Source organism: Metamycoplasma orale ATCC 23714, from assembly GCF_000420105.1.
Taxonomy (GTDB): domain Bacteria; phylum Bacillota_I; class Bacilli_A; order Mycoplasmatales; family Metamycoplasmataceae; genus Metamycoplasma; species Metamycoplasma orale.
This window is the reverse complement of the sequence record NZ_ATUH01000003.1, coordinates 1-50,032: the sequence shown is the minus strand read 5'-3', so window position 1 is coordinate 50,032 and position 50,032 is coordinate 1. Positions and strand designations below refer to the sequence as shown.

Sequence of the window (50,032 nt, the reverse complement as noted above, 5' to 3'; positions counted from 1 at the left end):
CAATTTTTCGTTTGCAATTTTTTAATATTTTAATTTGTTTGTAATAGAATAAAGTTATAAGCAACAAGCGTTGCACTTCATACTTCATTCAAGCACTTGGATTAATTTGTCCAAGTTTTTATTAACTATTTATCGTTTTTAGGTTTAGCTACAACTTTTTTTGTTGTAGTAGTTGCTTTAGGTTTTGCTACTTTTGGAGTTGTGCTAGAAGTTTCTTTTTTAGGAGTAGCTGACTTTTTAGGAGCGGCCACTTTTTTAGGTTCAGTAACTTTTTTAGGTTCTTCTTTTACTGAAGTTTTTGCTTTGCCTTTAATTTCTTTTTCAGCATAAACACAAGCAAATTTTCTATTTCTTCTATCTTCAAATTTAACAATACCATCTATTAATGCAAATAAAGTATGATCTCTTCCCATTCCAACATTTTGTCCTGGAAAAATTTTAGTACCACGTTGTCTACAAATTATTGTACCTGCATGAATTAATTGTCCATCGGTTGCTTTAATTCCTAGTCTTCTTCCAGCCGAGTCACGGCTGTTTTTAGTTGTTCCACCAGCTTTTGTATGTGCCATTATTTAGCTCCTTCAATTGAAAGTATTTTAACACGTGTATATGGTTGACGGTGTCCTAATTTACGCTTATGTGTACTTTTTGCATTATGACGATAAACAACTATTTTTTTGGCTTTACCTTGTTTTTCAATTTTACCTACAACTGAAAAACCTTTTAGGTAAGGAGAACCAATGTTTTCATTGACAACTAAAACTTTGTCAAATTTAACTTTATCTCCTTCTTTGCCTTCTATTTTTTCAATAAATATTGAATCACCAACTTTAACAATTATTTGTTTTCCGCCAGTTTCTATGATAGCAAACATATTTACTCCTTATATTTTGTCACATCTTTAAGGTACTTAATAAGTTTGAAAACCTCTTTAGAATGGTTACTCTATAAGTAACATATAATATATTACCAAATTTTAGAAAAAAAATTAAAATTAACTGCTTTTTTATGCTATTATATTTTCAATATAAATATCTAACTTTTTCATTTTAATAATTTATATTATCAATTGATAATATTGAAAGGAAAATAATGACTAGTAATAAAATAAATTTCTTTGCTTTAGGTGGCTTAGATGAAAATGGTAAAAACTGTTATATTTTAGAAATTAATTCAAAAATATTTATTATTAATTTTGGTACTAAAGTTCCTATTAGTTCTAATAATGGAATTGATACTTTAATTTGTGATTATGTTTATTTAGAAAAAAGACAAAAAGATATAGTTGGACTATTTTTAACTGATGTGCATAATGAAAGCTTTTCAGGTATTCCTTGACTTTTATTAAAAATTAAAGGTCTAAAAATATATACTTCTGCATTTAATAAAATTGTTTTGATGGATAGAATTTCTAAATATGATATTCAAAACAATAGTTTTGAAGTTAAAGTAATTAACAAAGAAACTACTTTTGGCGAAGTAATAGTTAAGCCTATTGAAGTTGCTGGTTCTATGTCAGGCCAAGTTGCTTTTAATTTTTACACAAATGAAGGAAACATATTGTTTTTAACTAATTTTGTTGATGGCGATTTAGGACCTTATGGTAAAACAAGTATTGATAAAATTAAACAATCTTTCAATGGTAAAGAGCTAAAAATGCTTATTATGGATTCAGGACATTCTAACTATCCAGGCACAAGTATAGAAAAATTATGAGTATCGCAAAAAATTGAACACAAATTTAAGGAAACTGATAATAGTAAAAGAATAATTGTTGGACTTTATGATGAAGATATGATCACAGCTCATGAAGTTTTGCTTTTAGCTAAAAAGTATAACCGTCCAGTTATTACATATGGAAGAAATTATTCACAATTAATTAATTTAATATCTAAAATAGATACTTCATTACAATGACCAAAATTTATTGATTATCGTAATGCCAATGATGTTCAAAATGCTGTTATTTTAGTTACAGGTGCAATTGAAAGATTATATTTAAGATTTGTTAGAATTGCAAGCGACAATGACTTATATTTAAAATTGCGTAATGATGATGTCATTATTTTTATGGCTCCTCCAGTTAATGGTTTAGAAGTTAACTATGCTTATACATTAGACGAAATTGCAAGAAAAACATATAATATTACTGAACTTACAAGTGATCAATATTATTCATGTAACCCAGCTAAAGAAGATATTAAAAAATTTGTTAAGGAACTTAAACCTAAATATTTTATTCCTATTCAAGGACTTTATCGTTATTTAGTAGTTGCTACGCAAGCTGCTAGAGATATTGGTATGAACTTAGCTAATTGTATAGTATTACAAAATGGAAAAATTGCAGAGTTTGATAATTGACAATTAGTAAGTCAAAAAAATGTCATGAAAAATATTGGACATATTATTATTGATGGGTTTGGAATTGGTGACATTTCTTCAGAAGTAATTAAAGAAAGAGAAAACTTAGGACGTGATGGAGTTATTGCTCTTTCAACTTTAATTGATTATAAGAAAAAAACTCCAATTGGTGAATTGCAAATAAATTCTTATGGAGCAATTACGAAAGACAATAAAGATATAGTTTATAATATTATTAATGACTTATTTAAAAAACAATTTGAAGGAAAAAGTCCTAAAGAAATAAATTTAAAAGAGATACAAGAACATTTAAGAAAAACAATTAAAAGAAAAATTTATCGTATTATTGATAAAGAACCATTAATTGTTATAACTTTATATGAAATATAGGAACTTAAAATGGCAAAAAACCCAAACATTATAACAAACAGTGATGATAGTGTTGAATTTAAAATTAGAGATCACAACAAAATACGTTTAACTAAGGAAAAACAATATTTTGTTTGAAAAGATACTAATTTATTATGAACTATCTTAATTATGTTTTTAGTGTTTTTTATTGTTATTTCATTTTTGGATATTAAATGAGTAACAACTTTACATTCATATACTATAAATGTATTTTTTGGTGTTTTTTCAATTTTAATTTATATATGATGTATATTATTTTGCTTACGCAAATTACTTAATTTAAAAAAGACATATTCAAAATCAATATTTCACTTTAGCTTGTGACGTTTATTTGTATTTATATTAGGAATTGTTATTTTTGCAAGTACTATTTATTATGTTTCATATCATATTAAAGGTTATGAAGCTAAAGATACTTTTAAAAATGTATTTAATGAATGATTTAAATTATTCAAAAGTAGTAATAATGAATTTTTACCATATAAATTTTCACCAGGAATTATTGGTACATTCTTTTATGCTTTATTTTCTTCTTTTGGAAAAACAGGCGGCATAGTCTCATCATTTATATTTTCAATAATAATTTTAGTGTTTTCATGCTTAGTATTTTTTATTAGTGATTATCATTTTATGTATTTGTCATTTAATAAAAAACGTCGTGAATTTGCTAGAAATCAAATATTCAAACTAAAAACAAATCAAGGTGTTAGATATGTGTCTACAGACATTTTCAAAAGTAGCGAAAATAATGAAGAATTAAAGAAAAAAATAATAGATAACGATTCTAAAATGCTAAAAACGAATGATGAATCTAATGTTGAAAAAAATATTAAGGATAAATTAGATAAAACTGAAAACTTTTCGATAAATTTAGAAAGAGAAAATATTAAAGAAAATTTACCTAAAAATTTAGACCCCAAATTAACAAATGAATCAAAAACAAATAACGATTTTGATGATGACGACCCTTTTTATACAACTACATTTGAAGAAATAGAAATTAATAAAAATAATAAAGATTAAATTAAAATAAAATAAAAGTATAATTATATTAATTATACTTTTTATTATGTTTTTAAGGAGTAAAGTATGGAAGATAATAATTTTAAAGAAGATGGAATAGTTAACGAAATAAAAAACGAATTAGATGAAACAAAGATAAAAAATTCAAATGAAGTTCAAGATTATACAGCTGAACATAATTTAGATTTAAATTTAATTTGACAAAACCCAATCAAAAACTTATATGAAAAATTTGTCAATTCTTTTCATAAAACCTATGACAAATTTATTTTAAATTCAAAAGAAATTTCCGAGTCAAAAGATTTAGTAAATAATTTAAACGAAAAAATTTGTTTGGAACGTAAAGAAATTTACAATGCCAAAAAAACTAATAAAATTTCAGGTAGAAAATTTGCAAATGGATTAATTTTTTTCTTATTTTTTATTCTCATTGGATTATGTTTTATTCCAATATTCAAAAAGAATAAAAGAATTATTAATGAATTTAATTATTTTAGTAGTGAAAAGAAAAAAGTTATTAACAATTTAATTAGTGAAAAGAAATCTTCTTTATTGAAAGCTTTTGGAACATACAATTTAGTAGAATTAAAAGATACTTTTTTAAGTATATATGGAATAAGCAAAGTTAGAAATATTAAACACAATGAGATAGCAATAATAGAAAATTTAAAAGGTTTTGCTTCATTTGTTTCTATTAATAAATATGACATTAGGAATAGTTATATATATGATATTTTATATTCATATATTTACATTAAAGATATAGTGACTTCAGGAAGTGCAACAATAACAATAAGTTCAGGTGATAAAACATATACACAAGTTATAACAGCATATCACACTGAACCAACCCCATTCCTTGATAGAGAAATTTGTTATTTAATTCCAACCAACTATTTACCTTCATTAAATTTTATTCGTATGTCCCATGCAATATGATCTGATAAAGATATAAAGAAAAAACAAAAAAATGGTGAATCTATTCCAGAAAATATTGAGTTTGCTAAAAGATTTGATTATTATTACAATGACGAAATAAAATATTTTCAATATTTCCCATTAATAACTCAAAATAATTTCGTAGGATTTGAGGCATATTTTAAACAAAACAATGTTCCTAACTTTGATATTAATAAATCACAAAATGCTTTGCATTCTTCATCATTAGCTTGCCACAATATAGAATCTTATCATGAAAATCCATATTATATAGTTAGAAATATATTATCTGATGATGAAATTACTTTCGATAAACTTGCAAACGATATAAAAATAGAAATTTGAAGATCTGCGCAAAAAATTTTTCAATTTTTAACTATGGCTTATTCTAACAAAAATATTTGTCTTGAATCTTTCAAAGAAATTGGTGAGCAATATTTATCTGACTATTTAGATGATAAGCAATTTTCTAGTGATATAAGTTTGGAATATATACATATGTTAAATTCATTATGTGGATCTAATTTCTTTAAATTTAAATACGCACGTTTCAATAATACTAGACCAATTTATTTTAAATATGTAAGTCATAAAAAATATTTAAATGTTATCGAACAAATAATTTCTATGAATTCATGATATTCTGAAGACTTAATAGATATTGTTTATAAGAGTGGAACTAGTATATCTGTACCATTTACTAGATTTTATCCAACTAGTGAAAATAAGATAGTATATGTATTTCCTAAGTTTCACTTAAATTCAAAAAGTGGTATTATAATTTCAAGACCATGTGAAACTACATCATTAACTTTAAATAGTAATTTCCAAGACCCTATTATTGATGAAGCTATTAAGGTAAATAATATAGAAATTAGCGCTGATGTTTATAAATATTGTGCTACAAATGTAATTCAATCATCTGTACAACTAATAGACTATTTCTATAAAAAGTTTCCATTGCTTAAAGACAAATCATATTTTGTTATAAATAGTACAATTAGTGCAATATATTTAGATGATAATAAATCTCCTTATTCTTTGGAAGAAATTTCTAACTTTTTAGAATCACTTTTATAATTAATTAAATTTAATAATATATAATTTATAGATAATATAAAACAATTTTTTATTTATAAATTTATATAAGAAAGGAAAAAAATGTTATTTGATTCAAGAACAGAACAAAACACTCAAGGTTTTAAACCAAACGTTGACAATGCAATTCGTCCTGCAAAAGCAACTGGCGGACAAAAATTCATAATAATTTTGTTTATTATTCTTACTTTAGGCTTAGGTTATATTTGAGTTATTGTAAGAAAAAATGATTATCGTAGAAGACAAATCAATATTATGAATGCATCTTCAACAATCCAAGCAGCTCAAGCTAAAAGATATGCAACCTTAACAAAAATGTTAAATGTTGTATTAGGTTATGCACAACATGAAAAAAGTACTTTAACTGAAGTTACTAAAATGCGTCAACAACTAGCATCTCTTTCTAATGAAACTGATACTGCTAAATTATCTTCAGGTTTAGAAGCAATTAAAGCAGGTTTAAATATTCAATTAGAAAGATATCCAGAATTAAAAGCTGATAGACTATACTTACAACTAAGTAGTGAAATTTCTTTACAAGAAGATGAAATTTATGCAGCAATTAGAATTTACAACCAAAAAGTTACCGCCTTTAACTCAGAAATATACAACTTTCCAATTGTATATGTTGCTGAAAAATTACAACTTCACAACATGGCTTTATTTGAAGCAAGCGAAAAAGAACGTGCTGATGTTGATTTGAGTGCATTAGTAAAATAAGGTTTGAAATACAAATATTAAATGGCTAACTTAGCCATTTTTATTTATACTTTTTTAAGTAAAAATTGCCTTTAAAAATATGCATTTTTAATGTATTTTTCTATATAATTTATATATATTATTTAACAATAATATTTTTTAATTATTAACATATTAAAATTAAGAATTTTTATTTAAAAGAAAGGTATAAGATATGGATGATACAACTAAAGAAAAAAAATATCGTGCAAGCGATATTCAAGTTTTAGAAGGTCTAGAAGCTGTTAGAAAAAGACCAGGGATGTACATTGGCTCAATAGGTTTTAGAGGACTTCACCATTTAATTTGAGAAATTGTAGATAACTCTGTCGATGAAGCTATGGCAGGTTATGCAACACATATTAATATAAGATTGCACCCAAATAATGTTATTGAAGTTACTGACGATGGTCGTGGTATGCCTGTTGATATTCATGCTAAGACTAAAAAAAGTGCCGTTGAAACTATTTTAACTGTTTTACATGCTGGTGGAAAATTTGATAGTTCTAACTATAAAGTTTCTGGTGGACTTCATGGTGTTGGTGCTTCTGTTGTTAATGCTTTAAGCGATTGTTTTGAAGTTTGAGTTAAAAGAGATGGCGAATTACACTATCAAAAATATTTAAATGGTGGACATCCAGTTAAACCACTTGAAGTAATTGGTAAAGTTAATAAAGGCGAAACAGGAACTAGAATAATGTTTCATCCTGATTATACAATTATGGATAAAGTTGACTTTGACTTTATGACAATTATTGACCACGCTAAACAAATTGCTTATTTAAATAAAGGCCTAACAATTTCTTGCGAAGATATAGAAAAAAATACTCTAAGAACTTTTTACTTTGAAGGTGGAATTATTGACTATGTCAATGAACTTAACAAAGGTAAAAAATTAACTATTCCTAAAGTTATTTATGCAGAAGGAACATTTAAAGATAAAACTCCCGGTAGCGAAAATGTTGTAGTTGAAGTTGCTATGCAATATAATGAAACTTATACTGCTAACATAGTTTCTTATGCTAACAATATTCAAACTGGTGATGGTGGAACGCATGAACAAGGTTTTTATGATGCTTTAACTAGAATTTATAATAATTATGCTGAAGTTAATAAATTGTTTAAAAACAAAGAAGAAAAAATATCAAGAGATGATGTTAAAGATGGTTTAGTTGCGATTATTTCTATCAAGCACACTGATCCTATTTTCGAAGGTCAAACAAAAGGAAAACTTGAAAATAAAGATGCCAGAGTTGCAACTAACAAAGTTATTTCTGAAACTCTTGAAAAATACATGGCTGAAAACCCTGACCACGCTCGTGCAATTATTGATAAATGTTTACTTGCTCAACGTTCACGTTTAGCTGCTGATGCTGCTAGAAATGCTTCTAGAAAAAAAGACGGATTGGAATTTGGTAATTTACCTGGTAAACTTGCAGATTGTACTTCTAAGAATGCTGAAATTACTGAAATATTTATCGTCGAAGGTAACTCAGCTGGTGGTTCAGCAAAAATGGGTCGTGATAGAATGACACAAGCTATCCTACCACTTCGTGGTAAAGTTATCAATTCAGAAAAAAATGATTTTCAAACAGTTTTAAGTAATAAAGAAATTGCTACTATAATTCATGCCTTAGGTACAGGAATTAAAAACGAATTTAATATTAACAAATTAAAATATCACAAAATTGTTATTATGACCGATGCCGATGTCGATGGTGCGCACATTACAACTTTATTATTAACATTCTTTTACCGTTATATGCGTCCATTAATAGAATACGGATTTGTTTATTTAGCTCAACCCCCACTTTATAAAATACAAAATGGAAAATCAGTTGCTTATGCATATAATGATGCTCAAAAAGAAGAAATACTTGCAAAATTAGAAGATAAAAAATCAGTAACTATTCAAAGATATAAAGGTCTTGGTGAAATGGACCCCGAACAACTTTGAGAAACTACTATGGACCCTGCAGCTAGAAAAATGCTACAAGTTCAAATTGATGATATTGCAAGTTGTGATACAGTATTTTCAACTCTTATGGGAGAAGATATTGAACCACGTCATGACTTTATTGAAGAAAATGCAAAATATGCAAACAATATTGATTTTTAATTAACTACATTAGTATATTAAATATTAATCAAATAAATTAAAGAGTTAACCATAATGGAATTATTAGAAAATCAAGGTTTTACTAATAAAACATTTCGTAATAAAGAAAAGAACACTTTCATAAAACAAAAGTTTTATGATTCTTTTAATCATAAAATTGACTATAAAATACTTAATGTATTTAAATTTTCACCTAAAGTACTTGAAGATAATAAAGATATATTAGAAACTGAATGAATAGAAGGCAAGACATTAGGTCCTAGTGACAAAACCAAAGAACGTTTAGAAAAAATTGGGAAAATGTTAATAACTATTCATAATTCAAAATTACAATTTCCTAAACAAAATGATTTATCTAGACGTTTTAAAACATATTTAGCAAAGATTAAAAAATTAAATAAGAAAGTACCAATTGTTAGCAAGTATTATAAAAAAATAAATTTATTTTTAAAAAACATTGATACTTCAGCTCCTTGTCATAATGATCTTTGGTTATTTAATATGATTGAAGACAAAAATAAAAACATTTTTTTAGTTGATTGAGAATATGCTTCCATGGGCGATGTACATTTTGATTTAGCTTACTTTATTGAAAGCAGTGAACTTACAAAAGAAGAAGAAAAAATATTTTTAAAAGCATATGGCGATGATTATGAAGAAAAATATTTACTAATACATAAAATTTTAGTAAATGCTTTGATCGTGCTTTGGGTTAATAAGCATGCAGTTAATCCTTTTCCAGATACTCTATATAACAGCAAAATTGAAAAGTACATGAAAGAATATTTAGAAAAATATAAGAACTAAGTATTTTTAATAAAATTAAAAATATATTAAATAGAAATGAATTAAATAATGTATAAAAAAAATAAATATCAAAACAAAAATTATGAAAATCTTAAAAAAGTTTCTGAAGATATAAAAACGATCTTTGGTGAAGATGTAGCTAAAAATCTTTCTAATCTTCGCTTTTATTATGAAGGCTTTCATAATCAAACATATATTGGTAAGTATGAAGATTTATGAGTGCAAGTTAGAGTTCCTAAAAAAGTTGTTGATGTAGATTATTCTAATGAAATGGCAATTACTAAAACATTTAAAGATTATTTATTTGTTAAAGATGGATATATTATTAAAAAGTGATTTCCTGGCCAAGATTTATTCAAAATAACAATGGATGAAAAAGTTAAATTTTCACTTTTTAATTGTATTCAAAACTTTCAGGAATTATCGGTTACTTTAAAGCCCTTTAATTGAAACTTATATAATATTAATGATCCTAAATATTTAGAACTTTTAGAAAAATATAAAGATGAGCCTTTAGTAGTTAGCCATAATAATTTAAAAAGACATAACGTTTTGATTAATAAATATGGATTTTTAAAACTTATAGATTTTGAGTTCTGTGCAATGAATTCTAAATATGTAGATCCAGTTTGTTTACATATATTTTTCAAAATAGATAAAGAAGAAATTATTAATTTCTTCGATTTAGATCTTGATAAGTTTGAAGATTATATTTATTTAGTTCAAACATTTTCTAAAGCATTATACGATAATACTTATTCTAAATTAGATTTACCTCAATCTAAAATTACTGATTCTTTTTTACAATTTCAAGATAGAGATTATTCTATAAGTAATAAATTTATTATTCAAAAATTTAGAAATCAATTTGATAATAGGCTTGACATAAAAGAAATTGAGAACTTTTATTTCGTGCCAATTTGTGTTTATGAAGATAATGATAAAATTATTTGAAGATGATTGAATTGTAATTCTGTATATTTCTTTAATCAGAAACAATTAAAAGCTTTGGCTAATGCGTTAAGAATATGCCACGATTCACCAGCTAAATTTCCATCATATATATTGGAAGAAAAAATAGAATGATATTTAGGGAAAATTAATCATGCTGAACTATATAGTGAAATAGGTTCAAAAGATAATGTGTATAAGATTTTAAAATGAGTTAAGGAATTAAAACCAGATGCAAATTGTCATAATAACTTAAGTTTAGATAATGTATTTTTTAGCGACGAAAATAATGTTTATATAATTGATTGATCTGTCGCATATTATAATAATAGATTTTTAGATATCGCGTATTTATTTGAAAGTGTTGGATTAAGCTATGAAGCTGAAAACTACTTTTGAAAATCTTATGGAATTTCAAAACCAAAAGATTTTAATAAGTATAGAATTATAAGTAACTTTACAGCATATTTATATAATAAGACTCTTAACGGAGATTATAGTTTAGCAAATATAAACATGAAAAGAATTATTGATCTTTTAAAATTAGAAGAAAAATAGAAAAGGTTTGATATGGAAAACAATAATATAGAAAAAAATACAAATATAGAAGACAACAGTAATTTAGAAGATAAAAAAAACTCTAAAAAAATGAAGCCCAGAACTAAAAAAATATTATCTAATGTTTTTTTATTTAGTTCTTTAGCAACTGCATTTTTATGTGTTACTATTATTCCTTTTGCTTTAAATAAAAAAATTAATCAAAAACGTACTAAATACTTTTTTGATCATGATATTGCTGATAGTTATACGAAAAAAGATTTACTTGAATTTGCTTCTAAAGAATTAATTGCCGATAAAGAATATGAATATTTTATATCTGAACATGAATTAAACATGTCTTCTAGTATCTTAGACTTAAATGAAAAAGAATTAGTTAGCGCTAAAGGATGAAATGAAATCAAACCCCCACTTGTAAGAATAAGTCAAGATGTAAGTTTTTTTAATAAAACTTTTGAAGCATTTTACTTAAATAATAGTAAATATGCCAAAAATCACCCAAGAGAACTTAATGAAAAAATTAGTGGTGTTAATTTCGAATTCGGAGAATTTGATTATTTAACTTTTCTTAATGAATATTATACTAGTTTGTATAATGACCAAGTCAATGAAAATGATCGTGCAAAAAAAGATAAGCAAGTAAAAGAATTAACTAAAAAACAACTTACTATTGATAAATTTAACTATTTAGATAAAATTATTTCAACTTTTGTCTTTGTTGTTAATAAAAACAATAAAAGCTATTATATTGATTTAAAAAACAATTTTAAGGCAATTGTTGCTAAAAAGTCAATTGATGAGCTTAAAACGTATATAAATGCTACTATGCAACAATTTTCTAACAAATATAAAGATAAAAAAATAACTTACACACTTGAAAAAGCAATATTTAAATATAAAGGAAAAATGGATGCAGACTTTAGTAAAATAGAATCTCTTTCATTTGACTTATACATTAAATTTAAAATTAATATTGAATAATTATAAAGCGCAGCAAAAACAAATCAAAAAAGCAAATAACTTAATATTATTTGCTTTTTGTTTTTAAAAATATGGTTTACAGTTATTTAACTTTTCAAATAAATAAAGCCTTAGAATTGATAATTCTTCATATGTAGATATTTTATTGCCGTTAACATATACATTTTCTACATCCTTAAATGTAAAATAATTTAACTTATTTGCATTAAAAATATTATTTTTAAAACACATTTTTTTAATTGCATTTAAATCAAACTTTTGACTTAATTGTGGTTTTGAATTTTTAAACTCAATAATAATTGTTTCATTAAGACTTTTAAAAAAATCGCTATTTTTTCAGTCATTAGTTTCTTCTTTAAAAAAACTAATTTCATATCTATCTACAACTGGCATTATGTGATGCATTTTGTAATGAATTTCCAATTTTAGTCATTTATTGAAAGAAAGCATAATTAAATAAGGAAATATCATATTTACAAAAAATGAAACATATATAAAGATTTTATTTAATTGTAAATTAGCAAAAATTAATATCATTCCAAAAACATAATTAATTACTAGAATTGGTACTGCTAATATACAATACTTACCAGCATTAATTAAAAACATTTTTCTAAAAAAGCTTTTTGAAATACTTAATCTATTTTTTTCTAAAAATTCAACTGCTTTTAAATTAAAAAACATTTTTTTATTAAAAATACTTTTTTTAAAGATTAGTATTCATATTATTGAAAATAATAATGTAGTAGGTCAAAGTATATAAATAATCATTTTTATTGTCATTTTAAAAGTCCTTTATTATATTATTTATAATTAAAAAGCGTAAATAACTAATTTGTTCTCGATCAAGATATTCGCTTTTTATTTTTAATTTTAATGATTCAGTGGCTAAAATAGAATCTATATATAAAAGTTTATCATCAAATAATTTATATTTTTTTAATAGTATTTTTTTTAATTTTTTATAATTTGGAAACATTATAGGAATTAGTTCTTGATACTCAGAAATATAATAGATTTTTATTTTTGTGTCTTCAATATATTTATTAATTATTCAAAATTTTTCATTTGCTAAATTGATATTTTTTATATCCAAAAAATAAGATTCACAAGTTTCTTTGTTGTTTATAGTTAAAAACATTTTATACTTATTTTTCAATTTGCGTATTTTTCAAACTAAATATATAGTTGCTTGTGACATGACTATTATTATAAATAAAGGTAATAAAATTCAAAACACTTTTATATCAATAGATTTTGATTGCTTAAAAATATTTACATTTAAAATAATTAAACTTAGTATTAGAAACCAGTTAATAATATATAAAATTATTACGATTATTTGCACAATTTTTAATTTTTTAAAGTATTTGTTTAAGTTTATGTCAACATAAAATTTACTTTCCAAAAAATAACTTAAATTTTCATAATTAAATATTATTTTTCTAAGACTTAAAAAGTAAATAGTTATAATACAAAATTTAATTATTACAATGGGGATGAATAAAAGCATTTTCTCCTAACGTTATATTTTTATTTTTTTAATATATAACTTTTTATACTTAAAATAGTTATATTTTAATCATTTTTAATTATAGACTAAATAAATATAATATTTAATTTAAAAACATCCCAAAAATTATGGGATGTTTAAGAAAACAAAAGTTTTACAATTTAGTCTAAATTTTTTTGTCCTAGTTAAAAAATTTAACGCTTTTAATTTATTTAAATAAATTATTAATTATTTTTTGTATCTTTAAGTTGTGGGAATAAAAGTACTTCTCTAATAGAATCGTTTTCAGTTAATAACATAACTAATCTATCAATTCCAATACCACATCCTCCCGCTGGACACATACCATATTCTAAAGCATTAACAAAGTCTCAATCAATTTCGTTAGCTTCTTCATTACCAGCTTCTTTTTCAGATAATTGTGCTTCAAAACGTTCAAGTTGATCAATTGGATCTGTTAACTCAGTAAACATATTCGCAAATTCTTTTGTATTAATAAATAATTCAGCACGATGAGTAAATCTAGGATCTTTTTCATCTTTAACTGCTAGCGGACTAATTTCAATTGGATGTCCATAAACAAAAGTTGGTTGAATTAAAGTTTCTTCTATGTATTTTTCAAATAAATCATTAATAATATGACCTAAAGTATAATATTTTTCAACTTTAATTCCATGTTTTTTAGCAACTTTAATAGCTTCTTCATTGCTTAAGTTTCTTACGTCTAAGTCAATTTTTTCGCTAACTGCATCTACCATATTAATTCTATTAAATGGGAATTTAAATTCAATGTCTTTACCATTAAATTTAACTTTCTTAATATTTAATTTTTTACATAAGAATTTAAATAATTCTTCAGTTCTATTCATCATTCCATACACATCTGAATAAGCTTCATAAAATTCAATTGATGTAAATTCAGGGTTATGAGTTGTATCTACACCTTCATTTCTAAAAATACGTCCAATTTCGTAAACTCTTTCAAGACCTGCTACTAAAAGTTTTTTAAGAGGAAGTTCGGTTGCAATTCTTAAATAAAAGTTTTTAGATAAAGCGTTGTAATATGTGATAAATGGTTTAGCAGCAGCTCCACCTAAAATTGGGTGTAATACAGGTGTATCAACTTCTAAATAACCTAAATTATCAAAATATTCACGAATTGTTTTGATAATTTTAGTTCTAAGCATAAAAGTTTTTTTAACTTCAGGGTTTACGATCATATCAACATAACGATGTCTATATCTTTCTTCTACATCTGAAAGACCATGAAACTTATCTGGTAAAGGTTTTAAAGCTTTTGTTAATAATGAAACTTTAGAAGCCTTAATCATTAAAGCATTAGTATGAGTTTTAGATAATAAGCCGCTTACTGATACAATATCACCTAAATCAAGTTGTTTGATAACTTCTAATGAATTAGCATCTAAAACATCGCCAGTTTTATTGATATATGCTTGAATGGTTGCATTTTTGTCTTGTAATACAATAAATGGCCCTCTTTGAGCAATAACTCTTCCGTTTAGAATTACATTAACATTTTTGCTTTCAATTTCTTCACGACTTAATTTGTCATATTGGTCAATAAGTTCTTGTGATGTAAAGTTAGGTTTAATTGTTGAAGCAAATGCTAATAAGTTTTTTTCTTTTAAAGAAGCAATTTTGTTTCTTCTAATTTGTTCTTGTTCTGTAAATTTTCTTTCCATAATTTATTACCGTTTACTAAATATATTTTTTATATATTTTATATTATTTTTGTATTAAATTAAAAAATACATCAAAGAAATGTATTTTTTAAGGATTATTAATTAATTATATTAATTAAATTAATAAATAGCATTATGTATAACTTCTTGAACGTCATCATCATCTTCAAGCAATTCAACAAATTTTTCAAATTGTTCTACTTTATCTTCTGGTAAATTCACTTCTGAATTAGGGAAGTAGTTAACTTCAGAAGATAAATAGTTTTCAATTTTAAGTTGTTCATCAAGCGCTTGTTTAACTGCAGAGAAAGCTGCTGGTGAAGTGTAAATTATATAAGTATTATCTTCAACAACAAAATCATCTGCTCCTGCTTCTAAAACAATTTCCATTACTTTATCTTCTGGGGCAATTGATGAATCAATTTCTATTAATCCCTTGTAATCAAAAGTATAAGGCACTGTACCTTGTTTTCCTAAAGTTCCATTAACTCTAGTAAAATAATGTTTTATATTTGATGCTAATCTATTGAAATTATCTGTTAAGCAACTCACTAAGAAATTAACTCCACCAAAAGCAGTGCCTGAATAAACTAAACTTGTAAAGTTTGAACTTCCTTTAGCATCTCCAGCAACCTTAGCAATTGCCTTTTCAATATTAGCTTTAGGCATGCTTCTACTTTTAGCTTTAGCAATTGCTAATTTAAGCGCTGGGTTAGCATCTGGATTAGGTCCACCTTGAGTTGCTGCTACCATTATTTCTTTAGAAAATTTTTGAAACATTTTTGATCTTTTTGCATCTTGTGCAAATTTATGAACTTTTGTTGTTGCTCATTTTGAATGTCCTGACATTTTTTGTCTCCTTATTTTTTATTATATATTTTTATTTATTTTGCTATTTATTATTTTTATTATTATTTATTTTCCTTTGGTTCCGAATATTCTATCGCCAGCATCTCCTAAACCGGGAATAATATAATTATTTTCATTTAATTTTTCATCTTTTGATGCTAAATAAATATCTACATCTGGATGATTTTTTAATATTAGGTTAATTCCTTTGTCCACTCCAACTAAGCAAACTAATTTAATATTTTTTCAACCTTCTTCTTTTAGACTATCAATTGCATCATTTGCTGAGTTTCCAGTGGCTAACATTGGATCAACTAGTAAAACGGTGCTTTTTTCTTTAGAAACTTCTTGAGGTGTTTTATATAAATATTTAATTGGTTTGAAAGTTTTTTCGTCACGATAAAGGCCAATGTGTCCTACTCTGGCTTGAGGAATTAAATCTAATATTCCTTGTTCCATGCCTAAACCTGCTCTTAAAATAGGGATAATAATAATTTCACTATCTAAGGTTTTGCCAATTGTTTTAGTGTTAGTAGGTGTAATTACTTCTTTATCTTTAGTTTTATAGTCTCTTAAAATTTCATATGTCATAAGAGAAGCTATTTCATTTAAGTTGCTTCTAAATTCTTTGTGCGACGTATCTTTAGAACGCATAACTGTTAATTTTATTTGAATGAGTGGATGATTAATTAACTTTAACATTTTATAAGCCCTTATTTATTATTTTTGTGTTTTATTGTGTTCTTCAATAATTTGGCAAGTTTTAGAACAACCTATACGTGAAGCGCCACAATCTATCATGGTTTGAACATCTTCAGCAGTTTTTATTCCACCACTTGCTTTGATTAAAAGTTTATCTTTTGCAACTGATTTCATTATTTTAATATCATTTGCTGAAGCTCCTCTATATGAAAAACCAGTTGAAGTTTTAATATATTCAGCTCCAGATTGTAAAACAATTTCAGTAATTTTTTTGATTTCTTCATCAGTTAAAAGTGCTGTTTCAACAATAACTTTTAATAATGTTTTGCCACATTCTTTTTTAATTGCTTTAATTTCGTTTAAAACATATTCGTATTCTTTGTTTTTGAATCTTCCAATGTTTATAACCATATCAATTTCATCAGCTCCATGTGATATAGCAATTTTAGTTTCGTAAACTTTAACACTAGTAGCATTATAGCCAAGTGGAAAGCCTATAACAGTACAAATTAATAATTCTTTATTTTTTAAACTGTCTAGTCTTTCTCTTGCATATTTTACATAAGCAGGAGCTATACAAATAGATTTAACATTGTATTTTATTGCTTCATCAATTAATTTATCAATGTCTGCGCTTGTTGCTTGTGGAGCAAGCAAAGTGTGATCGAAATATTTATTATATTCCATGTTTTTAGTACCTCGTTTTTTTATTTAATATTATATTTATTTTTTAAATTAATTTAGCAAAAACAATTTGTTTATTTTGCTTTTCTTTTTCAAAAGAAATTGATTTGAGTAATCTTTCTTCAATTTCCTTATTAATTGGGTTTGATGAGTATAAAGTGAAAATTACATCACCTTTATTTACATAATCATTAGATTTTTTATTTAAATAAATTCCAGCATCAAAATCAATGCTATCACCTTTTTTCTCTCTGCCGGCACCTAAATGCATTGCACAAATACCAAATTCAATTGCATTGTTAATTTGTAAATATCCTTCTTTGTTAGATTTTACTTCAATTTTGTATTTAGGATTAAATCATTTATTTAAATTATCAAATAAAGTAATATCTCCGCCTTGTGATTTGATTCATTCTAAAAACTTATCATATGCTTTATTTGAATTCAATGCTTCATCCACTAATTTTTTAGCTTCAGTGTCATTCTTTGCTTTTTTAGCAAGCTGTAATAAAGAACTTGCTGAAGAATAAATTATATCCATGAAATCTTTTGGACCTTTGTTTTTTAAGGCTTCAATTGCTTCAATAACTTCTAATTTATTTCCAATAGCTTTTCCAAGAGGTTCATTCATATTTGTAATTTCTACAGCAACTTTTCTATTTAATTGTTTGCCAATAGAAATCATAAGTGAACCTAATTTTTTAGCATCTTCAATATTTTGCATAAATGCACCATTGCCACATTTTACATCTAGTAAAATGCAATGTGATCCTGTTGCTAATTTTTTAGACATTATTGAAGAAGCAATTAAAGGAATAGAATCAACTGTTCCAGTAACATCTCTTAAAGCATATAATTTTTTATCTGCTGGAACTAAATTATCAGTTTGACCAATAATAGCGATATTGTGTTTTTCAACATTTTCTTTAAAAGCTTTATCACTAAGAAAACAATTATAACCATTAATTGATTCAAGCTTATCTAAAGTTCCGCCTGTATGTCCAAGCCCTCTACCAGACATTTTGGCAATAGTTAAGCCTAGACTTGCAAGAAGTGGACACAAAGTAATACTTACTTTATCGCCTATTCCTCCAGTTGAATGTTTATCAACTACTAATCTATTAAGAAAATCTCAAGAAATAACTTTGCCTGAGTGCATCATAACTTCTGTTAAATAAGAAGTTTCTTCAATAGTCATGTTTTGTAGTTTAATTGCCATTAGTAAGGCAGAAATTTGATAATCTGGAATTTCTCCTTTAACATAGCCTTCTACAAAAAAAGATATTTCTTCTTTTGTAAGCTCTTTACCTTTTGATTTTTTGTTAATTATTTCTACTATAGACATATTAATAATATTCTACTAAAGAAAGTGCAAGTTCCATCATTCCATTAAATGAGTTTTGTCTTTCTTCACTTGTTGTATATTCTTTGGTTATTAAATTATCTGAAATTGTTAAAAGGCAAGCAGCTTGTTTATTAAGTCTTTCAGCTACTGAAAAAAGACCATATGATTCCATTTCAACGCAAATAGCATTTCCGCTATTTTTTAATCTTTCTTCAATAGATTTATCTGAATAGAATGCTTCTTCACTCATAACTCTTCCAATATTTAACTTTTTGTTTAATTTTTTAGCATTCTTTTCAATTAATTCATTTAATTTTTTTGAAGGTTTAGCAATAGTGTCTTTATTTCTTAAAAGTGCATCTCTAAACGCTACATTTTCTCCATAAGCATCATTAGCTAAAACAAGATCGTAGTTTTTAAGTTCTGCTTTAAAAGAACCGGCAGAACCAATTCTAACAATAGCTTCTACTCCATAAAAATTAAATAATTCATATGAATAAATCCCTATTGAAGCGACTCCCATTCCTGAAGCACAAACAGAAACTTTTTTTCCATTATATTCGCCAGTATACATTAAAACATTTCTAACGCTTGAAACTAGTTTTACATTTTTTAAATAATTGTCTGCTATATATTTAGCTCTAAGTGGGTCTCCAGGCATAAGAACTAATTTAGCAAAATCACCTTTTTTTGCTGAAATATGTGGTGTCATTATAATTCTCCTTATTATTTTTTTTCATTATTGTTTAAAACAATATATTACACTTTATATTGTACTCTTTTTTATCTAAAATATTGTTATGAATTACAAAATCAAATAACAAAAATTAAAAAAGCATAGTTAAATACAATACTATGCTTAATTTAGAGTTCTAAAAAATACATTTTTTTATATATTAATATTTTTTTGTAAATTTAAATAATTTATCTTTAATTTTAGGATCAACATTATCAATTGCTAAACAAATTGCGCCAACACCTGTATGCACTGCAACATCTACTGCATTATCAAATACTTCAACTTCTGAAAAATTAATAGCATTTTTTAGTTCTTCTGCTATTTCTTTTATATTAGAATTTTGACTATCAATTAAAATGAAGTAAGTGTTTTCATCAATTTTTTTGTTGTATTCTTTTTTCATATTAATTGTTTGTTTAAGTAGTGAGTTTCTAAACTTAAAACCAGTACCGTATTTTTCTAATCTTCCATCTTCTGTTCAACAAATAATAGGAACTATTTTTAATAATTTAGCAATAGCAGCTGCAGCTGGTGCTAAACGTCCGCCTTTAACAAGTGCATCATTAAATTCAGGAATTAGTAAAAATCTTGAAGATGCAGGAAGACTAAATATTTTAGTTGCTTCTTCAAATGATTTTCCAGCTTTAATTTCTTCTTCAAACATAAGCAAATCTTTTATCATTAAATATAAGATTTTGTTACTTTCCACAACAAAAACCTTATCATGATTTGCAAATGCTTTTTTTAACATATCACTTTGAGAAGAAAGTGCTTTAGAAATTGGATATATAACTATTTTGTCATATTCTTTTTCATATTTTTCAACAAGGGGAATAATGTCTTTTAATAAAGAACAAGATGTTTTAACTTCAGCTTTTTTAGGGTTTGCATTTCACAATTCAGCAAATTTTTCTATATCTATATTAACACCATTTTTGTATTCAATTCCATTAATATTAGATATTAATGGTAAAAGGTCTCAACCAAGTTCGTTTGCTTGTTTTTCGGTTAAACCGCAAGATGAATCGATAATTAATTTAATTTTCATAAAAATATTTCCTTTTCTTATTTATTATTTAGTTAATAAATATTTTTTTATAGTTTATAAAAGTTTATTTAGTTTAAAAATAATAATTAAATTATAATTATAAATAATTAATTTTTTAGAAAATGTTTGATTAGTAAAATAGGAGCAAAAAATATGAACCACAAGGAACTAATAAATGATTTAAAAAATCGTAATATTTTAAATAATATTGCTAATGAAGAAAAATTATATTTACTTGACAAAAATATTAGTGTATATGCCGGCTTTGACCCCACTGCTAAAAGTTTACATTTAGGTAATTATATTCAAATAGCAACTCTTCTTAGATTCAAACAATTTGGGATTAAACCAATAGCAATAATAGGCGGAATTACTGGAATGATAGGCGACCCTTCTTTTAGAAGTAGTGAAAGACAATATTTAGATGAAAAAGTTCTTTTAGAAAATAAAGCAGCTATTATTAAACAACTTAAATCATTTGATTTAGAAGTGATTGATAATTTAGACTTTTATAAAGGTTGAACGATTGTAGATTTTTTAAGAAATATTGGGACATTAATTAATGTAAATTATTTATTGAACAAAGAAAATATTGCTACTAGATTAGAACAAGGTTTAAGCTTTACTGAATTTTCTTATACATTATTACAAGGCTGAGACTTTAAAACATTATATGAAAAATATAATGTTAAGATCCAACTAGGCGGAAGTGATCAATGAGGTAATATTACCACAGGTCTTGAAATGATTAGAAAATTGTATGGCGAAAAAAATGATGCTGTCGCTATTGTTGCTAATTTACTTTTAGATGAAAGTGGTAAAAAATTTGGTAAGAGTACAGGTGGCGGAAGTTTATGACTTGATAAAGAATTAACTAGTCCATATTCTATATATCAATTTTTATTAAATCAAAGCGATGAAAAAGTAAATGAATTATTAAATTGACTTACATTTTTGGATGTTAATGAAATTAAACAAATTATTATCAAACATAATGAAAATAAAGCACAAAGGTATGCTCAAAAGATTTTGGCATATGAAGTAGTTAAAGATATTCATTCCAAAGAAATTGCTTGTCAATGTAAAAATATTAGTGATATATTATTTTCTAAAGATAAAAAAATATCAAGCCTAACTTTAGATGATATTTCTTTACTTAAAGGATTTTTACCATTATATAAATATAATGGAGAAATATTTATAGATTTTCTAAAAAATAATAATATAGTTTCTTCTAATCGTGAAGCTAGAGAATTTATTTCCAAAAAAACATTCATTATCGATGATTTTATAGTTAATGATGAAAATACAAAAATTGAATTTAATAATTTTTCTAAAAAATATGCAATCCTAAAAAAAGGCAAAAAAGAATTCTTTATTATTCAAAAATAATAACATCAAAAAAAGTTTGGGTGTCCAAACTTTTTTTGATCAACTTTATTTTTTAAATCCGCTTACTACAATTTCAAATGTACCAAATTCTACTGATTTATTTTTTGATCATTGTGTAACTTTAAAAGTAATTTCTCCTTTTGTATTATCAAATGATTCTTTTTTAATTGATGTATAACTATAAGCTCCTGATTTAGAAACTACAGAGTGAATTTTCTTAAATGCATCTTCAGCACTTATTTTATTATATTTTGATTCTTCTAAACCATCAAATAAAATTTTAGGGTCATTTTTATCAAGTTCAATGCCTTTAAATCCTTTTAACTCGTATGAAACTCCAAGTTGAACTTTATTGCCTTTTGTGTCAAGTTGATCGTAATTAATAATTAAAGAAGTACTTTTAATAATGTCTTTCTTAAGAATTTCATCATAAACTTTTTCTTCTGATACTTCTATTCCTCTTAATTTATAAGTATATTTCTTACTTTTTGATTCAAATTTAATTTTGTTTTCTTCTATTGAATATGCATAAAAGTTTTTGTAATCATCTGCATTAATTCCTTCAATAGAAAAAATAGGATCTTCTTCATCAGGTGCAAGTTCTTTTTTAAAACCTTCAACTTTTATTTCATAAGTTTTAATCAATTTTTGATCATTTTTATTTAGTTGATCAACTTTTAAGGTAATAGTTCCATTTTCTACATTTGATTCTAAAAGTTCAAACTCATAATCATATTGTGAAGAAAGACTTGTTAATTTAAAATTATCATGTCCTAAATCATTTACTGATAAGGTATTATATTCTTCCTTAGGGGTAATTTTATCAGGTTCATTCTTGTCAAGAATGATTTCAATTTTAACATCTGATTTTTCATCTTCCACTGGATCAGGTTTTGGAGGGTCTACAGGTTTTGTTGTAGTACATTTAGCAGCTACAGTTAAAGGTATTAATGGAGTGATTGCTAATAATCACGCAAAATTTATTTTTTTCATATGTTTCCTTTTTTCATTATATTTATTTAGAATAAAAAATATTCTACATATAAATTATATTATTTTTTGGTGTCTTATTATAATGATCGTAAAGTTAATAAAAAATATCACTAGTAATTAGTGATATTTATTTTCAATTTCTTGATATGGTGCGAACGAATGGACTCGAACCATCGACCACACGATTATCAGCCGTGTGCTCTAACCAACTGAGCTACGCTCGCATTACAGATATATATAATAACATAATTTATATATATCTTACTAAAATTTTTAAATATTCATTTATTAACGCTTAGAGAATTGACGTGCACGTCTTGCTTTTCTAAGTCCGTATTTCTTACGTTCTTTAACTCTTGAATCTACAGTTAAGAAACCAGCATCTTTTAATTTGTTACGGTATTCATTGTTTGAAGCTTCTAATAAACCTCTAGCAATTCCTAATCTAATAGCACCTGCTTGTCCTGTAAGACCACCACCATTAACATTAACAATAATGTCAAATGTGTTTTGTGTTCCAGTAACTTCAAATGGGCTTAAAGCATCTTTAATTAAAATATCTGAATTTAAATATTGTTTAGCTTCTTTGGTATTAATTAAGAATTTACCAGTTCCTGGTTTTATATATACTCTAGCAACAGAAGATTTTCTTCTACCTAAACCATAGTATCTAATTTCATTAGAAGATGATTTTTTAGTTTGTTCTTTCTTTGCCATTATTTAACCTCAACTTTAACTGGTTTTTGAGCTTCTTGAGCATGTTTTTCAAAAGCATATACAAAAAGATTTTTGAATTGTTTTCTACCTAATTTGGTGTGAGGTAACATTCCTCTAACTGCTTTTTCAATTAATCTTTCTGGGAATTTTTCTCTTAAATTACCAGCGGTAATTTTTTTAAGTCCACCAGGATATCCTGTGTGGTGGTAATAAATTTTATTTTCATCTTTTTTAGCTGTTAATAATACGCTTTTTGCATTAATCACTACTACACAGTCTCCCATATCTACATTTGGTGTAAATGAAGGTTTATTTTTTCCACGTAGCATTGAAGCAACTTTAGCTGCTAATTTACCTAAAGGTATGTTTTTAGCATCTACAAGGTATCATTTCTTTTCGATGTCTTCTTTTTTTACAATAGTAGTTTGACGCATTTTTTTCCTTTATAAAAATATAATTTGCTAAAACCTCAAAACAAAAAAGGTTTTAAATAATAAATTTAACATATTTATATGTTAAATAGTATATCTTAAAATGATATATTTTGTGTAATTTATTTTTTTATTCTAGAAAGCATATATATCAACGCGGTTTCAGATCTCAATATGCTTTTGGTCAATGAAATAATTTTAGCACTTTTTTTATTTGCTGTTTCAATTTCTTTTAAATTAAATCCACCTTCAGGTCCAACAATTAAAAGTGCATCATTATCTATTAATTCAAATGGTTCACTATTATTAATGTTTACATGCGCTAAATATTTATTTTTGCATTCTAAATCCATTATTTCATCAAAAGTATGTAATCTTTCAAGTTTGCATATTTTATTTCTAAAAGATTGTTCAGTGGCTTGAAAAATAATTTTTTCTAACCTACCTATATTTTTTATTACATTGTAATTACTTTTATCAGTGTAAACTGAGACAAAAGGAATTATTTTAGAAGCTCCTAATTCAACTGCTTTTTGGACTGCAAATTCAAAATTGCTTTGTTTAATTAATGGTATACAAACCGTAATTTCATTTTTAAGTTCATTATTAATATCTAATTTTTTAATTAATTTTGCTTTTTCTGCATTATAGATGCATTCATAATATTCATTTAAATAATTAATGTAAATTGTTTCATTTTCTTTTATGCGTAAAACTTTGATGTGCTTTAGTTGTTCATCATCAAAATAAAAGTTATTGTTTTCTTTTCTAGTTACAAAAAATTTATACATAAAATAAAGTTTACCAAATTAATTTTTTTTAAAACATTAATTAATATTTTTTTCAAAATGATACACTTAAAGGTTAAAAAATAGTGAAATTTACTCTCTCTCTCTCTCATTCTTACTTATTCTTAATAATTTCTTAATAAATAAAATAATAAGTATATAATTAGACCATGCATTTTACATTAAACATGCGTTAATAAATATATTGTTTGTTAATAATTAACAAATATAAAATTAAAAGGAGACCCAAAAAATGGCTGAAACAGCTGCACAAAAAAAATTAATAGTTCGTGAACTATTACATCCAAAAGTAAATAAAGTTGTTCCAATTCTTTCAGAATTAGGAAAAAACGATAAACCATTAGCATATGCTAATTTAGTTGTTCTTTTAAAAACTGCAATTAAAAGATATGAAAATGAAAAGAATTTGATTTTCTTATTTTATGCACAAAACAAATTAATTGGTTCATTATCAATTGCTAAAGCTCATACTATAGTTAATTCATTAGAAGCTAAAAAAGTTGCTCCAGAAACTGTTAATATTCGTTTTTTAGTTGATAATAAATTACTTGACATGTTTCAAGACTCAACTGGTTTAGTTACTAAAGCAGTTAATCAACAAATAGCTACTCAAACATTAGATGATTTAGCAGATAAAGTTAAAATACTTTTAATTAATAATTCTAAAAAGCCTAAGGAATTAACAAAAAACGACTTTAAAATTTCTATTGAAAACTTTAATGGTCAAGTTATTATTGAAAATGTCTTAGAAAGTAATGATGAACTTGATATTTATTACTATTTAAAACAAGGTGAAAATAAATCACAAGTATTTTTAAAACATGTTACTGGTATTTTGAACAAAAACTTAGCATTTTCAGAAGCACAATTGGCTTCTGCAAGAATTAGTGAAATTTTACAAAGCACTGGTTTTGAAGCAACTCAATCAATAAAGATTTCTACAATAAAATATAAAGTTCCTAAATGACTATATGCTATTTTAGCAGCAACATGAGTAGTTTTACTTTTCACAATAATTATTTTAATTCTATCAATTGCTAGAATAATTTAAGAATGTAATAATTAAAATCAAAAAAGGAAAAATATGGAAAATAAAAACTTAAAAACTAATGATTCAAAAACAGTTGAATCTAAAGTTGACAATGAAAAAAAGGTACGTAACACAAGCCCAACTTGAAAAATAGTTTCTATAGCTTCAGCAGCATTAGGCGTTGCAACAGTTACAGGTGTTACTGCTTTAGCAACTTCTCTTTCAACTGAAAGAAAACATCAAATATTAAATAAAGAATTAAGTAAAGCGAAAATTGATATTATTGATAAAGAATCAAAAACCAAAGCACAAGTTTTGAGTATTTCCGATTTCAAATCAAATATCAACACCAAACTTTATACTTTGCTTGTTGAAACTGATGATCTTACTAAAGAAGTTAATAAATATGCTTTAGATGATAAAAATCCATATACAACATTTAGAGCTAAATTTGCTTTAGCATGAAAATCAAATAATAAAATTACTTCTGATTGAAAAATGTTTGAGTTTAGAAATTTAGTTCCACCTAGAACTAAACAACAATTAAATGAATATGGAAAAATAGATAATACTAATTGAAAAACAAAAAATGTTGATTTAGTATTTGACCCTTCTTTTGACCCTTCTAAACATTTAGCTCATGATGTTGAAGAAAAAGTTGATGGCAAATATAAATATTTTGACATTACACTAAAGCAAAATAATAATGAAAATGTTCAATATGAAATTGTTGACATTAATGTTAAAGCAGATGATGAAAAATCAGAAGCAATATTTTCATATAAATTGAAAGTTAAAACTATTGATGATCCAAATTATATTTCTGATACATTAGAATATAAGATAAATACATTCGCTAAGACTTCTACTGTTTTAACAGCATTAATTAATAATACTGAATTTGAATATCAAGATGCTAATAATACTTATGTTCAAAATGCAATTGCTACAAATATTGTTTCAAAAACAGCTTTAGACCCTAACTTAGAAATAAAAGTTAATAGTTTAGTAAAAGATTTTGCAAATAGAAAATGTAAAGCTAGAATTCAATTAAGAAGTTTAGATACTAATTTAATGTCTAATGAAAAAGAAATAGAATTAACAGGATTTTTTGATGATCGTAAACAAATTAATGATGCATTAGGAGCAATAAGCTTTAATTATAATGATAAAGAAAATACTTATGCTTCAGAAGCTAAGAAAATTAATTTAACTTATTCTGGTTTAGATTCAATTGCTAAAAAAGATGATATTGAAGTAATTTATACAGGATATGAACTTAAACAAGAAGATGAATCAAATCCTGCAAAAAGAACTAATTTATTAGTTTCTTATAAATTAAGAAACAATGTAACCAAGTTTGAAAGTGCTAACCAAGTTAAAACAATTTCAAACTTTAAACAATATTTAATTTCTAGTGAATTAAATAAATATTTAAATGCAAATAAAGATGCTATTTTTACAGTCAATGCTAAAAATGATACTGAAATAAATAATATTTCAAACTTTAGCGATTTTAATATTTCTGCATTAGATAGTAAATATCAAATTGATGCATCAAACTTTACAATTATTAAAAATAATGATGAAGTTTCACTTGATTTAAATTATAGAATTAGTGAAAAAAATGGTAAACCAGGCATTTATTCTAATTTTTATAGAACAAGAATCACTGGCTTTAAAATGCCAAAAAGTTTAGTTGATAAGCTTGCAAGAGAAGTTCAAATTGACGCTATAGGAAAAGCTTCTAAAATGGCTTATGAATATTGAGATAATTTAACTGTTAGTGATTATTCAATAGTAAAAGATGCAAGAGTTAATATTAACATTAAAAGTGTAAAGCAAACTAGTGGTAATCAAATTTCAGTAAAATACACCGTTGTTGATGCAGCAAAAGGCACAGAATCAGCTGAAGTTACAAAAACTATTTCTGATTTTAAAACTTCAGACGCTAATGAAAAGGATTTTTCATATGAAGTTATTGAATATGAAGGTAATAAAGCTGCATTTTTAAACGGAAGAAAAACTAAAGAAGTTTTTGTTGTTCCTGCTAAAATCGGAAATTATAAAGTTATAAAATGTGGTACATTATTCCATAATATACCTGCAACTCCAAATCTTAGAGGTTATGGTGTAGTTTTGGAAGAAGGTATTAAAGAAGTATCTAATTTAATTATGAATACTGAAAGCAAGGAATTTGCCCAAATTTTAGCGGTAAAATTACCTAAATCTATTGAAAAAATTAATAATCTTATTGTTGGTAAGTCATCTAACTTAGCATATTTAAAAATGTATGATAATGTAAAAGAAATTAATGGTCTTTTTACAGGATTTAAAAACAGTATTGCAAAAGAAGATCATTATAGAATGAATTTTCCAGATGATTATTACATTACTTTCTATACACCTATTTTAGCTCTTCAATTTGGTGAATTTTTTGGATACTGAACTGCAGATAGTGGGGTTCAGGGACGTGGTTCATTTAAATTTGATTTAGTTGAGAGCGGTGAAACCAAAACTATTAAATTAAATACATCATATATTAATAACTACTCATTTTTAGAATCTATTGATGGTAAAAAATTATATAAAATTATCCATAACAAAGAAGCGATAAAAACAATAGATATCGAATTAAAATATGAAAGTATTTCTCAAAATGCTTTCTCTGGTTTAGACACAGAAACAATTGATTTTTGAGCTCCAAATTTAAAAATTAATAACTTACCTAAAGGTTGATTTTTATTGGACAACTTAACAAATCTTAAAAACTTAAAATTTAGTCACCACAAAATGGAAGAAATTCCTTTTAAAAATCTTATGGATGGTATCCATACACTTAACAATTTAGAACTTCCAAATTTTAAAAATGATAATGGTGAAAATGTTTTAGAAAACTCTTCAAACAAATTAGCAGCATCAACTGTAAATATTAGACTTCCAGAAAATACAAAATCTATTGGTATATTTATGGAACAATTTAAAACAGTAACAAATTTAACTTCACTTACTAAATTAAAATTATTAAAAGATGAAGCATTTACATATTTAAGAGATACAACATTAGATTTTAGAAATTGTCCTATTGAAGAAATTCAACAACAAGCTTTTTGATGATCTACAGAAAATGTAACAATTTATTTGCCTAAAAATATTAAGAAAGTAAGTAAATTTATTTTATATGGGTTTGTTGAAGATAGTAAATATTCATTACTAAGAAATGATGATGTAACTGAACAAGCAAAAGTAAAATTAACTCGTTTACTAAATGTAAAGCTTGTAATTAAGGAAAGTCAAAGACCTGCAACTTGAAGCCCATACTTTATGGCTCAATATTCTTCATCTTCTACTAATTCTACTGGTGTACCTGGTGAATGTGTAATTGAATGAGTTGCATAATTAATAAATAATAAAATATAAAAAGTTAGATTTAAAAGTCTAACTTTTAATTTTTTTGCAAATAAATATTAATAATAAAAAAATATGAATAATTTAATTTATGCAAAAATTAATTTCAACATTATTTTAAGAAAATATATGTTTTAATGTTTAATGATTAAAAATTTATTAAAATAAAGAATTTAATAAAATAGTTTTATATATGGTTGGGTTTATTTAAATACAGGCTTGATTGAAGTATGAAGTATAACACTTTTACTTATAACTTTATTCATTACAAACGAATTAAAATATTAAAAAATTACAAACTAAAAATTGAAAATATGATATCTTCTTTTTCGTGCTAATTGACTTGTAAAGCTTTATTTTGTAATTAATTATTCTGTTATCCAAGTTTTTTTAATTTTCTAAAAATAGTAGAAGGAGATCTATTAATTTCTTTAGCAATTTTATTAATTGAATAATTTAAATTAAAATAATATTTAATTAAAACTCTTTCTTCATAATTAATGTGTTATAATTAATATTGTAACCTCTTTTTTTAAGCAATACACAAGAGTTATATTGAAGGGAAAAGTATTCCTTCAATTTTATTTTATAAAAAAAGTGCAACAACTTTAACAAAATTGTCAAGTGTTGCACTTCATATTACAATGTAGTAAATTGCAAGCCAAAATTTACAATTTTTAAATATTATTTATTTGTATTCTTTTCATCTTGTGATTTTGAATTAACATCATATTTATACATTTCACAAAGGATGTCAATCATTTGATTAGTACGTTTTTTAATATTTTCAACAAATCTATCGTATATTGATTTTTCAATGCCTTTTAATATACTTTCTTCTGTATTGTTGTTTTCTATATCTTTGCGTTCCTTAATTAACTCTTTTATTTTTTCGGTGTATAAAGGATTTAATTTATATATTTCTTTATTTTTTTCATTTTTAGTTTTTTGTCCATCGAAAATTGAATTTGATAAAAATATAGCATTATTATAATATTCAATTTTAACTCATATTTCATTATTATTAGTTTTACTATTTTGTGATTTTTTTAGTAAAGCACCATTTCCCAAAAATTTTGTATTTTTTAAATAATTATATTCACTGTCCAATGCTTTTAAGTTATTTTTTTGTGTGGTAGCTAAAACATGTTCATATGAAATTTCTCTATCATTATAAGTTTTAGAATCTTTTCAATCATCACTATTAATGATTAAAGAAAATTTATTGTTTAAATAAAAATTAATTCTAATTAAAAACAATGTTTTCATTTTATTAGTTAAACTATCAAAATTGTTGTTTTCTACTTGCGAAAGCAGTATTTTATTTAATTCTTTACCAAAATCTTCATTTATTTGTTGGGCATTATTTAAACTTTTTATATTTAATAAATCATTTCTAAAATTATTAATAGAATAATTATTATTACCTTTATCACTATTTATTATTTCTTTACTAATTTCGAAAAATTTATTAGTTAATGAATCGCCTTTAAAGTAACATATTTTTCATACAATTATGAATTTTTCTAATTCATAAAGCCATTTAGACACTTCATTTATTTTATTTAAATCACTACGTGAAATATTTGAGTTATTACTTGCAATATTTCAAATATTATATTTATCTAATAAATTTCAAATAATAGGATAAGTTATAGTTAAACTCCCACCAAGGGTCACACCATATATTTGGCACAATAAACCATTAAATTTAAAATTAAATTTATCTATTTTATAATCAGTTATCGGTAAACTAAATAATAAATATTTACTAATATTATCATTAAAAATATTTAAAGTTTCTTCAATACTTTTAGTTTTGGTAAATCATTTTTTAATGCAATATTGTAATTTTGAAAAAACAAATATATTAGAGTCGGATTTATCAAGTATTATTTTTTCATTATTATTTTTTTCTCTTTCAAATAATACAAGAGCAAAGTTTTCTAAATCTTTATTTTTTATTAAATTTTTGTCATTATAAAATGGCTTAATATATTCCATATATAAATTAATAATTTCTTTAATTTTGCTTGTTTTGTTATCAAGATTAGCAAATTTTATACTTTCATCTAAATGACATAAATCAAAAATTTCATTTTTTAATAGATCCAAAGCATTTAAAACCTTAACATTTTGGTTCAAATTTCTAAAAACTTTATTTTCTACAAAATTGTTTAAGTATGTTTGAGTTACATATGTGTTAAAAAGAATTTGTTTAGTTATTTCTATTATTCAATCACGATCTGGAGAAATAACATGTTGCTCTTTATCAAACTTTACAATATTTCTAACAATTGAAAGAAGTAAGTGCCATATATTATTATTTTCATCATTATAACCATCGCTAAAATCTAAAATATTATAAAAATTTGTATATGATTCAATATTTTCACTAGAATTTTGATTATTACTTGTATCTTTAATAAAGATTGATTTTATTGTTAAACTATCATCGAAATACTTAGACAGTACTTCCATTTTTTTATTATTTCTATGTGCATAAATTTTATAAAGACATAATAAAATTAGTCAAGTTGTAAAGATTCTTTGTTGTCCATCTATTATATTACAATAAGTTTCTGTAATACCATTAGAAGTTAAACAACTTTTATTAACAAAAATAATATTATTTAAATAACTTTTTTTATCATTTTGAATATCATCAAATAAACTTGATAAAAAATTACTTACAATTGATTCATTCCAAACATAATCTCTTTGAAATAATGGTAAAAACAATTTGTTATTAGCATTTGTTCTTTTTATAAGCAAAGTATATATATTTGTTAAAAATGAATTTCCAATTTCTAAATTTTTTGAGTTGTTATTTTGTACTTCATCTAATCTTTCCAACATATTTAATTCATTTTCAAATATTTTAACTATTTCAAGACTATTATTTTTAGTTTTAAATTCTAAAATAGGAACACATTCTAAATATCAATTATTATTTAATGACAAAACCTTTATATATTCTTTGACTATATTCATTAAATTATTAAAATCTTGATCGGCTATATTATTTTCAATTTCTTCTATTAATGAAAAAAAATAATTTGACTTTTTAATATTTTCATTATTATAATTTTGAATTGCAACGCTTTTTTTGACTATACCAGAGTAGTTAAAATTAGTATCATAGTAAGAAGAACCGGTTTTAAATTTATTTTTAGCTATATCTATAGTGATTGAATTAATAATTAGATCATCTCTTTTTGTTAATTCATAATCATCTTCTTGTATATCCGAATCAAAATGTTCAATTGAATTTATCTTTTTTTCTATTTTAGAAATTAAAATTCTACTAATATAGTCAGATAAAATTTTTTTAGCATTTGAATTATCTTTTAAAACTTCGGTTATAACATTATTGATAAAATTTTCATTTATATTTAAGCATGAATTGTTAAATTTTTCATAAACATCAAAGAATTCTAAAAAATTTATAAATTGATTTAAAGTACTTTCACTATATACATTTTTTATTTCTCCATTACAGCTTATATTTTGAAAATTTTTTTCGTATAATTTAATATTTTCATTTCCCATAAAATAGGCTTTTATTTTTTTTACTTCTTTTTCATTATTATTTAAGCTTATTTCATCTTCAATAAGAATTTTATAATTTGATTTATTTTCTATCATATCTAAAAAAAATTGATTTTTTAATCAATATAAAATTACATTATAATAATTCAAAAAGTTAGTTCCTATTTTTCAATATTCAATCTTATTGCTTTTATTTTGTGCCATATTAAACCCTTAAATATTAATTTTTTCTAAGCTTTGTTCGATTATATCTTTAACAAGTTCTTTAGGTATTAAACTTCGCACTAAATAACTACCTAAAGCCATGTGCTCATTATTACTTTTCTTATGTTCTTTTTTTAAATCTAACTTAATATTAGATTTAAATATTGTTGGTTTTAAACTAAAGTTTTCATCATATGCAGAATAATATGTTTTATTAATATAAGCATTATTAAAGTTCCAATGATTTTTTTGAAATTCTCATATTTTAGATGTTGCTGGGTTTTCAATTACTCAAACTTTAGGTTTAAAATAATCGATAATTGTTATAGTTCCACCAATTGTACATTCTCCTACTAATCTGCCCCGCTCTTTTTGTTCAAAAAACCTACGTTTTACAGGATGGCAAGTTTTATTTCTTTCATCATAATATTGTTTATTTTTTACTTCCCATATACCTTCACTTGAAATTGAACGAGTTATTTTCCCATTGCAATCTGCTCCTGATCAAGATTCACAAGGAGGCGAAGCTAAAATAATGTCTGGTTTTGGTAAAGCAGACAATTGTTTTATTAGCAAAAAATTAGTTATAGATAAATCAATTTGATGATAAAAATAATATTGTGATTCAGCAAATTTAATATCATTAATTCCTATTGAGTGAACTTCAATTTTTAAGTTGTCACTATTTTTATTAAAATATTGTTTAATACCATTTTTATATGATGATGCAGCATCATCAAATAATGCTCAAACTACAATTTTGTTTTTATTATTATGTGTTAATTTATTTTTTGTTTTATTTGAAAGATTAGATTCTAATTGAGATTGCTCTCTCTCTCTCTCTCTCTCTCGTTGTTATCTATTTTGATATTATTTTTAATCATTTTAATCACCTTTTAAAACAAAAAATAAGATAAATAAGTATATTTTAATTATTATACACAGTAAAATAAAATTTTAACTTTTAAATTTAAATTTATGGTTATGCATTTTTTTTATATAAATCTAATATTTCTAATTTACCTTTATATTATGTAAGTGGTATAATTATTAATATAGCAAATTGTTAAAAATATGCTATATATTAATAAAAACATTCTATATTTAAGGAGAAAAATATGTGTAATTGTAAAAAATGTAATGATTGCAAAGATTGCTGCAAATCATGCGAAAAACCTTTAAAAAATAAATTTAATAGCATTATTGTTAAAACACCATGTGCTGCTATGGTAAATGGTATTTCATCAGCTGGCTTACATCCAGATTATGAACTTGCTAAAAAACAACACAAAGATTATATTGAAAAATTAAAGACTTGTGGTGTTGATATAACGGTATTACCTTTAAACGAAAAATACCCAGACTCATGCTTCGTAGAAGATGCTGCTGTTATTATTCCTGGTGAACTAGCTATTTTAACTAACCCAGGGGCAAAAACACGTAATGGAGAAAAAGTTGAAATGCTTCCAGCATTAAAGAAATATTTTGATGAAGGACACATTGCAAAAATTGAAGCTCCCGGAACAGTTGATGGTGGGGATGTTATGATGGTTGGAGATACATACTACATTGGTATGTCTGAAAGAACTAACCGTGATGGAATTAGACAATTCCACAATATATTAGCAAAAATTGGTAAGAAATTAATTCCTGTGCCAATGACAGAAATGTTACACCTTAAATCAGGAGTTAACTATCTTGAACACAATAACTTATTAATTACAGGTGAATTTGTTAACTATCCAACATTTGATTCATTTAATAAAATTGTAGTTCCTGCTGATGAAGCTTATGCAGCAAACTGTATTTGAGTTAACGAAACTGTTATAGTACCTGAAGGATATCCAAAAACTTTAAAAGCTATTCAAGATTTGGGTATTTATAGAGTTATTACTTGTGATACTAGTGAATTTAGAAAACTTGATGGTGGACTTAGCTGCTTATCATTAAGATTTAGAACATTAGATAAAAAATAATATTTTATAAACTTAAAAAAATGAACCTATAAAATAGTAGGTTCATTTTTAATTACTGCTAATTAAAACAAAAGGGAAAACTTGATAGTTTTCCCTTCATGATAAAGTAGATTTTTAATTAAATGTCAATTTCTTACATCATCTACATTTTGTTAAAAATATCTGCTAAATCATCGTTAACATTGTTTGCACCTGATTGTGCAAAGTCACTTGGAATGTAAGGGTTGCCAATTAAGGCTTCCTTGGTCTTAGCATTCTCAAATTCTATGCCTTTAGTCTTAGATAATCCTTTAGAAATTTCTTTTTGAATATCGGCAGGATTTTTAGGGGCATTTTCTTTTAAACCAGTTGCGATAACAGACACAAATAATTCGCCTAATTTTTCGCTTTCTTCGCTTGTTGTGTTTGTTAGGCCGAAGATAATATTAATATCTTGCCCAACTAATTCACGCATAGCTTTTAAAGCACTTTGAATTTCATTCAATGTAACTTGTTTACTTGCGATAAAATAAACAATTGCATCTGTTGCGCCTACTATTGAAGATTCTAAAATAGGAGAAGATATTGCAGCAGTAATTGCTTTAATTGCCCTGTCTTGTCCTGAAGCTGAACCGATTCCAACAACTGCTTCACCACTATTTTTAATAATAGTTTCTAAATCAGCAAAGTCTAAATTAATAATCCCTGGAACAGCAATAACATCAATTAAAGTTCTAATTGTTTGTTTAAGTACATTATTTGCACAAACAAATGCATCTTTATAAGAAACATTACCATATTGCATAAGGAGTTTATTATTAGAAATAATAATATATGAATCAACATTATTTATTAATTCTTGCATTCCATCGTTCGCAATTTTAGTACGTTTTGGTCCTTCAAATTCAAATGGTGTAGTTACTATGGCAACTACTAAAGCGCCACATTCTTTTGCTATTTTAGCAATTATAGGAGAAGCACCAGTTCCGGTTCCCCCGCCCATTCCTGCTGTTATTATAACTAAATCCGCACCTTTTAATCTTGATTTAATGTCATCAGCACTTGCTAGTGCAGCTGCTCTACCTATTTCAGGCTTTGCACCTGCGCCTAAACCTTTTTTATCGCCTAATTGTAATCTTAATGGTTTATCAAATTGTTCTAAAACTTGTTTATCGGTATTAGCTATTATAAATTCAAGTCCATCTAATTTAGTTCCAACTAAAGTTTTAATACTATTATTTCCACCGCCACCAACACCAATAACTTTAATGTTAGCAACTGGATTATATAATTCTTCTGTGGTATAATCGCTCATATTAGTTCTCCTTAATAAAATTAATTATAAAACTCGTTAATAATTAATTATATATTAATTAAATATTTAAATGTATAATACTTTTCTTTTAAATGATTTACTATTTCTTAACATTGTAGTATCAACCACAAAAGTTTCAGTAGTTAGTAACTTTTCTTCATTCATTGATATTTGTGATGATAATTCCATATTAGTTATTATTCTGATAATTCCATTCATTTCTGAACTTATTACATCAAAATTATTTGTTGCTGGAACAACATTCATAATTATTGAATTTTCATCTTTTATAAGTTCTTTATATGAATTACATTCGTAAAGAGCATCATTTGGTTTAACAAATAAATTAATTGTCAATTGGTTTTTACCATTTGCCATTTTATTATTTGCTATGTATTTTTTAATTGAACTAAAAATATCGTCATAGAAGCTATTCATTAATAATTTAAGTGTTTCACTTGAAATTATCTTTCCATCAATTAATATGTTATTAAAATTGTTTGACAATAATTTTTTTACAATCATATATGCATCTGAGGTGTTTTGTACGAAATTATTTTCAATTAAATGTTTAGACACATCATTGAGTCCAACTTCTAATATTTCACTTTTAGTTAATATGTTCTTTGAGAAGTAATTTAAACTTATAACATTTTTGTATATGTCAATAAATAATGATTTGTTAGTATTGAAATTTTGTGATCTAGTAAAATCAAAAGTCATTATTTTTGCGATATTTAATTTGTTTTGAGAAGTAAATTCTACTATTTTGTTATAGAAATCATTACTAATTGTAGTAATTGATTTAACAACATATAATTTATCATTTACTGTTTTTTGATTAACCAATACTGAATCAATAATATATTTTGAATTCTTTTTAAAGTCTTTATTTAAAAGTGTATCGACATCTTTGCCACAAAATGTATTTTTAAATTGTTTTAATGAGAATTCGAAATTATAAAGTGAAGTTTTTAATTCGATTTCTTTTTTATTAGAAACTATCACTATTAATTCAGTAATTTTTCCTTTAATTAGTTTTTCAATGGCTATTTTTGAATCTCTAATAAAACCTTTTTGTTCAAGATCAGAGGTGTTTTTACTATCAATACTATTTAAGAAAATTGGAAAAATACCTTTTGAAGTGTATTCAACAGCTTCGATTTCAAGGCAACTATCAAAAAATTTTAAAGTAGTAATAATAGTTCTTTTCATTTTACAATTTTGTAATAACCCTTAATTTTGCACTTTTGGCTCTTTTATTAGTTTCAATTTCCGTTTTGCTAGGGAAAATGATTTTTTGACTTCAACTTTTATTTTCATCAAAAGTTGGAAGTTTAGCTTTTATGGGATCAACATAATTAAGATCTTGATAAAATTTTTTAACTAAATAATCTTCTTTTGAATGGAATGTGATTATGAGAATTTTTCCATCTTTATTCATTAATTGTGGTAAAGAATCCAACATTTCCTTAATAGAATTAAGTTCATCATTAACTTCTATACGAAGTGCTTGAAAAACTTGTTTTGCAGGATTTTTTTCTCTTACAACTTTAGCTGGCAAAATATCTCTTAATAATTCAACTAATTTATTTGAATAATCAAATGGTCTATTTTCTACAATGGCTTTCGCAATTTTTCTAGAAAACTTTACATCAGCGTTTTTGTATAAAATTTTATCTATTTGTTCTTCAGAGTAATTATTAAGTATATCTGACGCTTTTAATGGTGATGATAGATCCATTCTCATGTCTAACTTAGCATTTTCTTTATAACTAAATCCTCTATCGGTGTTATCCAATTGAGGACTAGAAGTTCCAAGATCAGCTAAAATACCATCAACTTTAGTAATATTTAGTTTTTTAAGTTCATCTAATATAAATCTAAAGTCAGATTTAATTAGAATTACTTTAGAATTTGAAGATTTTAAAGAGTCTTTGCTTTCATTAATTGCTTCAATATCTTTATCAAAACAAATTAATGTCCCATTTTTTAATCTTTTTAGTATTTCCTTACTATGCCCTGCGCGTCCTAGCGTTAAATCTATATATATACCATTTTCTTTTATATGTAAATTTTCAATAACCTCATCTAAAAGTACTGGTATATGTTTTATAGCTTAACTCCTTTTTCAAGTAGTTTTTCTGCTAGAATATCAAGACTTTCCTCATTTTCATATTTTCTTTCATTTTCTTCATAAACTTCTTTTGCAAAAAGTTCACATTTATTTCCAGAACCTATGAAAACAACTTCTTTTGTGATAGCGGCTTTATCGAGTAAATATTTAGGGATAATAATTCTTCCAACTTTGTCTGAAGTTAATTCTTCAGTATTTGCAAAAATTATTCTTGTTAGGTTTCTAACTTCTTTATCGAGCTGATTATTTGATTCCAAACGTTCTTTTAACTTTTCAAATTCGTCTTGTGTTCTTAATACAAGTGATTTGTCAAGGCCAATTGTAACAAAGAAAGTTTGTCCCAATTCTTTTAAAATTTTGGCTGGAACAACTAATCTGTTTGCTTCATCGATGCTTCTGTTAAATTTCCCAAACATTCCCATTTCCTCCCACTATCACTCTTATTCTACCATATATTTTCAGGATGTGTAAAAAAAGATAAATTTTTTTGAAAATATTTTTTTGTTAATTTTGATTAAAAGTGGGTTTTTTGTATAAAATAATTTTGTTATGTAAAATTTTTGCTGATTTAGCTCAGTTGGCAGAGCAATTGATTCGTAATCAATGGGTCAGGGGTTCAATCCCTCTAATCAGCACCATTTGTAATAACACCCTAAAAAAATTTAGAAAATTTGAAAAAATATCTTTTTTTAGTTATAATAATATAGCAAATTATGTTGCCGACTTAGCTCAGCGGTAGAGCAGCTGGCTGTTAACCAGTTGGTCGTTGGTTCGAACCCAATAGTCGGCGCCATATTTGGCCCTATGGTGAAGTGGTTAACACATATGGTTTTCATCCATACATGCGTGGGTTCGAGTCCCGCTAGGGTCACCATGGAGAATTAGCTCAGCTGGGAGAGCATTGCCCTTACAAGGCAAGGGTCGTGGGTTCGAGCCCCTCATTCTCCACCATTTGTTAAATCGCCAAAAAGATCGTAATGATCTTTTTTATTTCATTAAAAAAATTTTAAAAAAAATAAAATTCTCTATATAATAATATTGTTTTTATAAACAGGCCGTTTTAGCTCAGTTGGCAGAGCAACTGACTTGTAATCAGTAGGTCGTAGGTTCAAGTCCTATAAACGGCACCATGTTCGAGTGGTGAAATTGGCAGACACGTTAGTTTTAGGCACTAATGCTTTATCGCGTAAGGGTTCAAGTCCCTTCTCGAACACCATATGTTTAAGACAAAGCAACAATGTTGCTTTTTTATTTTTTTTAATTTATGAAAAATTTAATTACTATAATATAAAAGTTATTTTATTTTAAAAATTAGTTTTTTAAAATAAGCATAAGGAGAAATAATGTTTTATAAGTTATATAAAGAAAAAGGTATTTCATCATTTAATGCAATTAAAAAGTTTGCTAAGGAAAACAATATTAAAAAAATAGGACACTGCGGAACTTTAGATCCTTTAGCAGAAGGTTTATTGGTTGTTGCTTCTAATGATGATACTAAAATGCTTGAATATATTTTTTCAGCTAATAAAGAATATATAGTAAAAGCTAAACTTCATTATTTCTCTGAAAGTTATGATGAAGGCGAAGAAATAATTAAATTAAAAAATTCAAAAAAAGTTACTAAAGAAGAATTATTAGAAACTCTTAATATAATTAAGAATATAAAAGAACAACTCCCTCCCAAATTTTCAGCTAAAAAAATTAACGGAATAAGAGCATATAAATTAGCTAGAGAAAATAAAGAAGTCAAATTAAATAAAATAGCTATTGAAATATTTAATTTAGAACTTTTAGATTTTAATTATGAAAAGCAAACATTTAAAATTAAATGTTTAGTTTCTAAAGGAACATATATAAGATCATTAATTCATGATATTGGACTTAGTTTAAAAACCGATGCTATTGTTACGTCGCTAATTAGAACTAAAATAGGGAATATCTCTTTAGCTGGTAAAAAAAATGAAAAAATTAATGACTATTCCTTGATTTTTAATGTATCATTATTAAACTTAAATGTTAAATATCTAAACGATATTGAACAAAAAAAGCAAATTTATTTTGATAAATTAAAAAACAAAAATGAAAATTATTTATTTTTGTTTGATAACCAAATAATTGCATATGGTCTAATTAATTTTGGAAATGTTAAGTTTACCAAAGTTTTTTATGGCCGCATAAATGAAATATTAAGGAGTAAAAATGACTAAATATAAAGTAATAGTATTTGATATTGATGGTACTTTGCTACCATTTGGTGTTGAAGATTTATCACCAAGAATGGTTGAAATGTTTGAAAAATTAAAATATAATGGATATATTAATGTTCTTTGCTCTGGAAGAGATATTTTCACAGTAGGAAAACAAATTCATAATCCATATGTGGACTATTTTATTGGTGCCAATGGAACTTTTATTTTAGATTTAAAAACTAATGAATATGTTTTTGAAAGAACGATAAATTATGATGACTACAAAAAATTCCACAAGTATGCTAATGAACACAATTTAGCTTTTTCATTTGTTGGACAAAAGTGAGGATATTATAATGAAACATTTAATATTGATCATTGATTTTATAAGCCATTTAAAAAGTCATTTATCTCTGTTAATGAATTTGAAAAGCAAAATGATAAGAATTATTTAATTACAGTAAGTAGCAAAAACTCTAAAAAACTTTCTGAAGATCTTAATGCTTTCTTTGAAAAAGAAAAAATGGATATTTGAGTACTTGCTTATTGAACAGGTGGTGTATTTATTTCAGCTAGAGGTATTACAAAAGCAGTTGGTCTTCAAAATTTAGCAAACATTTTAGGATGTTCTTTAGATGAAATGGTTGCTTTTGGCGATAGTGAAAATGATGTGGAAATGTTAGAAGCTGTTGGATTAGGTATTGCAATGGGTAATGGTGAAGATGTAACTAAAGGTGCTGCAAACGAAATTTGTTTACCCGTTACAGAAGATGGTCCTTATTTTAAATTAAGAGAAAAAGGTTTTTATCGTTAATTTATTATAAAATTAATAATATGAAAATATTTGATTGAAATTTAAAAACTAATTTACATATTAATGATAATTTAATATTATGTTTAGGTTCATTTGAGACTTTGCATAAAGGTCACAATGAACTTTTTAAATTAGCTTTTGATTATACGAAAACTAATAGTAATTATAAAAGTGCAATTTTATTATTTAAAAATAAAATTAAGGACTCTAAAATTATTGATAATAAAGCTTTTCAATTAAAAACTAGATTATATACATTAGATGCCTTAAATTTTGATTATGTTTTTATTTCAGAATATAATGATGAAATTAAAAACTATGATGCTAATCTATTTATAAATATTTTAAAAAATAATAATGTAAAAGCAGTGGTATGTGGCCCTGATTATAAATTTGGTTTTAATAAAAAAGGCGATATTAAATTATTAAAGAAAAATTTTGAAGTATTTGTTGCTAATGAAAAAAAAGTTAATAAACAAAAGATATCTTCAACTTTAATTAATCAACTTATAGAAGAGGGAAACATTCATTTAATAAATGAATTATTAATCGACAATTATGCTTTTATAGTTAATGTAAATGAATTTATTTTTGAAATACCACCTAAATTAAATAAATTAAAAAACGGTATATATATAGTTAATGCAGTTATAAAAAATGTTGAATACCATGGTCTTTGCTTAATAAATGTCACCTTTACTGATGAATCTTCTTATATACAAGACAATAAGCTGTATCTTTTTGATATTGATTATGTACCAAATAAATATCAAGAGATATTTATAGAATTTTTAGACGCAATAAGATATACATCAAATAAAGCAGAATCATTAATTAATAATAATGATTTAGAAATAGCTAAAAAATATTTCGAAATATTATTAGAAAATGATTAATTTAATATATAATTAGTTAATTAAAAAATTATATCTTGGTTTTAATTAAGATTAAGGCTAGGTTATGAAAGGAAAAATATGGTTTCTAAAGAAAGAAAACTACAATTAGTTAAAAAATTTGGAAGAAACGCTAAAGATACAGGGTTTTTACCTGTTCAAATAGCAATTCTTACTGAAGAAATTGAAGGATTAAAAGTTCACTTCAATGCTAATAAAAATGATATTCATTCAATGCGTGGATTCATGGCTAAAGTTAATCACCGTAAAGATTTATTAAATCACTTAAAAAATGAAAACTATGATCTTTATGAAAAAACTATTAAAGAATTGAATATTAGAAAATAACTTTTTAAATGTTGGGCTTCCAACATTTTTTATTTTTTTAAAATTAAGAAAAACAATATGATTTTCCTAATTCTTTCTCAAATTAGTCCATTTTTTAATATGTTAATAAAAATTATGCAAAAATAAAGGTGAATAGTTAATACTATTCATAAAATTTTAATTAAAAATTAATGTTTGTTTAAACTAAGATTTTAATTAAATGCACAAAATTTCATATAAAATATAAGAAGAGAAAATATGGAAAATAATAATGATAATTTCAACGGACCACTAGGCAATATGCTATCATATACAAAAGTTAGTTCATTTGAAATTAAAAAACTTATGAATAAATATAGCAATTTAAATTGTGCAATATGTCAATTTAGCAATTACAAAGATTCTAAGTTTCTAGTAATTAAATATCAGGAGGAAGATATGAAAGTAAAACCATTAACCCCGCCAAAAGTAGAGCCCATTATTACAAAAGAAATAATTATGCAAATAGCTTTTGCAGTTAAAGAATTAATACAACCTGATATCGATGAAATTAAAGTGAGATTAGATAAAGTTGAACAACGTTTAGACGCTCTTGAAAAAAGAGTCGATAAAATCGAACAACGTTTAGATAAAATCGAAGCTGATATTCAAATGCTAAAATCATTTCATGTTGAAGATATTAAAAACTATAAAACAACTAATTAATATGACTTTAATTTAGAACTCATGTAAATTGTTACATGAGTTTTTTATTTAATTTAGAAAAAACAATATGATTTTTCCTAATTCTTTCTCAAATTAGTATGTTTTTATAAAAAAAGCTATTTTTTATATAAATTTATAAATGAGGAGAGAAAAAAATGATAGAAAATTATTTATTATATTTTAACCAAAAGTACAAAGGAAATTGAGACGATGTTTACAATGCAATAAAAAATCTCGAACAAGTCGATAAAGAAATTATAAATAAAATAGCTAATGAACCTTGAAACAAAGATGAAGGATATATATCTATATTAAGTGATGACTATCCAATGTCATTATCTATAATTTCAAAGCCGCCATTTATTTTATATTGAAAAGGTAATAAAGATATACTAAACAGTGAAAGAAAAATTCACATTACTGGTAACTATAAAAGTGAAAATATAGATAAAGTTTTAAGTTTGATTCATAGTGTGCCTGATAATTGTGCCATTGTAAATGGCGGATGAAAAGGGTTAGATGAAGATATCATTAGAACCGCTATTAAATTTAATAAAAAATTAATTTTAATAAGTCCATGTGGAATAGGTTTAAATTATTTTGAAAAATTAATTCCAGCCGAATATACTAACTATTTAATTATTTCAGAATTGCCTAATGCATGTCATACAACTAAAGCATCGATATATTTAAGAAATAGATTATTAGTTGGGCTTTCTAATTCAATGGTATTGTTAGCTACTCAAGATAAAAAATTATATGGAATTATTGATGAATTTCTAAATTTTGGCAAAGACATATATTGCGTAGTTCCTAGTCCAAACGATAAAGAAAATGCAAATATCGATTTAATTAACTTAGGTGCTGAAGCAATACAAGATCTAAGCTTACCTTTGCAACATTAAAATATTGTACTTTAAAGAAAACTACAATTTTGTAGTAGAAGCAACTTAAATGTTGCTTTTTATTTCTGCTATCTATTTAAAATTTAATCAATATCTTTTTATATTTTATATAAAATATAAAAATGTGGAAAAATCATATGTTTATTCCTAAACCTTTCTCAAATTAGTCCATTTTTAAACTTTGTGCTAAATTTTTGTGTAAATTTATATGTGAGGAGAAAAAATGAAACAAAACATAAATAAAAATACAAAGGACCTTTCAAACAATGATGCTTTAAATGAAGCATTAAAAGAAATTGAAAAAAAATTTGGAAAAGAATCTATTATGATTCTTGGACAAAAAAGTGACATTATTCCTGATGTTATTGATTCCGGTTCTTTAGCAATAAATAAGGCATTAGGAATTAATGGATGACCAAAAGGTAGAATTGTAGAAATATTTGGACCTGAAAGTAGTGGAAAAACTACTATTGCATTACATGCAATTGCTGAAGTTCAAAAAAATGGAGGCATAGCTGCATTTATCGATGCTGAACATTCTATAGATCCTATATATGCAAAAAATTTAGGTGTAGATGTAGATAAATTAATTTTATCTCAACCAGATTCTGGCGAACAAGCGCTGGAAATAGTTGATTGTTTATCAAAAACTGGTGCTATTGATTTAATTGTTGTTGATTCAGTTGCTGCCTTAGTACCTGAAGCTGAATTAAACGGAGAAATGCGCGATCAAGTTGTTGGTGCTCAAGCTAGACTTATGTCTAAAGCACTTCGTAAAATAACTGGTTCACTTTCCAAAAATAAAACAGCAATTATTTTTATAAATCAAATTAGAGAAAAAATTGGTGTTCTATTTGGTAATCCAGAAACTACAACTGGCGGAAGGGCATTGAAATTTTATTCTTCAGTAAGACTAGAAGTAAGAAAAGCTCAATCTTTAGCCAATGGTAGCGAAATATTTGGTAACCTTATAAAATGTAAAGTGGTTAAAAATAAATTAGCTGCGCCTTATAAAACTTGTAATATAGAAATTATATTTTCAAAAGGTATTTCTAAAATTTCTGAAATTATTAACTTTGCAGAAGAATTTCAAATTTTAGAAAAAAAAGGTGCATGATATAGCTTTGAAGGACAAAATATTGCTCAAGGAAATGCAAACCTTCAAATTCTATTAAATACAAATTTAGAACTTAAAGATAAAATTGAAAAATTAGTTATTGATAAACTAAAAGAACAAGAATAAAAATCTAAACTTTTACTATAAAAATTAAATGCAAATATATTCTTATTTAATGTAAAATTTAAATAAGAATTTTTTTATTATAAGGAGAAATAAAATGAATATAGAAAATTCAAAACAACAATTAATAGATGAATATATTAAAAAAGTGAAAAATACTCCTGATATTGAATTAAATCAAGATCAAAAAGAATTAATCATAGAAATATTAACTAAAATTGACCCTAAATATATTCAAAACGCTTATCAAATGTTAAATCAAAGAGTGAAAACCGGTTTTACATTTGATGAAGCGCCTTCAACAAGCAAAACAAATATTGCTTTATTAGCGCAAGATAAAAAACGTTCTTTTATTAATAATGTTTTAAATGCATCTGATTTTGAAAATTCATTGATAATTGGAGAAAATTATGATGCTTTGAAAAACTTAATTCAAATTGAAAAAATTAGAGCAATGACTGGGGGGGGCATAGCAATTTTGATGTAATTTATATTGACCCTCCTTATAATACAGAATCTGCAAAAACCGATGGAAATGTATCGGCAAATAACAATGAAAACATTTCTGCTTCAAAATTTATATATAGAGATAAATTTAGTCGAAATGGTTGACTAAATATGATGAAAGAAAGACTAGTAATGGCTCGCCAGCTATTAAAAGAAGATGGTGTTATTTTTGTTTCAATTGATGACAATGAACAAGCATATCTTAAGGTCTTAATGGACGAAATATTGGCGAAGAGAATTTTGTATGCAATTTTATATGACAAAAGAAAAATGAAGGTTCAGCGGAAGATTCTACTTATATAAAAATATTAACTGAATATGTTTTAATGTATAGTAAAAATATAACAAAATTAATAACTAACGTTTATGAAGATGATTTACAAAACAGTGATTACAATTTAAAAGATCAATATTATAAAACTAGAGGAATGTATAAACTTAATCAATTAGATAGGGCTTCTTTGACATGATCTGAAGGCCTTGATTATATTATTGAATATGAAAACAAAAAATATTATGCAGGTGGATCATTAGAACAATATAAAAATAGACACAATGGAAAGCATGCTATTAAAGATTGGCAGTGAAGATGATCAAAAGAAAAATTTGAATGAGGGTTAAAAAATGATTTTATTGTTTTTAAAAATAATAAAATATATACAAAACAATATCAATTTGTTGATAACAATGATAATCAAATAAAAAGAAGACATAAATTTTCTAATTTAATTATCAATCATCATGGTACACAGGGAACAAGTGAACAAAAAGACTTATTTATAAATAAAATTTTTGATCATCCTAAACCAACAAATTTAATAAAATATCTGATTAATCTTAATCCAAATAAAAATGCACGTATTTTAGATTTCTTTGCAGGCTCAGGAACAACTGGGCATGCCACTTTAGAACTAAATCGTGAAGATGGTGGCTCTAGAACTTATACGCTTGTAACAAATGATGAAAATAATATTGGTTCTAATGTTACATATGAAAGACTTTATCGTATTAATAATGGTAAAGGCACTAAAGGCGAAACTGATTTTAAATGTTTAGAAAAAAATGAGCCATATAAACAAAATTTAAATGTCTATAGCATTGAATATTTTGATGCATCAATAAACAATCCTGAAAAAGATGAAACCGATGATATTTCATTAAAATTATTAAAAAAACTTAATGATTTACTAAATTCTTTCAATTTGAAATCAATTGATATTAATAGCCAAGAAAAAATAAATATTTTAACTGAGCTTAATGCTTTAGATAAGAAAGAAATTACAAATGAATCTAAGTAAAATTCAAAATATAGCTGTTAATGAATTGCTAGAACATTTTAATAAATCATATATTAATAATGAAAATAAAATTATTGAATTTAAAGCTCCTACCGGTTCAGGTAAAACATTTATGATTAGTAATTTTATTGACAAAGCATCAATATATCATCATGATTTTAATCAAGACCAAAAAATTGTTTTTGTCATTGCTACATTATCATCTGCTAAATTACCAATTCAAATGGAAAGCAATATTAATGAATATTTAGCCTATTTAGAAAACAAGAATTTAAAAGTTAAAAGATATGATTCACCTTCTAGCTCTTCAGATAAGTTAAAAGATGGCGATTATCGTATTATTGCTAATAATAATGAAATAATAATTTTTGGAACTCAATCATTTGGTAAAAAAAGAATATACACAGATACTGGTGCATTTGATGCATTTTTGAATCAAATAGAAAAAGAAAATTATAAATTAGTTTATATTCGCGATGAAGCTCATGTAGGATCTGAAAAAGAAGAAAAAGATGCGTCTAAATATTTAGATTATGATGATGCTATTACTAAATCAAAAGATGAAAATATAAGATTTGAGAAAAAAATTCAAGAAGCAGCTTCTTTTATTATAAAAATGACTGCAACTCCTAAAGGAAAATATAAACAAGTCATTATTACCGAAAAGGATTTAGAAAGCGATAATATTCGTTTGTTGAAAAATGAACTTAAAAAAATTTGGGGCTTGAATTAGAAGAATCAAGCAGTATAGATAATATTAAATTGCTTCAAATTGCGATAAATAAATTTAAAGAAATTAAGAAAGAATATATTGATCATAAAAAAGAACCAGGCTTAGTGAATATAAATCCAGCAATGTTAATTCAAGTTTCAGATAAATATAAGGAAAATGAAAAAGAATTTGAAAAAAATATTGATTTAATAACTAAAACATTAAAACAAAATAATTTAACATATGCAAAATATTTTAGTTCAGAAAAAATAGATTCAGACCAAAGAACAATAAAATCATTACAAGATATATCAAGAAATTCTTCTGACATAGATGCAATAATATTTAAAGTTGGGCCAGCAACAGGGTGGAATATTCCTAGAGCTTGTATGTTAATACAATTAAGAAACGTATCATCTAACGTTCTAAATAAACAAACAATTGGTAGAATTAAAAGAAATCCTAATCCTGATTATCCTTTTTTGGAAAGCTCAATTGCTAATCAATATTTCATTTATACAAATAATAAAGTCGAAGATTCTGATGAAATTGTTACATATAGATTAAAAGATCAATATATAAAAGATCATATAAAATTTGGCTCAGGAAAAATTAATTTAGAAATTCATAAAGAAATTTTAAATAGTAATGAATGCAAAGAAAATATTATTGCACTATTAGATAAAAATAAAGTTCAGTTTTACCTTGATGAAGAATTAGATTACTATAGCAAAAATGGTTATTTAAAGGGATTGGTAATTAAATATAAAGATGAGAATAATCGTGAAAGAGATTGTATTTATCAAAAAATTTATAACATTTTAGAATTACAAAAATTTAATAAGAAATTTCAAATACAAAATTCTAAAATTTTTAGCGAAGATATAATTTCAAATATAAATTCTTGATTTTATAAGCAAAACTTTGGGAAATCAATTCACTTATTTTGGTATGTATTAAAAAATAATTATTTTGATGCAATAGTTAACAAATATAAAGAAGAATTGGAAATTAAAAAAAGAAAAACAACTGAAAAAGAATATTTATTAGAATTTACTAATACATTGCCTGAAATATTCAGTATAAATAAAGGCAAGCAACAAATAAATATTTCAGAAGAACATTATGCATATAAAAATATCATAGAAACTTCTGAAAATAACAAATATTATACAGATAGTGAAGCAGAAAATGAATTTCTTAATAGAATAATTAATTTCATTGCCGACAATGATGATTTAACAGAAAATATTAAAATATGAACTAAAAATCCTGTTCATGACGGAATTTCATATCAATATTATTCAGAAAATAATACTTCTGTAGCAAATTCATATCCTGATGTTTTAATTGCTATTGAAAAAGATGGTAAAAAACATCAATTAGTTATAGAAATTAAAAGCGGTATTAAAGATATAGATCCTAAAAAATCACAAGATTTATTGGAAGCTTATGAAAAATATGTTGATGAATTTTCTAATCGTTCAACTAATGAAATTGATAGTTTAACTATGGCAATTTGTTGAGTAAAAGAAAATAGCTTAATTTTTAAGGGAAATTCAACTAATGAAGAAGTTGATAAATTGCTTAGCAATGGCGTAACTAATAGATTAAGTTGAATCCGAAAATTATTAAAATAAAAAAGTAAATCCTTAAGTGGTATGAACCCCAAATATTGGACTTTTTAATTGTGTTTGGACTTATTCCTGTATTGAACAGGACTAAGTCCTTTTAATTTATTAACAATTCTGCCATTATTATAATAATATGAAATATATTTTTCTAAAGCAGTTTTAAATTCTTTAAAACTTTTAAATCTATTTTCTTCTTCAAATCAAAATTCTCTTTTTATAACACTAAATAAACATTCAGTGGGACTATTGTCTAAACAATTTCCTTTTCTTGAAATGCTTTGAATTGTTTGTTTCTC

General features: G+C 24.8%; 46 protein-coding genes, 7 tRNA genes and 1 pseudogene. 30 read left to right on the top strand and 24 right to left on the bottom strand.

Annotated elements, in window-relative coordinates; genetic code table 4:
- Nucleotides 1-314: 314 nt before the first annotated feature.
- Both rpmA and rplU read right to left on the bottom strand, forming a co-directional pair.
- Nucleotides 315-569, bottom strand: a pseudogene (gene rpmA, locus F795_RS04655) (50S ribosomal protein L27); the annotation flags it as partial.
- Nucleotides 569-874, bottom strand: a complete 306-nt coding sequence (rplU, locus tag F795_RS0101050) for a 50S ribosomal protein L21 (protein WP_022935892.1) — start codon at nucleotides 872-874, stop codon at nucleotides 569-571. The gene rplU and the pseudogene rpmA, both read right to left, overlap by 1 nt.
- A 218-nt stretch (nucleotides 875-1,092) precedes the next feature.
- Between rplU and F795_RS0101045 the strand changes: the two genes are divergently transcribed.
- The 8 genes from F795_RS0101045 to F795_RS06335 all read left to right on the top strand — a co-directional run bounded on the left by F795_RS0101045 (nucleotide 1,093) and on the right by F795_RS06335 (nucleotide 11,986).
- A complete protein-coding gene (locus F795_RS0101045) occupies nucleotides 1,093-2,751 on the top strand; it encodes a ribonuclease J (RefSeq protein WP_022935891.1) in 1,659 nt (552 codons plus the stop codon).
- Nucleotides 2,752-2,760: 9 nt separating this feature from the next.
- Nucleotides 2,761-3,795, top strand: a complete 1,035-nt coding sequence (locus F795_RS06350; protein ID WP_022935890.1) for an MFS transporter — start codon at nucleotides 2,761-2,763, stop codon at nucleotides 3,793-3,795.
- Nucleotides 3,796-3,861: 66 nt separating this feature from the next.
- Complete coding sequence (locus tag F795_RS06345) at nucleotides 3,862-5,814, top strand: hypothetical protein (protein ID WP_022935889.1); 1,953 nt, start codon at nucleotides 3,862-3,864, stop codon at nucleotides 5,812-5,814.
- A gap of 81 nt (nucleotides 5,815-5,895) precedes the next feature.
- Entirely contained in the window at nucleotides 5,896-6,552 is a 657-nt protein-coding gene (locus F795_RS0101030) for a LemA family protein (RefSeq protein ID WP_022935888.1), read from the top strand.
- Between the two features lie 193 nt (nucleotides 6,553-6,745).
- Nucleotides 6,746-8,689, top strand: coding sequence for a DNA topoisomerase (ATP-hydrolyzing) subunit B (gyrB, locus tag F795_RS0101025; protein ID WP_022935887.1), 1,944 nt, complete (start codon nucleotides 6,746-6,748; stop codon nucleotides 8,687-8,689).
- 51 nt (nucleotides 8,690-8,740) lie between these two features.
- The gene (locus F795_RS06340) at nucleotides 8,741-9,496 is read left to right on the top strand and encodes a phosphotransferase (RefSeq protein ID WP_027120246.1); all 756 of its coding nucleotides are present in this window, start codon (nucleotides 8,741-8,743) and stop codon (nucleotides 9,494-9,496) included.
- 48 nt (nucleotides 9,497-9,544) lie between these two features.
- A complete protein-coding gene (locus tag F795_RS0101015) occupies nucleotides 9,545-11,005 on the top strand; it encodes a phosphotransferase (protein WP_022935885.1) in 1,461 nt (486 codons plus the stop codon).
- A gap of 12 nt (nucleotides 11,006-11,017) precedes the next feature.
- Nucleotides 11,018-11,986: a hypothetical protein gene (locus F795_RS06335; RefSeq protein ID WP_022935884.1), complete on the top strand. Its 969-nt coding sequence runs from the start codon at nucleotides 11,018-11,020 to the stop codon at nucleotides 11,984-11,986.
- A gap of 63 nt (nucleotides 11,987-12,049) precedes the next feature.
- Here F795_RS06335 and F795_RS06330 read toward each other — a convergent pair whose 3' ends face one another.
- From F795_RS06330 to F795_RS06320, 9 genes are all read right to left on the bottom strand, one after another.
- Entirely contained in the window at nucleotides 12,050-12,769 is a 720-nt protein-coding gene (locus F795_RS06330; protein WP_022935883.1) for a hypothetical protein, read from the bottom strand.
- Nucleotide 12,770: 1 nt separating this feature from the next.
- The gene (locus F795_RS06325; RefSeq protein ID WP_129619125.1) at nucleotides 12,771-13,127 is read right to left on the bottom strand and encodes a hypothetical protein; all 357 of its coding nucleotides are present in this window, start codon (nucleotides 13,125-13,127) and stop codon (nucleotides 12,771-12,773) included.
- A gap of 596 nt (nucleotides 13,128-13,723) precedes the next feature.
- Entirely contained in the window at nucleotides 13,724-15,202 is a 1,479-nt protein-coding gene (gene lysS, locus F795_RS0100995; protein WP_022935881.1) for a lysine--tRNA ligase, read from the bottom strand.
- 120 nt (nucleotides 15,203-15,322) lie between these two features.
- Nucleotides 15,323-16,051 carry a YebC/PmpR family DNA-binding transcriptional regulator gene (locus F795_RS0100990; RefSeq protein WP_022935880.1) on the bottom strand — a complete coding sequence of 243 codons (729 nt, stop codon included), beginning with the start codon at nucleotides 16,049-16,051 and terminating at the stop codon, nucleotides 15,323-15,325.
- 66 nt (nucleotides 16,052-16,117) lie between these two features.
- On the bottom strand, nucleotides 16,118-16,753 hold the full coding sequence (gene upp / locus F795_RS0100985; RefSeq protein WP_022935879.1) for a uracil phosphoribosyltransferase: 636 nt from the start codon (nucleotides 16,751-16,753) through the stop codon (nucleotides 16,118-16,120).
- An 18-nt stretch (nucleotides 16,754-16,771) separates the two neighbouring features.
- Nucleotides 16,772-17,440, bottom strand: a complete 669-nt coding sequence (gene deoC / locus F795_RS0100980; RefSeq protein ID WP_022935878.1) for a deoxyribose-phosphate aldolase — start codon at nucleotides 17,438-17,440, stop codon at nucleotides 16,772-16,774.
- A 43-nt stretch (nucleotides 17,441-17,483) separates the two neighbouring features.
- Nucleotides 17,484-18,782 carry a thymidine phosphorylase gene (locus F795_RS0100975; RefSeq protein ID WP_022935877.1) on the bottom strand — a complete coding sequence of 433 codons (1,299 nt, stop codon included), beginning with the start codon at nucleotides 18,780-18,782 and terminating at the stop codon, nucleotides 17,484-17,486.
- A 1-nt stretch (nucleotide 18,783) separates the two neighbouring features.
- The gene (deoD, locus tag F795_RS0100970; protein WP_022935876.1) at nucleotides 18,784-19,494 is read right to left on the bottom strand and encodes a purine-nucleoside phosphorylase; all 711 of its coding nucleotides are present in this window, start codon (nucleotides 19,492-19,494) and stop codon (nucleotides 18,784-18,786) included.
- Nucleotides 19,495-19,678: 184 nt separating this feature from the next.
- Nucleotides 19,679-20,569: a DegV family protein gene (locus tag F795_RS06320; protein ID WP_022935875.1), complete on the bottom strand. Its 891-nt coding sequence runs from the start codon at nucleotides 20,567-20,569 to the stop codon at nucleotides 19,679-19,681.
- A 153-nt stretch (nucleotides 20,570-20,722) separates the two neighbouring features.
- On the opposite strand from F795_RS06320, the gene tyrS reads away from it, so the two are divergent.
- Entirely contained in the window at nucleotides 20,723-21,961 is a 1,239-nt protein-coding gene (gene tyrS / locus F795_RS06315; protein WP_022935874.1) for a tyrosine--tRNA ligase, read from the top strand.
- A gap of 45 nt (nucleotides 21,962-22,006) precedes the next feature.
- Here tyrS and F795_RS0100955 read toward each other — a convergent pair whose 3' ends face one another.
- The 5 genes from F795_RS0100955 to F795_RS0100935 all read right to left on the bottom strand — a co-directional run bounded on the left by F795_RS0100955 (nucleotide 22,007) and on the right by F795_RS0100935 (nucleotide 24,893).
- The gene (locus F795_RS0100955; RefSeq protein ID WP_022935873.1) at nucleotides 22,007-22,954 is read right to left on the bottom strand and encodes a lipoprotein 17-related variable surface protein; all 948 of its coding nucleotides are present in this window, start codon (nucleotides 22,952-22,954) and stop codon (nucleotides 22,007-22,009) included.
- Between the two features lie 147 nt (nucleotides 22,955-23,101).
- Nucleotides 23,102-23,178: transfer RNA gene (locus tag F795_RS0100950), tRNA-Ile, on the bottom strand.
- A gap of 64 nt (nucleotides 23,179-23,242) precedes the next feature.
- Entirely contained in the window at nucleotides 23,243-23,671 is a 429-nt protein-coding gene (rpsI, locus tag F795_RS0100945; RefSeq protein WP_022935872.1) for a 30S ribosomal protein S9, read from the bottom strand.
- The gene (gene rplM, locus F795_RS0100940; RefSeq protein WP_022935871.1) at nucleotides 23,671-24,105 is read right to left on the bottom strand and encodes a 50S ribosomal protein L13; all 435 of its coding nucleotides are present in this window, start codon (nucleotides 24,103-24,105) and stop codon (nucleotides 23,671-23,673) included. The genes rpsI and rplM overlap by 1 nt, the downstream gene beginning before the upstream one ends.
- A 119-nt stretch (nucleotides 24,106-24,224) precedes the next feature.
- A complete protein-coding gene (locus F795_RS0100935; RefSeq protein ID WP_022935870.1) occupies nucleotides 24,225-24,893 on the bottom strand; it encodes a 16S rRNA (uracil(1498)-N(3))-methyltransferase in 669 nt (222 codons plus the stop codon).
- A 250-nt stretch (nucleotides 24,894-25,143) separates the two neighbouring features.
- Between F795_RS0100935 and F795_RS0100930 the strand changes: the two genes are divergently transcribed.
- Both F795_RS0100930 and F795_RS06310 read left to right on the top strand, forming a co-directional pair.
- Nucleotides 25,144-25,962: a hypothetical protein gene (locus F795_RS0100930; protein WP_022935869.1), complete on the top strand. Its 819-nt coding sequence runs from the start codon at nucleotides 25,144-25,146 to the stop codon at nucleotides 25,960-25,962.
- Nucleotides 25,963-25,995: 33 nt separating this feature from the next.
- Nucleotides 25,996-29,340, top strand: a complete 3,345-nt coding sequence (locus F795_RS06310) for a hypothetical protein (protein ID WP_022935868.1) — start codon at nucleotides 25,996-25,998, stop codon at nucleotides 29,338-29,340.
- A 385-nt stretch (nucleotides 29,341-29,725) separates the two neighbouring features.
- Here F795_RS06310 and F795_RS07000 read toward each other — a convergent pair whose 3' ends face one another.
- The 3 genes from F795_RS07000 to F795_RS06305 all read right to left on the bottom strand — a co-directional run bounded on the left by F795_RS07000 (nucleotide 29,726) and on the right by F795_RS06305 (nucleotide 33,666).
- The gene (locus tag F795_RS07000; protein WP_422385564.1) at nucleotides 29,726-29,797 is read right to left on the bottom strand and encodes a helix-turn-helix domain-containing protein; all 72 of its coding nucleotides are present in this window, start codon (nucleotides 29,795-29,797) and stop codon (nucleotides 29,726-29,728) included.
- Nucleotides 29,798-30,033: 236 nt separating this feature from the next.
- Nucleotides 30,034-33,105, bottom strand: coding sequence for a DUF262 domain-containing protein (locus tag F795_RS0100920; protein WP_022935867.1), 3,072 nt, complete (start codon nucleotides 33,103-33,105; stop codon nucleotides 30,034-30,036).
- A 9-nt stretch (nucleotides 33,106-33,114) separates the two neighbouring features.
- Nucleotides 33,115-33,666 (bottom strand): cytosine methyltransferase, encoded by a 552-nt coding sequence (locus F795_RS06305; protein ID WP_277868640.1) that lies wholly within the window; start codon nucleotides 33,664-33,666, stop codon nucleotides 33,115-33,117.
- 557 nt (nucleotides 33,667-34,223) lie between these two features.
- Between F795_RS06305 and F795_RS06300 the strand changes: the two genes are divergently transcribed.
- Nucleotides 34,224-35,081: a dimethylarginine dimethylaminohydrolase family protein gene (locus F795_RS06300; protein WP_022935865.1), complete on the top strand. Its 858-nt coding sequence runs from the start codon at nucleotides 34,224-34,226 to the stop codon at nucleotides 35,079-35,081.
- Nucleotides 35,082-35,223: 142 nt separating this feature from the next.
- On the opposite strand, the gene ftsZ is transcribed toward F795_RS06300, so the two are convergent.
- From ftsZ to mraZ, 4 genes are all read right to left on the bottom strand, one after another.
- A complete protein-coding gene (gene ftsZ, locus F795_RS0100905; RefSeq protein WP_022935864.1) occupies nucleotides 35,224-36,375 on the bottom strand; it encodes a cell division protein FtsZ in 1,152 nt (383 codons plus the stop codon).
- A 66-nt stretch (nucleotides 36,376-36,441) separates the two neighbouring features.
- Nucleotides 36,442-37,590, bottom strand: coding sequence for a hypothetical protein (locus F795_RS0100900; RefSeq protein WP_022935863.1), 1,149 nt, complete (start codon nucleotides 37,588-37,590; stop codon nucleotides 36,442-36,444).
- A 1-nt stretch (nucleotide 37,591) separates the two neighbouring features.
- Entirely contained in the window at nucleotides 37,592-38,491 is a 900-nt protein-coding gene (gene rsmH / locus F795_RS0100895; protein ID WP_027120242.1) for a 16S rRNA (cytosine(1402)-N(4))-methyltransferase RsmH, read from the bottom strand.
- Entirely contained in the window at nucleotides 38,488-38,928 is a 441-nt protein-coding gene (gene mraZ, locus F795_RS0100885; RefSeq protein WP_022935860.1) for a division/cell wall cluster transcriptional repressor MraZ, read from the bottom strand. The genes rsmH and mraZ overlap by 4 nt, the downstream gene beginning before the upstream one ends.
- Before the next feature lie 146 nt (nucleotides 38,929-39,074).
- Here mraZ and F795_RS0100880 point away from each other — a divergent pair.
- The 18 genes from F795_RS0100880 (at nucleotide 39,075) to F795_RS06280 (ending at nucleotide 49,742) form a co-directional block, all read left to right on the top strand.
- Nucleotides 39,075-39,150 (top strand) — tRNA-Thr (locus F795_RS0100880).
- Nucleotides 39,151-39,230: 80 nt separating this feature from the next.
- Nucleotides 39,231-39,305: transfer RNA gene (locus tag F795_RS0100875), tRNA-Asn, on the top strand.
- 5 nt (nucleotides 39,306-39,310) lie between these two features.
- Nucleotides 39,311-39,386 (top strand) — tRNA-Glu (locus F795_RS0100870).
- Between the two features lies 1 nt (nucleotide 39,387).
- Nucleotides 39,388-39,463 (top strand) — tRNA-Val (locus F795_RS0100865).
- Nucleotides 39,464-39,566: 103 nt separating this feature from the next.
- A tRNA-Thr gene (locus F795_RS0100860) sits at nucleotides 39,567-39,642 on the top strand.
- Nucleotide 39,643: 1 nt separating this feature from the next.
- Nucleotides 39,644-39,728 (top strand) — tRNA-Leu (locus F795_RS0100855).
- A gap of 127 nt (nucleotides 39,729-39,855) precedes the next feature.
- Complete coding sequence (gene truB, locus F795_RS0100850) at nucleotides 39,856-40,719, top strand: tRNA pseudouridine(55) synthase TruB (RefSeq protein WP_022935859.1); 864 nt, start codon at nucleotides 39,856-39,858, stop codon at nucleotides 40,717-40,719.
- On the top strand, nucleotides 40,712-41,515 hold the full coding sequence (locus tag F795_RS0100845) for a YcsE-related riboflavin metabolism phosphatase (protein WP_022935858.1): 804 nt from the start codon (nucleotides 40,712-40,714) through the stop codon (nucleotides 41,513-41,515). The genes truB and F795_RS0100845 overlap by 8 nt, the downstream gene beginning before the upstream one ends.
- A gap of 20 nt (nucleotides 41,516-41,535) precedes the next feature.
- Nucleotides 41,536-42,411 carry an FAD synthase gene (locus tag F795_RS0100840; RefSeq protein ID WP_022935857.1) on the top strand — a complete coding sequence of 292 codons (876 nt, stop codon included), beginning with the start codon at nucleotides 41,536-41,538 and terminating at the stop codon, nucleotides 42,409-42,411.
- A gap of 78 nt (nucleotides 42,412-42,489) precedes the next feature.
- On the top strand, nucleotides 42,490-42,756 hold the full coding sequence (gene rpsO, locus F795_RS0100835) for a 30S ribosomal protein S15 (protein ID WP_022935856.1): 267 nt from the start codon (nucleotides 42,490-42,492) through the stop codon (nucleotides 42,754-42,756).
- A gap of 237 nt (nucleotides 42,757-42,993) precedes the next feature.
- On the top strand, nucleotides 42,994-43,440 hold the full coding sequence (locus F795_RS03335; RefSeq protein ID WP_040538402.1) for a hypothetical protein: 447 nt from the start codon (nucleotides 42,994-42,996) through the stop codon (nucleotides 43,438-43,440).
- A gap of 155 nt (nucleotides 43,441-43,595) precedes the next feature.
- Nucleotides 43,596-44,345, top strand: coding sequence for a DNA-processing protein DprA (locus F795_RS06295; protein ID WP_022935855.1), 750 nt, complete (start codon nucleotides 43,596-43,598; stop codon nucleotides 44,343-44,345).
- A gap of 223 nt (nucleotides 44,346-44,568) precedes the next feature.
- Entirely contained in the window at nucleotides 44,569-45,588 is a 1,020-nt protein-coding gene (recA, locus tag F795_RS0100820; RefSeq protein ID WP_022935854.1) for a recombinase RecA, read from the top strand.
- 94 nt (nucleotides 45,589-45,682) lie between these two features.
- Nucleotides 45,683-46,072, top strand: coding sequence for a hypothetical protein (locus F795_RS04530; RefSeq protein ID WP_051129973.1), 390 nt, complete (start codon nucleotides 45,683-45,685; stop codon nucleotides 46,070-46,072).
- Complete coding sequence (locus tag F795_RS06290; RefSeq protein WP_338417263.1) at nucleotides 46,072-46,395, top strand: DNA methyltransferase; 324 nt, start codon at nucleotides 46,072-46,074, stop codon at nucleotides 46,393-46,395. The genes F795_RS04530 and F795_RS06290 overlap by 1 nt, the downstream gene beginning before the upstream one ends.
- A 23-nt stretch (nucleotides 46,396-46,418) precedes the next feature.
- A complete protein-coding gene (locus F795_RS06285; RefSeq protein ID WP_051129972.1) occupies nucleotides 46,419-47,390 on the top strand; it encodes a DNA methyltransferase in 972 nt (323 codons plus the stop codon).
- The gene (locus F795_RS03720; protein WP_084254386.1) at nucleotides 47,377-48,123 is read left to right on the top strand and encodes a DEAD/DEAH box helicase family protein; all 747 of its coding nucleotides are present in this window, start codon (nucleotides 47,377-47,379) and stop codon (nucleotides 48,121-48,123) included. Before F795_RS06285 ends, F795_RS03720 begins: the two co-directional genes overlap by 14 nt.
- Nucleotides 48,108-49,742 (top strand): DEAD/DEAH box helicase, encoded by a 1,635-nt coding sequence (locus F795_RS06280; RefSeq protein ID WP_084254385.1) that lies wholly within the window; start codon nucleotides 48,108-48,110, stop codon nucleotides 49,740-49,742. The genes F795_RS03720 and F795_RS06280 overlap by 16 nt, the downstream gene beginning before the upstream one ends.
- Nucleotides 49,743-49,786: 44 nt before the next feature.
- Here F795_RS06280 and F795_RS06275 read toward each other — a convergent pair.
- On the bottom strand, nucleotides 49,787-50,032 hold a 246-nt coding region (locus tag F795_RS06275; protein ID WP_022935853.1), incomplete at its 5' end, for an IS3 family transposase.